The 57,671-nt window shown below is 36.0% G+C and carries 49 protein-coding genes, 1 tRNA gene and 3 rRNA genes (1 of these 53 running past the window's edge); 28 read left to right on the forward strand and 25 right to left on the reverse strand.

Annotation, left to right across the window (positions count from 1 at the left end; translation table 11 throughout):
- Positions 1 to 62: 62 nt before the first annotated feature.
- Both HUE87_RS12260 and purM read left to right on the forward strand, forming a co-directional pair.
- Positions 63 to 1,394, forward strand: a complete 1,332-nt coding sequence (locus HUE87_RS12260; protein WP_194366663.1) for an FCSD flavin-binding domain-containing protein — start codon at positions 63 to 65, stop codon at positions 1,392 to 1,394.
- Between the two features lie 55 nt (positions 1,395 to 1,449).
- Positions 1,450 to 2,448, forward strand: a complete 999-nt coding sequence (gene purM / locus HUE87_RS12265) for a phosphoribosylformylglycinamidine cyclo-ligase (protein WP_194366664.1) — start codon at positions 1,450 to 1,452, stop codon at positions 2,446 to 2,448.
- A gap of 67 nt (positions 2,449 to 2,515) precedes the next feature.
- On the opposite strand, the gene HUE87_RS12270 is transcribed toward purM, so the two are convergent.
- The 7 genes from HUE87_RS12270 to HUE87_RS12300 all read right to left on the reverse strand — a co-directional run bounded on the left by HUE87_RS12270 (position 2,516) and on the right by HUE87_RS12300 (position 11,575).
- Positions 2,516 to 3,364, reverse strand: a complete 849-nt coding sequence (locus tag HUE87_RS12270; protein WP_194366665.1) for a hypothetical protein — start codon at positions 3,362 to 3,364, stop codon at positions 2,516 to 2,518.
- Positions 3,361 to 4,374, reverse strand: a complete 1,014-nt coding sequence (locus tag HUE87_RS12275; RefSeq protein WP_194366666.1) for a DUF302 domain-containing protein — start codon at positions 4,372 to 4,374, stop codon at positions 3,361 to 3,363. The genes HUE87_RS12270 and HUE87_RS12275 overlap by 4 nt, the downstream gene beginning before the upstream one ends.
- Before the next feature lie 246 nt (positions 4,375 to 4,620).
- Positions 4,621 to 5,955 carry an OmpP1/FadL family transporter gene (locus HUE87_RS12280; RefSeq protein WP_194366667.1) on the reverse strand — a complete coding sequence of 445 codons (1,335 nt, stop codon included), beginning with the start codon at positions 5,953 to 5,955 and terminating at the stop codon, positions 4,621 to 4,623.
- A gap of 473 nt (positions 5,956 to 6,428) precedes the next feature.
- Positions 6,429 to 6,544: ribosomal RNA gene (rrf, locus tag HUE87_RS12285) — 5S ribosomal RNA — on the reverse strand.
- Between the two features lie 200 nt (positions 6,545 to 6,744).
- A 23S ribosomal RNA gene (locus HUE87_RS12290) occupies positions 6,745 to 9,638 on the reverse strand.
- A gap of 227 nt (positions 9,639 to 9,865) precedes the next feature.
- Positions 9,866 to 9,941 (reverse strand) — tRNA-Ala (locus tag HUE87_RS12295).
- Positions 9,942 to 10,059: 118 nt separating this feature from the next.
- Positions 10,060 to 11,575: ribosomal RNA gene (locus HUE87_RS12300) — 16S ribosomal RNA — on the reverse strand.
- Together the 16S, 23S and 5S rRNA genes with 1 tRNA gene alongside form the textbook arrangement of a ribosomal RNA operon.
- Before the next feature lie 616 nt (positions 11,576 to 12,191).
- Between HUE87_RS12300 and HUE87_RS12305 the strand changes: the two genes are divergently transcribed.
- Both HUE87_RS12305 and HUE87_RS12310 read left to right on the forward strand, forming a co-directional pair.
- Positions 12,192 to 12,890, forward strand: coding sequence for a Bax inhibitor-1/YccA family protein (locus HUE87_RS12305; protein ID WP_194366668.1), 699 nt, complete (start codon positions 12,192 to 12,194; stop codon positions 12,888 to 12,890).
- Positions 12,883 to 13,293, forward strand: a complete 411-nt coding sequence (locus HUE87_RS12310; RefSeq protein WP_194366669.1) for a thiamine-phosphate pyrophosphorylase — start codon at positions 12,883 to 12,885, stop codon at positions 13,291 to 13,293. Before HUE87_RS12305 ends, HUE87_RS12310 begins: the two co-directional genes overlap by 8 nt.
- Positions 13,294 to 13,557: 264 nt before the next feature.
- On the opposite strand, the gene HUE87_RS12315 is transcribed toward HUE87_RS12310, so the two are convergent.
- The 5 genes from HUE87_RS12315 to soxC all read right to left on the reverse strand — a co-directional run bounded on the left by HUE87_RS12315 (position 13,558) and on the right by soxC (position 17,979).
- On the reverse strand, positions 13,558 to 14,559 hold the full coding sequence (locus HUE87_RS12315) for an MBL fold metallo-hydrolase (protein WP_194366670.1): 1,002 nt from the start codon (positions 14,557 to 14,559) through the stop codon (positions 13,558 to 13,560).
- A gap of 141 nt (positions 14,560 to 14,700) precedes the next feature.
- Complete coding sequence (soxZ, locus tag HUE87_RS12320) at positions 14,701 to 14,994, reverse strand: thiosulfate oxidation carrier complex protein SoxZ (protein ID WP_194366671.1); 294 nt, start codon at positions 14,992 to 14,994, stop codon at positions 14,701 to 14,703.
- A gap of 55 nt (positions 14,995 to 15,049) precedes the next feature.
- Entirely contained in the window at positions 15,050 to 15,502 is a 453-nt protein-coding gene (gene soxY / locus HUE87_RS12325; protein ID WP_194366672.1) for a thiosulfate oxidation carrier protein SoxY, read from the reverse strand.
- A gap of 42 nt (positions 15,503 to 15,544) precedes the next feature.
- Entirely contained in the window at positions 15,545 to 16,639 is a 1,095-nt protein-coding gene (locus HUE87_RS12330) for a c-type cytochrome (protein WP_194366673.1), read from the reverse strand.
- Between the two features lie 17 nt (positions 16,640 to 16,656).
- Positions 16,657 to 17,979, reverse strand: a complete 1,323-nt coding sequence (gene soxC, locus HUE87_RS12335; RefSeq protein WP_194366674.1) for a sulfite dehydrogenase — start codon at positions 17,977 to 17,979, stop codon at positions 16,657 to 16,659.
- 283 nt (positions 17,980 to 18,262) lie between these two features.
- On the opposite strand from soxC, the gene HUE87_RS12340 reads away from it, so the two are divergent.
- Complete coding sequence (locus tag HUE87_RS12340) at positions 18,263 to 18,703, forward strand: MOSC domain-containing protein (protein WP_194366675.1); 441 nt, start codon at positions 18,263 to 18,265, stop codon at positions 18,701 to 18,703.
- Here HUE87_RS12340 and HUE87_RS12345 read toward each other — a convergent pair.
- The 4 genes from HUE87_RS12345 to HUE87_RS12360 are packed head-to-tail and all read right to left on the reverse strand — an operon-like array spanning position 18,691 to position 21,852.
- Complete coding sequence (locus HUE87_RS12345; RefSeq protein WP_194366676.1) at positions 18,691 to 19,377, reverse strand: methyltransferase; 687 nt, start codon at positions 19,375 to 19,377, stop codon at positions 18,691 to 18,693. The two genes, HUE87_RS12340 and HUE87_RS12345, sit on opposite strands and share 13 nt — an antisense overlap.
- On the reverse strand, positions 19,374 to 20,171 hold the full coding sequence (locus HUE87_RS12350; RefSeq protein WP_194366677.1) for a metal ABC transporter permease: 798 nt from the start codon (positions 20,169 to 20,171) through the stop codon (positions 19,374 to 19,376). Before HUE87_RS12350 ends, HUE87_RS12345 begins: the two co-directional genes overlap by 4 nt.
- 2 nt (positions 20,172 to 20,173) lie before the next feature.
- Complete coding sequence (locus HUE87_RS12355) at positions 20,174 to 20,935, reverse strand: metal ABC transporter ATP-binding protein (RefSeq protein ID WP_194366678.1); 762 nt, start codon at positions 20,933 to 20,935, stop codon at positions 20,174 to 20,176.
- Positions 20,932 to 21,852 (reverse strand): metal ABC transporter substrate-binding protein, encoded by a 921-nt coding sequence (locus tag HUE87_RS12360; protein WP_229855165.1) that lies wholly within the window; start codon positions 21,850 to 21,852, stop codon positions 20,932 to 20,934. The genes HUE87_RS12355 and HUE87_RS12360 overlap by 4 nt, the downstream gene beginning before the upstream one ends.
- Positions 21,853 to 21,948: 96 nt before the next feature.
- Here HUE87_RS12360 and secG point away from each other — a divergent pair, with 96 nt between their 5' ends.
- The 10 genes from secG (at position 21,949) to HUE87_RS12410 (ending at position 31,451) form a co-directional block, all read left to right on the forward strand.
- Entirely contained in the window at positions 21,949 to 22,275 is a 327-nt protein-coding gene (gene secG, locus HUE87_RS12365; protein ID WP_194366679.1) for a preprotein translocase subunit SecG, read from the forward strand.
- Positions 22,276 to 22,399: 124 nt separating this feature from the next.
- Positions 22,400 to 22,957 carry a ribosome recycling factor gene (gene frr, locus HUE87_RS12370; RefSeq protein ID WP_194366680.1) on the forward strand — a complete coding sequence of 186 codons (558 nt, stop codon included), beginning with the start codon at positions 22,400 to 22,402 and terminating at the stop codon, positions 22,955 to 22,957.
- A 3-nt stretch (positions 22,958 to 22,960) separates the two neighbouring features.
- Complete coding sequence (pyrE, locus tag HUE87_RS12375; RefSeq protein ID WP_194366681.1) at positions 22,961 to 23,569, forward strand: orotate phosphoribosyltransferase; 609 nt, start codon at positions 22,961 to 22,963, stop codon at positions 23,567 to 23,569.
- A gap of 20 nt (positions 23,570 to 23,589) precedes the next feature.
- The gene (locus HUE87_RS12380; protein ID WP_229855166.1) at positions 23,590 to 24,696 is read left to right on the forward strand and encodes a glycoside hydrolase family 3 N-terminal domain-containing protein; all 1,107 of its coding nucleotides are present in this window, start codon (positions 23,590 to 23,592) and stop codon (positions 24,694 to 24,696) included.
- Positions 24,696 to 26,159, forward strand: coding sequence for a sodium:solute symporter (locus HUE87_RS12385; protein WP_194366682.1), 1,464 nt, complete (start codon positions 24,696 to 24,698; stop codon positions 26,157 to 26,159). The genes HUE87_RS12380 and HUE87_RS12385 overlap by 1 nt, the downstream gene beginning before the upstream one ends.
- A 56-nt stretch (positions 26,160 to 26,215) precedes the next feature.
- A complete protein-coding gene (locus HUE87_RS12390; RefSeq protein ID WP_194366683.1) occupies positions 26,216 to 27,301 on the forward strand; it encodes an anhydro-N-acetylmuramic acid kinase in 1,086 nt (361 codons plus the stop codon).
- Positions 27,294 to 28,232 carry an aminoglycoside phosphotransferase family protein gene (locus HUE87_RS12395; protein ID WP_194366684.1) on the forward strand — a complete coding sequence of 313 codons (939 nt, stop codon included), beginning with the start codon at positions 27,294 to 27,296 and terminating at the stop codon, positions 28,230 to 28,232. The genes HUE87_RS12390 and HUE87_RS12395 overlap by 8 nt, the downstream gene beginning before the upstream one ends.
- A complete protein-coding gene (gene murU, locus HUE87_RS12400; protein ID WP_194366685.1) occupies positions 28,229 to 28,888 on the forward strand; it encodes an N-acetylmuramate alpha-1-phosphate uridylyltransferase MurU in 660 nt (219 codons plus the stop codon). Before HUE87_RS12395 ends, murU begins: the two co-directional genes overlap by 4 nt.
- A gap of 73 nt (positions 28,889 to 28,961) precedes the next feature.
- A complete protein-coding gene (locus HUE87_RS12405; RefSeq protein WP_194366686.1) occupies positions 28,962 to 30,467 on the forward strand; it encodes a putative bifunctional diguanylate cyclase/phosphodiesterase in 1,506 nt (501 codons plus the stop codon).
- Positions 30,468 to 30,476: 9 nt separating this feature from the next.
- Positions 30,477 to 31,451 carry a lytic murein transglycosylase gene (locus HUE87_RS12410; protein WP_194366687.1) on the forward strand — a complete coding sequence of 325 codons (975 nt, stop codon included), beginning with the start codon at positions 30,477 to 30,479 and terminating at the stop codon, positions 31,449 to 31,451.
- Here the strand turns inward: HUE87_RS12410 and HUE87_RS12415 are convergent.
- The 4 genes from HUE87_RS12415 to HUE87_RS12430 are packed head-to-tail and all read right to left on the reverse strand — an operon-like array spanning position 31,441 to position 35,987.
- Positions 31,441 to 32,277 carry a D-hexose-6-phosphate mutarotase gene (locus HUE87_RS12415; RefSeq protein ID WP_194366688.1) on the reverse strand — a complete coding sequence of 279 codons (837 nt, stop codon included), beginning with the start codon at positions 32,275 to 32,277 and terminating at the stop codon, positions 31,441 to 31,443. The genes HUE87_RS12410 and HUE87_RS12415 overlap by 11 nt on opposite strands.
- Positions 32,274 to 33,542, reverse strand: a complete 1,269-nt coding sequence (locus tag HUE87_RS12420; RefSeq protein WP_194366689.1) for a sugar MFS transporter — start codon at positions 33,540 to 33,542, stop codon at positions 32,274 to 32,276. The genes HUE87_RS12415 and HUE87_RS12420 overlap by 4 nt, the downstream gene beginning before the upstream one ends.
- Entirely contained in the window at positions 33,535 to 34,386 is an 852-nt protein-coding gene (locus HUE87_RS12425) for an HAD-IIB family hydrolase (protein ID WP_229855168.1), read from the reverse strand. The genes HUE87_RS12420 and HUE87_RS12425 overlap by 8 nt, the downstream gene beginning before the upstream one ends.
- Entirely contained in the window at positions 34,368 to 35,987 is a 1,620-nt protein-coding gene (locus HUE87_RS12430; protein ID WP_194366690.1) for a cation:proton antiporter domain-containing protein, read from the reverse strand. Before HUE87_RS12430 ends, HUE87_RS12425 begins: the two co-directional genes overlap by 19 nt.
- 385 nt (positions 35,988 to 36,372) lie before the next feature.
- On the opposite strand from HUE87_RS12430, the gene HUE87_RS12435 reads away from it, so the two are divergent.
- The 7 genes from HUE87_RS12435 to HUE87_RS12460 all read left to right on the forward strand — a co-directional run bounded on the left by HUE87_RS12435 (position 36,373) and on the right by HUE87_RS12460 (position 45,404).
- On the forward strand, positions 36,373 to 37,080 hold the full coding sequence (locus HUE87_RS12435) for a cytochrome c3 family protein (RefSeq protein WP_194366691.1): 708 nt from the start codon (positions 36,373 to 36,375) through the stop codon (positions 37,078 to 37,080).
- A gap of 131 nt (positions 37,081 to 37,211) precedes the next feature.
- On the forward strand, positions 37,212 to 38,831 hold the full coding sequence (gene pyrG, locus HUE87_RS12440) for a CTP synthase (RefSeq protein WP_194366692.1): 1,620 nt from the start codon (positions 37,212 to 37,214) through the stop codon (positions 38,829 to 38,831).
- 39 nt (positions 38,832 to 38,870) lie between these two features.
- A complete protein-coding gene (locus HUE87_RS12765) occupies positions 38,871 to 39,017 on the forward strand; it encodes a hypothetical protein (RefSeq protein WP_229855170.1) in 147 nt (48 codons plus the stop codon).
- Positions 39,018 to 39,043: 26 nt separating this feature from the next.
- Positions 39,044 to 40,477: a single-stranded-DNA-specific exonuclease RecJ gene (recJ, locus tag HUE87_RS12445; protein WP_229855289.1), complete on the forward strand. Its 1,434-nt coding sequence runs from the start codon at positions 39,044 to 39,046 to the stop codon at positions 40,475 to 40,477.
- Between the two features lie 127 nt (positions 40,478 to 40,604).
- Complete coding sequence (locus tag HUE87_RS12450; protein ID WP_194366693.1) at positions 40,605 to 42,101, forward strand: NAD(P)/FAD-dependent oxidoreductase; 1,497 nt, start codon at positions 40,605 to 40,607, stop codon at positions 42,099 to 42,101.
- Positions 42,102 to 42,223: 122 nt separating this feature from the next.
- A complete protein-coding gene (locus tag HUE87_RS12455) occupies positions 42,224 to 43,198 on the forward strand; it encodes an MBL fold metallo-hydrolase (protein WP_194366694.1) in 975 nt (324 codons plus the stop codon).
- A gap of 61 nt (positions 43,199 to 43,259) precedes the next feature.
- Positions 43,260 to 45,404, forward strand: coding sequence for a WD40 repeat domain-containing protein (locus HUE87_RS12460; RefSeq protein WP_194366695.1), 2,145 nt, complete (start codon positions 43,260 to 43,262; stop codon positions 45,402 to 45,404).
- Here the strand turns inward: HUE87_RS12460 and fliI are convergent.
- The 4 genes from fliI to rsmA form a co-directional block, all read right to left on the reverse strand.
- Positions 45,382 to 46,698 (reverse strand): flagellar protein export ATPase FliI, encoded by a 1,317-nt coding sequence (gene fliI / locus HUE87_RS12465; protein WP_194366696.1) that lies wholly within the window; start codon positions 46,696 to 46,698, stop codon positions 45,382 to 45,384. The two genes, HUE87_RS12460 and fliI, sit on opposite strands and share 23 nt — an antisense overlap.
- Positions 46,699 to 46,703: 5 nt before the next feature.
- Complete coding sequence (folE, locus tag HUE87_RS12470) at positions 46,704 to 47,288, reverse strand: GTP cyclohydrolase I FolE (protein ID WP_194366697.1); 585 nt, start codon at positions 47,286 to 47,288, stop codon at positions 46,704 to 46,706.
- 127 nt (positions 47,289 to 47,415) lie between these two features.
- A complete protein-coding gene (locus HUE87_RS12475) occupies positions 47,416 to 49,341 on the reverse strand; it encodes a ribonuclease J (RefSeq protein ID WP_194366698.1) in 1,926 nt (641 codons plus the stop codon).
- A 15-nt stretch (positions 49,342 to 49,356) separates the two neighbouring features.
- Positions 49,357 to 50,127 (reverse strand): 16S rRNA (adenine(1518)-N(6)/adenine(1519)-N(6))-dimethyltransferase RsmA, encoded by a 771-nt coding sequence (gene rsmA / locus HUE87_RS12480; RefSeq protein ID WP_194366699.1) that lies wholly within the window; start codon positions 50,125 to 50,127, stop codon positions 49,357 to 49,359.
- 263 nt (positions 50,128 to 50,390) lie between these two features.
- On the opposite strand from rsmA, the gene hisF reads away from it, so the two are divergent.
- The 4 genes from hisF (at position 50,391) to HUE87_RS12500 (ending at position 53,192) form a co-directional block, all read left to right on the forward strand.
- Positions 50,391 to 51,149 carry an imidazole glycerol phosphate synthase subunit HisF gene (gene hisF, locus HUE87_RS12485; protein ID WP_194366700.1) on the forward strand — a complete coding sequence of 253 codons (759 nt, stop codon included), beginning with the start codon at positions 50,391 to 50,393 and terminating at the stop codon, positions 51,147 to 51,149.
- A gap of 10 nt (positions 51,150 to 51,159) precedes the next feature.
- A complete protein-coding gene (locus HUE87_RS12490) occupies positions 51,160 to 51,705 on the forward strand; it encodes a 5'-methylthioadenosine/S-adenosylhomocysteine nucleosidase family protein (RefSeq protein WP_194366701.1) in 546 nt (181 codons plus the stop codon).
- Positions 51,702 to 52,781 (forward strand): dual-specificity RNA methyltransferase RlmN, encoded by a 1,080-nt coding sequence (gene rlmN, locus HUE87_RS12495; protein ID WP_194366702.1) that lies wholly within the window; start codon positions 51,702 to 51,704, stop codon positions 52,779 to 52,781. Before HUE87_RS12490 ends, rlmN begins: the two co-directional genes overlap by 4 nt.
- 171 nt (positions 52,782 to 52,952) lie before the next feature.
- On the forward strand, positions 52,953 to 53,192 hold the full coding sequence (locus HUE87_RS12500) for a hypothetical protein (protein WP_194366703.1): 240 nt from the start codon (positions 52,953 to 52,955) through the stop codon (positions 53,190 to 53,192).
- Positions 53,193 to 53,643: 451 nt separating this feature from the next.
- On the opposite strand, the gene HUE87_RS12505 is transcribed toward HUE87_RS12500, so the two are convergent.
- Positions 53,644 to 54,555, reverse strand: a complete 912-nt coding sequence (locus HUE87_RS12505; protein WP_194366704.1) for an RluA family pseudouridine synthase — start codon at positions 54,553 to 54,555, stop codon at positions 53,644 to 53,646.
- A 113-nt stretch (positions 54,556 to 54,668) separates the two neighbouring features.
- Here HUE87_RS12505 and purB point away from each other — a divergent pair, with 113 nt between their 5' ends.
- Both purB and HUE87_RS12515 read left to right on the forward strand, forming a co-directional pair.
- Positions 54,669 to 55,997: an adenylosuccinate lyase gene (gene purB, locus HUE87_RS12510; protein WP_194366705.1), complete on the forward strand. Its 1,329-nt coding sequence runs from the start codon at positions 54,669 to 54,671 to the stop codon at positions 55,995 to 55,997.
- Between the two features lie 26 nt (positions 55,998 to 56,023).
- Positions 56,024 to 57,671, forward strand: partial view of a ribonucleoside-diphosphate reductase subunit alpha gene (locus HUE87_RS12515; RefSeq protein WP_194366706.1) — the 5' portion only. 719 nt of this gene lie beyond the right edge of the window; 1,648 of the gene's 2,367 nt are visible here — the first part of the coding sequence; its start codon is at positions 56,024 to 56,026; the stop codon falls past the right edge of the window.

A 57,671-nucleotide genomic window follows, 5' to 3' on the forward strand; every position in this document is an offset into this window, starting at 1 on the left:
ATAAGAATCTAACAAGTCAAAATATGATAATATTATCACAAAAAATTTCATAAGGAATTTATATGAGCATCTCAAGAAGAGAGATTTTAACATTATCAGGTTTAGCAGTTGCTTCTACTGCACTTAGTGCTTCCAATAAAACAAAGGCTAAACTAAATACTGAGTATAAAGCACCAATACCTGATACTACTAAACCAAGAGTAGTCGTTGTTGGTGGTGGATGGTCTGGACTCTCAATTGCAAAAAATACAAAAATATTTGCTCCTGATGCAGAGGTAATCCTTGTTGAACAAAGACATGAATTTACATCTTGTCCGCTTAGTAACCTGTGGCTGGTAGATAAAATTGAACTAGAATATTTGACACATGATTATCTGCAAGCCGCTAGAAACTATAACTATACTTATTTCCAATCAACAGCAATTGGTCTAGATAAAGAGAATCAAATCCTTGAAACTAGCGACGGCAGTATCAAATATGACTATTTAGTTATGGCTCCTGGAATTGACTATGATTATTCTCGCTGGACAAAAGATTTAACTTTTGAAAATAGACTAAGACGTGATTATCCTGCAGGATTTATTCCTGGTTCTGAACATATCACATTAAAAAATAAAGTTTTAAACTTCAAAGGCGGCAACTTTTTATTAACAGTGCCAGCTGGTAACTACAGATGTCTTCCTGCTCCCTACGAGAGAGCTTGTATTATAGCTGACCATTTTAAGCAAAACAATATAAAAGGCAAAGTGATTTTACTTGATGAGAACAATACTATCACTATCAAAGAAAAAGGTTTTCAAAGTGCTTTTACTGAGCTATATGCTGACTACATAGAGTATGTACCAAGCTCAGTAATCAATAAAATTGACTTAGATAACAAAATTGTTTACACAGAGTTTGATGAGTTTGAATTTGAAGATGCATCCTTTTATCCTCATGTGAGAGGTGCTAAGATTCTAGAGAGAATGGGGCTAGCAAAAGATGCAAAAAATATGATGGAGGGTCATATTAACCCTCTAACTTATGAAGCTATTGATGCAAAAAATGTATTCATTACTGGTGATGCTCGTCCTATGGGATTCTCAAAGTCAGGTAATACTTCAAACTCTGAAGGGTTCATTGTAGCAGCTAATATCGCACAAAGAATCAATAAAACGCCTGTCCTAGCCTGGGAACCACCAACCACAACTTGCTTCTCTGCTATATCAACAGCACCTGAAAAGGCAATATACATCTATACTCAATACTCTTATGACAAGAAAACTAAAGCTTTTGATTTTGCTGGAACAATAAGTAGTGAAGACTGGAAAAAACACGGTGAAGTTAATGCAAATTCTATTTATGACTGGGCTACTGCTTTGTACCATGATATGTTTGGATCTAAAAACTCCTAAACTTGATTTATGCTCCAATAAGGTATAATCCCACACTTTAAAATTGGAGTTCTAAATGAGCCAAATTAGCTACAAAGATGCCGGTGTTGATATAGATGCTGGTAATAGTTTCGTTGAAAACATCAAACCTCTTGTTAAATCAACAAAAATTCCGGGTGTTATAGGTGGTATAGGCTCTTTCGCCGGTGCATTTGAGTTACCAAAAGGTTTTAAAGAGCCTGTAATGCTCGCGGCAACTGATGGAGTTGGTACAAAGTTAAAACTTGCTATTGACTCAGGGATTCACAATACAGTTGGAATTGATTTAGTTGCGATGTGTGTTAATGACCTTCTTTGTAACTTCGGTACTCCATCTTTTTTCTTAGATTATTATGCAACTGGCAAACTTGATGTAAACGTAGCAACAAATGTAGTTGCTGGAATTGCTGAGGGTTGCATAAGAAGCGAATGTGCTCTTATCGGTGGTGAAACTGCTGAAATGCCTGGAATGTACTCTGAAAATGATTATGACTTAGCTGGCTTTGCTGTAGGTGTTGCTGAAAAATCTGAGATGGATAGAGTCTCACTTGTTCGTGCTGGCCATAAGCTTATAGCACTTCCAAGTTCAGGACTTCACTCAAATGGTTTCTCGCTAGCTAGAAAAGTTCTTTTTGAAAAAATGAATTTAGACTTCAATGAAGACTTCAACGGTAAACCCCTTATTGAGACTCTGCTTGAACCTACCAACATCTATGTAAAAACATTCAAAGCACTAAAAAATGAGATAGTGGCTATGGCTCATATTACTGGTGGTGGAATTGTAGAAAATTTACCTCGTGTTTTACCTGAGAACTTAATGGCTGAAGTAAAAAAAGACTCTATAAAAGTTCTTCCAATATTTGAGTTAATAGGTCAACATGTAGATTTAGATGAAATGTATAGAGCATTCAATATGGGTGTCGGTATGATTTTAGTTGTAGAAGATAAAAACGTAAATGCCGTTTTAGCTAAAGCTGAAGGTTCTTACTTGATAGGTGGAATAAAAGAAGGCTCTCGTGAAGCAGTAATGATATAAGGTTGTAGGGACAAATGTCCCAGCCACCCACCACATAATGGGCATTTTGCTCATTATGGTGTATAGATTACTTAAAAGGCTTCTTTAAGTCTTTAATAACATCACCAGGAACAGACGCAATAGTAGCAAATTGCATCATACCTAGCAATGGATAATTCATAGCTATATAATACTCAGCTTGAAGCATAGTAGCTTTTCCACCACTTACAACAATTGGCCAAGGCAATAAACCAGCATTAGCACGTCCAATTTTCTTTACAAATCTTTGTGTACCACGACCAACACTATAACCAACTAAAGTAGTATCGTCCGAAATTTTAAGCTCATATGCAAGCCCTTTACCTTTTTTGTAATTTTTTAGCTTAGCCAATAACTCTTCATTTGAGCCTTCTCCAAGTACTTTTGTATCTTCGTAGTAAGGCATTCCTAAAGTAAAGTGAAAACCTGCTAAGTCATCAAATTCCATTTTATCTTCAGAATTTTTAAGACCAGGAAATGCACCTTCAAGCTTAGCTTTTACAGCTGAAAATGTTGCATGATTATAATCATCTTGCATGTAAGCTTTGCCAAAATAAACTGGATTACTAAATGAGATTGTTTTTTCTTGATCATCTACAAAAAGTTTCATAACAGCAATATTCGCACGATTTGGCTTTGCAGCCTCTTTTTTAAGTGTAGGACAAGTAAAAACAATAGTCTTACCCTCTTTAACACTTTTAAATTTTGAGAGAACTTCAAATCCAGCAGCAGTTAGTTTAGCTTCAGAATCAGCTACACTAACATAAGCACCTTGAAGATATGCGCTTACATCACCACTTGGCTCAGAGCTAGAAGCTTGAGCTTGAGTACTCTTACCGGCACAACCACAAAAAGTAAGTGCAGTTACACTAAAAATTAATGTTAAAAACTTTTTCATATCTCTTTAGCTCCTAAGCTTGTCATAATTTCTTTAATTTTACTATCCATGTCTTTAATAAACTGAAGTCTTTTAGGGTCAGTAATTTTCCCAAAAACAGCCCAGTTATCAACACTTGGCATACCAACTTTTAAAGTACTTGAATCTTTATCTAAGTACATGTACATTGAACATGGAGCTGAAGCACCTAATTCTGGGTGTTCCCATACATTAAACACTGTATATGAAAAAGTAAAGTGACAAAGTGAGTAAACCCAATAAGCATCATATTTATCATTTTCTAAATCATTATCAACCCAATACTCAGCAAAATCTCTTTTACCGGCAATAATATACTCTTCAGCTTCGAATGCTTTCTCGAACTTTTCCATAAAGTCAAATTTTGCATCTAAAACATCTTCGCCTCTATCAAAAGGGATTTCCCACTCAATTAAAGTTTTAGCAGGAAGTTTGTCTATTTCAACATACTCAACTTCTCCGCCCATGCCTTCGTCGGTAGCATCACTTAAAGCATCAATTTTTTCAGTGAAAGCCGCTCTAACACCAGCATCTTTAATCTCTGCAATATCTAGCATCGCTTGAGGGGTTAAGGTACCAACATAAGTTTTATCTTCACTTTTTTTCTTGTATATAAGGTAGTTAAGTGGAGCAAATGAGCCAAGTTTTGGTTCTTTCATAAGAAGTTCACGCATCCACTCTTCATTAGAAATAGTGATAAAACCAAGGTTATCTAAGTTTCCAACATAGTCTGTTTTAAACTGAGGATTTGGCTTACCGTCTTTTAGTAGTTTAGTACCGTAAAAAAGCTTGTAATAGTACTCAATTTTTGGGTGAATGTCTTTTGGAGTAAATCCAGCATCTTCTAAATCAACTTCCAATATACCATTGAACGCGTCATTTCTCTCTTTATATGTACCTTCTGATACATTCAATCTTATAGCCTGATAACCAAATGCCATACTTGCTGTCAACGATAATAAAACCGCTATTTTTACAAATGCTTTAAACATGTGTTTCCTTTTTATTTAACTTAATTATGTGATAGTTTTATCACAAAAAATCTGAAATAATTATATCATACAAATCTGTAAACTTTCTGAATTTTTGAACTATATTGTATTAAATAAGAAGTATTAACATACTTTGAAACACTTAAATTCATAAAGGTAAGAAAGTTAGTAGTAAATGTAAAAGTTTATGATTGGTTTTAGTTGTATTGCTTACCCCATGCGGAGCATGGGAGTAAAGTTGTATTTCTAGAAAGCGTAGTTAAGTTGGAAACTGTAACTTGTTTCTGAGTGAGCCACTTTAATATCTTGTCCAGCAAAATTCGTAAAAGTTTGCTCATTCTCAGCAGCAAATACAGCAGCTAAATCAACAGAAATCATTTCACTTATCTTATAAGTTCCACCAATTGTAAAGTGTGATTCAACATTCCCTGGGAAACCTAATGCATTAAATGTATTAATTGTTCCTGCTGATAATCCAGCACTGTTGTATGTAGTTTCAAGTGGATCTCCACCTGGTGAAGCACCCCATGTTACAGTTTGCTCTTTTACTGCACTATCAGCAAAAGCGTAACCACAACGAACAGCCCAGCCAGTTGTTGCATATTCATAACCAATAGAAATTACATCCTGGTCTTCCCACTCAAAATCTTCATAACCTGCAGCATCAGACCAGTTAATATTTTTCCAATCAAGTGCAATAGTATGCTCATTCATATTGTAACTAACACCAACACCCATTTCAGCTGGACTAGAAAGCTTATCATTAGTGTATCCGGAAGGATTAAGTTGAGTATTAACAAAAGGGCTAATTGTGCTACTCATAACACCCTTATACTCCATTTCTATCTCTGATTTATATACAGCACCAATTGTAATCCCATTAGTCTCATAAGCAAGACCTATGTTATAACCGAATGCTAAATCATCATTTGCGCCTGAGCCATACTTAGTTCCTGGGTCAACTGCATAGCCACCAATAAGATCTCCTGAAGCATTTCTACTTGGTTGACCTGGATGTTCATAGTCAATATCTAATGAACCATATTGTATGATTGGAGTAATACCAATTGAGTAATTATCTCTTACATAAACCAAAGGAACACCAAATTGCATAAGTTGTAAAGCTGTAACCATTTGCATATTAGAGCCACCAAGTAATACAGAAGGTGTATCACGGTAATCAACACCTAAGCCACCTGTTCCCCACATACCAACACCAGCATAAAAGTTATCATTAATTTTGCTAGCAACTGAAACAGAAGGAATAACGAACATATCAGAATCACTGTCAGCTGAACCACTAGTAAATGCTGAAACACCATCGTGTAGAGTATTAGACACTTCTACATCTGGCATAAATAATGTTCCACCAAAAGAGATTTCATTGTCTTTCTTAATTGTAGTAATTAGAGCAGGATTAGATAGGGCAGACTCTGCGCCATGACCCATACCAATACCGATTCCACCTATACCACGAGTTTTTGCACCCATACCAAGCATAGTTGAACCATTTGTTGCGAATGCCGATGTTGCACCTAAAGCTAACGCAGCTACTACTGCTAATTTAATTGTTCTTTTCATTTTCTCTCCTACGAGTAATTTTGAATACAAGCATTATAGGCAAGTAAAATTTAACTGTATCTTAAACTAGGAATGAATATTTTTAATTAAAGTAAAAACTTATTATTTAAAATTTATTTATATAATAAATATATATAAATAAAATCATATTTATATATAAAATATTAATTTTAACTTATATAAATAAGATATTTATATGTTTGGGATAAGTTTTATGAAATTTAATACATAAACTTATTTGTGATAAAAACATTACATAGTGTAGTTTTGTAACATAATTATTACAAAAAATTTAAATAGAACTCTTAATATATCAAAACATATATCATTATGTAAAACAAAAACCTCTTTATTAGTTTCTTGAAGCGTAAAATCATAGTAAAAAGAGTAAGTATTAAGAAGTAAAAAATAGTTAAAGTATAAAAAGTTTAATATATTGAAGTAAATTTGATTATTGAGAAGTAAATTGATCAACTAGGCAGCGACCTACATTTCCACACCTGAAAGATGCAGTATTATCAGCGATGAGAGGCTTAGCTTCTGGGTTCGGAATGGGACCAGGCGTTTCCCTCTCTCTATAGCCACCTAGACAATCAAGTGTAAAGACATCTAAATGTTCTTACATTTGACTGTTAGAGTCAATTGAGTGAGTGTTTATACTATTTCTAGTATACATTATTGTTTAAGTCAACATAATTTCTAAATAACTGTATCAGTACACGGTTCATTAAATAGTGTGTTTACACTAAGTAAGGTAGTGAACGAAGTTGTGTTCTATTCAAAGAACTGTAAAAAAAGACAAACGTACTATTAGTACTGGTCAGCTAAACATATTACTATGCGTACACACCCAGCCTATCAAGCTTGTAGTCTTCAAGCGTACTTCAGGGAACGTTCATCTTGGAGTTGGCTTCCCGCTTAGATGCTTTCAGCGGTTATCTCATCCATGCGTAGCTACCCAGCGATGCTCTTGGCAGAACAACTGGTGCACCAGTGGCATGTCCAACCCGGTCCTCTCGTACTAGGGTCAGCTCTCCTCAACGTTCCTACGCCCACGGAAGATAGGGACCGAACTGTCTCACGACGTTCTGAACCCAGCTCGCGTACCGCTTTAAATGGCGAACAGCCATACCCTTGGGACCTGCTCCAGCCCCAGGATGCGATGAGCCGACATCGAGGTGCCAAACCTCCCCGTCGATGTGAGCTCTTGGGGGAGATCAGCCTGTTATCCCCGGCGTACCTTTTATCCTTTGAGCGATGGCCCTTCCACACAGAACCACCGGATCACTATGACCGTCTTTCGACTCTGCTCGACTTGTATGTCTCACAGTCAGTCCGGCTTGTGCCATTATACTCTACGGTGGATTTCCAACCCACCTGAGCCGAACTTTGTAAGCCTCCGTTACTTTTTAGGAGGCGACCGCCCCAGTCAAACTACCCACCAGACATTGTCCTCGCACGAGATAATCGTACCGAGTTAGCTATCAGAATATTCAAGGGTGGTATCTCAAGGATGCCTCATCATCAACTGGCGTCGATGAATCGAAGGCTCCCACCTATCCTGCACGTGAATATCCCAATAGCAGTGTCAAGCTATAGTAAAGGTGCACGGGGTCTTTCCGTCTTTCCGCGGGTAGGAGGAATTTTCACCTCCACTACAATTTCACTGGATCCATTGTTGAGACAGCTCCCATCTCGTTACGCCATTCATGCAGGTCGGTATTTAACCGACAAGGAATTTCGCTACCTTAGGACCGTTATAGTTACGGCCGCCGTTTACTTGTGCTTCATTTCAATGCTTCGCAGAGCTAACAAATCCATTTAACATTCAAGCACCGGGCAGGCGTCACACCCTATACATCCTCTTACGAGTTAGCAGAGTGCTGTGTTTTTGGTAAACAGTCGGGAGGGACACTTTGCTGCGACCCGTCAATGCTTTACAGAGTAAATCTGTTAACAAATAGGGCACACCTTATACCGAAGATACGGTGCTAGTTTGCAGAGTTCCTTAACAATGGTTCATCCACGCGCCTTAGAATACTCATCTCACCCACCTGTGTTGGTTTACGGTACGGGCAACGGTTGTTCTCGTTTAGAGGCTTTTCTCGGCACGACAGTATCATCGATTCTCCGCGCTGGCCGAAGCCATTGCAGAGCCTGTAAGATCTCGGTCGAATGACAAACGGATTTTCCTATTTGTCGACCTACGTCCTTCGACCCACTATTCCATCAGTGAGCTCGATTAACTCTATGCGTCCCCCCATCACTCAAACGAACAACCGTCGGTATCGGAATATTAACCGATTTGCCATCGTCTACCCCTTTCGGACTCGACTTAGGTCCCGACTAACCCTACGATGACGAGCATCGCGTAGGAAACCTTGGGTTTACGGCGAAGAAGATTCTCACTTCTTTTCTCGCTACTCATGCCTGCATGCTCACTTCCATCCGCTCCAATATTCCTTACCGGTATACCTTCAACGCTGAATGGAACGCTCTCCTACCACTCATAGTAAACTATGAATCTAGAGCTTCGGTGCTTGTCTTAGCCCCGTTATATTTTCGGCGCAAAATCGCTAGACCAGTGAGCTGTTACGCTTTCTTTAAAGGGTGGCTGCTTCTAAGCCAACCTCCTGGTTGTCACAGCAACTTCACATCCTTTTCCACTTAGACAAGACTTTGGGACCTTAGCTGCTAGTCTGGGTTGTTCCCCTCTCGACATAGGATTTTATCACCCTACGCCTGACTCCCGAGGTTACACATGAAGTATTCGGAGTTTGATAGGGTTTGGTACCGCGGTAAGCAGCCCTAGCCCTGTCAGTGCTCTACCCCTTCATGCTAATGCTCGAGGCTATACCTAAATATATTTCGGAGAGAACCAGCTATCACTGAGTTTGATTGGCCTTTCACCCCTATCCACACGTCATCCCAAGAGTTTTCAACCTCTACGGGTTCGGTCCTCCACTGGCTCTTACACCAGCTTCAACCTGCACATGGATAGATCACTCAGTTTCGGGTCTGCAGCATCTGACTAATTCGCCCTATTAAGACTCGCTTTCGCTACGGCTTCTCGTTAGATTAACCTTGCCAGATACCACAACTCGCAGGCTCATTATGCAAAAGGCAGTCCGTCACACTTGTCTTGCGACAATAGTGCTCCGAATGATTGTAAGCCATAGGTTTCAGGTTCTATTTCACTCCGCTCACCGCGGTCCTTTTCACCTTTCCCTCACGGTACTTGTTCGCTATCGGTCTAGTAGTAGTATTTAGGGTTGGAGGGTGGTCCCCCCATATTCAGTCAAGATAACACGTGTCCCGACCTACTCGTTCCTTAGTCTAGTACCATATAAATGTTTTCGCTTACGGGGATATCACCCTCTATGTCCACTCTTTCCAAAGTGTTCGGCTAACAAATATATTATCACTAAGTGCCCTAATCCCATTTCGCTCGCCGCTACTATGGGAATCTCGTTTGATTTCTTTTCCTTCAGGTACTGAGATGTTTCACTTCCCTGAGTTCGCCCCCCGTAGGGTAACATGATTCGCACCATGCTGGGTCGCCCCATTCAGAAATCCCCGGATCAAAGCTCTTTGGCAGCTCCCCGAGGCTTATCGCAGCCTAATACGTCTTTCATCGCCTCTACTAGCCAAGGCATCCACCTATGGCCCTTAATATCTTTTTTTCTAATTTGCGTTCACTACCTTACTTAATGTATCTCTACTTTAAGTAAGTCAGTGTACTGTTGATTGTAGTTATTTAGTTAATATAATTAATAATTGAATAAATTCTTTTATCTTTTATATATGTTGACTTTGACAATAATAATTTAATGAACGATAGACTTTGAAGTCTAATCTAAACTCTCTGTTGAGAACTTAGATTAAGCTTTTTCTATTGATAAGTGTGAAATGGTGGAGAGTAGCGGGATCGAACCGCTGACCTCCTGCGTGCAAGGCAGGCGCTCTCCCAGCTGAGCTAACCCCCCATTTCAAATGAAAATAGATCACTGAAAACTAAGCAAGCAAATAAACTAATAACTAACAACATCTCTCGTGAGATTTTCTTTGTATGTCAATTCAAATGAATGATTGACTTTACTCTAGAAAGGAGGTGATCCAACCGCAGGTTCTCCTACGGTTACCTTGTTACGACTTCACCCCAGTCGCTAATTCCACCGTAAGTGGTAGCCTCCCGAAGGTTAGCTTCCCAATTTCGGGTGAAATCAACTCCCATGGTGTGACGGGCGGTGAGTACAAGACCCGGGAACGTATTCACCGTAGCATTGCTGATCTACGATTACTAGTGATTCCAGCTTCATGAAGTCGAGTTGCAGACTTCAATCCGAACTGAGAGACGCTTTGTGAGATTGGCTCCACCTCGCGGTATTGCAACTCTCTGTACGCCCCATTGTAGCACGTGTGTAGCCCTAGCCATAAGGGCCATGATGACTTGACGTCGTCCTCACCTTCCTCCTCCTTGCGAAGGCAGTCTCCCTAGAGTGCCCAGCTTAACCTGCTGGCAACTAAGGACGAGGGTTGCGCTCGTTGCGGGACTTAACCCAACATCTCACGACACGAGCTGACGACAGCCGTGCAGCACCTGTTTTCAAGTTCCCCGAAGGGCACCACTCCATCTCTGGTGTGTTCTATCAATGTCAAGGCTAGGTAAGGTTCTTCGCGTATCTTCGAATTAAACCACATGCTCCACCACTTGTGCGGGTCCCCGTCTATTCCTTTGAGTTTTAATCTTGCGACCGTACTCCCCAGGCGGAACACTTAATCTGTTAAGTGCATCACCGAGATGACAAGCATCCCGACGACTAGTGTTCATCGTTTAGGGCGTGGACTACCGGGGTATCTAATCCCGTTTGCTCCCCACGCTTTCACGCCTTAGCGTCAGTAATGTTCCAGGAGATCGCCTTCGCTTTAGGTATTCCTAGTGATATCTACGGATTTTACCCCTACACCACTAATTCCATCTCCCCCTCCCATACTCTAGGTTAGTAGTTTCAAATGCAGTTCTACAGTTGAGCTGTAGGATTTCACATCTGACTTACCAACCCGCCTACGCGTCCTTTACGCCCAGTGATTCCGAGTAACGCTTGCACCCTCCGTATTACCGCGGCTGCTGGCACGGAGTTAGCCGGTGCTTATTCATGAGCTACCGTCATTTTCTTGACTCATAAAAGGAGTTTACACACCGAAATGCGTCATCCTCCACGCGGCGTTGCTGCATCAGGGTTTCCCCCATTGTGCAATATTCCTCACTGCTGCCTCCCGTAGGAGTCTGGTCCGTGTCTCAGTACCAGTGTGGCGGATCATCCTCTCAAACCCGCTACCCGTCATTGCCTTGGTGAGCTCTTACCTCACCAACAAGCTGATGGGATATAGTCTGATCTTCAAGCGAAAAAACGTTTCCCGACTCTACTTAAGTAGAGAAGGTATATCCAGTATTAATCATCGTTTCCAATGGCTATCCCGGTCTTGAAGGTACATTAACTATATATTACTCACCCGTGCGCCACTAATCCAAAGAGCAAGCTCTTCTTCATCGTTCGACTTGCATGTGTTAAGCACGCCGCCAGCGTTCACTCTGAGCCAGGATCAAACTCTCCATAATTAAATTATGTAAAGATCACATTGCTGTGAAATTACTGATCATTGCCCAAGAATTAAAATTCATTGGCTTTGTTGCCACTATCTATAAATAGTTAGTGGACTTTTTTCTAAAGAAACTTTTTATCTTGCGATAAAATCGGTTCCCCTAGTTTTGTATAGTATCTATTTCTATTGGGTATCTATATTGCTATAGACCAAATAGAATAGACGGTTGTTGTTATATTAGTTATTTCTAAGTAAACTTATAGTGACTAATTAACTAATTTGTTATTAGTTATCTCGTCTATTTACTTGCTTAGTTTTCAATGATCTCAAACATATTCAAAAGCTTCTACTCGAAGTCTCTCTAGGCCTTAACTTAAGGTCTCATTGTTTGTGGATGGGAATTATAGGAGATTATGTATTCAATGTCAAGGCTTTTTTGAAAGAATTTAAAAAGTTTTTCTTGGGTGTTTAGTTTCTATGCTTTTTTAATTTTCTTTGTTAATAAAATATAAATTACTCTATACATATTATAGGACTTATCAAGCATGTTGCTATGTATTAACTCTTTATATATAAAATTCTTATATACAATTGTATAGTATATTATTGCTATACACAAATAAAGGATAAAAATGGGACTTTACGATCGTGATTATGCAAGAGGCAATGCTTCTACTTATACTACTAATACTAAGAGTGACACGCAATTAATTTCTTTTGTAAAAGAGACTTATAAATTGTTTGCTGCTTCAATGATGGCTGGTGCCGTTGGCGCTTATGTAGGGGTACCAATGGCTGGAACTATTGCAGCATATTTTTTTCCTCTATTTATTTTAGAGATTGGACTTTTAATTGGACTGCATTTTGTAAAACATAAACCAGGCATTAATCTAATGGTAATGTTTGGCTTTGTATTTATGACAGGTCTAATGTTAGCACCTCTACTTTCTCGTACGCTTGGAATAAGTGGTGGCGGTACTATTGTTGGAAATGCTTTTGCTATGACATCAGTTATATTTGGAGCTATGAGTTTTTATGCAATTAAAACAACAAAAGATTTTTCAGGATATGGAAAACCTCTTATGATTGCTTTAGTTGTGATAATTGTTTTTTCTGTAATAAATATGTTTATGGGCAGTCCATTGATGTCAATACTAATCTCTGGAGTTGTTGTTGTACTGTTTAGTATCTTGGTAACATATGATACTCAAAATATTATCAAAGGTGCTTATGAAACACCTATTGATGGTGCTATTGCACTTTACTTAGATTTCTTAAATATTTTTACAGCTCTTCTTCATTTGCTTGGTATATTTAGAGGCGATGACTAATCAACTTTCGCCCGAACTATTTCGGGTGATTGATGCAAATCTAAACCGCCTCAAAGAGGGGATTAGAGTTGTTGAAGATATAATGAGATACCGCGATAACAATAAAGAGATATCAACAAAACTAAAACTCCTAAGACACAAGTCAAAAATCAAAGAATCTATAGAATTACTTAAATATCGTGACAGCATTAATGATGTTCAACGAGCAACTATAAAGAGTGAATTAAACCGTCCAGACATAGATAGTATTATTATTGCCAATCTAAAAAGAGCCCAAGAGTCATCGAGGGTTCTAGAAGAGTTATATAAACTTCAGAGTATTGAGTATAGTGAAAACTTTAAATATATAAGATATGAATTGTATACTATAGAGAAGGAAATTTTAATTGAGACTTCTGAGTAAATAATAAATTAGATTCAAAATCAAGTTTAAGTTAATAATTTTTCAGATTGTTCTATTCCCATTTACAAAATATCAGCAATAGCTTTTCATTATCTTCATACCAATATATCTTGCTGATATTTACTTTATAAATAAATTCAATATAAGCATTGTCAATTAACAGAAGTACGTATTTAAGAGTTTTATTAAGATTTGTTTTCGTGAGGATTATAGTTGGAAGAGGTGATTTGACTTAATTAAAAGTCAAATCAGAGGTTGAAAAAGTTATTCCATCATCTCAATCTCTTGATATGCAAAATCAAGATTGTTGTTGTGTAAAATATCGTACATTGCTTTTTCTTTAAATTCTGCCATTGGTACTGCCTTTTGAATATCAGCAGCATCTACATCATCTTCGATAGCTTTAGCAACTCTATCTCTCATAAATGTAAAGTAGTCTCTTGCTTCATTAACGGCTGTCTTATCTGTTATAAAACCATGTCCTGGAATTAGTGTTTCCCAACCTTTAGCATCAATCATATCAAGTGCTTTGATTTGACCAAGAACCGCACCATCACGACCTGAAGTAATACGGCCATTCATAACCAAGTCACCAGCAAATAATACTTTTGATTTTGGCATAAAAAGAAAATAATCCTCAGCAGTGTGTGCTTTAACGCCTATTGTTATAACTTCAAAATCAATACCTTTTACATTAAACTTGTAGTTCTCTGTAAGTGTTCTATCAACTTTAATAATATTTGTGCCAGCAATTGCATTTTTTGGTAAAACTCTATACATTCTAGTTTTATCACCAGCTTTATACTTAGTGTTAATTACTGATGGCCCAATCAATTCTGCACCAAACTTTTGTTTATAAAAATCATTACCTAACCAATGGTCGTCATGCTCATGTGAGTTTACAACAACTTTAACTGGCAGAGCACCGGCAACTTTACTCATAGCTTCATAAGCTTGTTTAGCAAATATAAAAGATGGACCTGTATCAAATACTACAAAACTGTCATCTGTTTTAACGTAACAGTTATTTGCCATATTACCAGCATTTTCTTTTGTTGGTGCCTCTATTGCCCCAAAGAAACACCATACATTATCACTGACTTGCTTTGGCTTTAATTTGTAATTAAATTCATCACTTTTTACAGTCTTAGCAGTTGTCGCAGCTGCTGCAGAAGCTTCAGTTTTTGAAGAGTCTGAACAAGCTGTCATCATTGGAAGTAAAGCAATTGCAGATACTACTAATGGATTAATCATTTTTTTTATCATAAGGTTCACCTTTTTTTTAGTTTATTCTAGAAAGAATATATTTAACATGTCATAAACTTATCAACAGGTTGAATATATTCTATCTTTACATATAAAGTTTAGATTCTGAATAAACATCAGAATCTAAACTAAAAGAAAATACTATTTAATTTTCTTACTTGCTTTAGCAGTTTTACCTAAATTATTAACCCAGTCAATATCAATAGTATCACCTTCTTTTGCTCCAGTGAATGAAAATTGAAAATAAGGATCTTTAGATAGGAATGGTCCTGTAGACGCCTCCCATACAACTGTACCGTTTAATTTTGCAGTCATGTGAGTGATAAACTCTACATTGATTTTTTTAAGTTTTGCTTCTTCTTTACCAGCCATTGGGCTTTTAGCTAAAACTTTAACTTCTACTACGCCTTTTTTTAACTTTGCTTTTACTTTCATAATTATTCCTTTTTAATTTCTATTTATTTTATTTCAATGAGCGGCGGGGGTTAAATCAACCTCCACAACCACCAATAGAAACTTCTACTTTTTGTACAGCTGAGTATAATTTACCATCTCTACCTTTTGCAACAACAGTTACATTAGCAGTTTTTCTCATTTTGATTTTAGTTTTAATGTCAAAAACACCATTTTCACCTAATTCAAATACTACAACAGCAGATCTAGGATTAGCATCTTGAAATAAAGCAACAGACTCTACTGCTAATTTAGAACTAATTCCGATTGGCACAGCGCCACCATTTTCAGCTAGTTTAGGAGCTTTAATCTTGATTTTACCGTCAATCATAGGAGCTTTTCCGAATAATGCTTCAATAGCCTCTTTACTTCCGGCAGCTTCCCAAGCTTTTGGAGCAGTCGCTCTGAAATCTGTAGCACTTAAGCTAGCTGGTAATACTGATGCAGCAGCAGCTACTGCACCTAAACTTAAAAATTTTCTTCTTTGCATTTTAATTCCTTTTTATAATGTTGAGCAAACCCTAGTAAGTTTTTACTTACTAGATTCTACCATAAATTTAACAATATCTTTTACTTGCTCATCAGTTAGATCCATAGCACCACCCTTAGGAGGCATCCCATTAAATCCATTGATAGCGTGACTATTGACTTTCTCCATACCTTGAGCTATAACAGCTGCCCATGCATCGTGATCGCCAACAGCTGGAGCACCCATTGCATCAGTTTTATGACAAAGTGAACAAGCAGCATCGTACATTTTTTCAGCAGCTGATTTAGAACCCGTAGAAGTCTCTACCGGTAAATCCCTTACAGTTGAATATCCAGGTACAACAGCTGTTATCTCATTTTTAATTTTCATTACAGACTCTTTGACACAGTTAGTCATACAACGAGTACCAACCGCACCATAGTTTTTACGATCAGCAAAAAAAGCTCTTACATTTTCAATACCTTCTGGACCATTCACATCAGGGAAAAAACCATCACGATTTGGAAGAACAACTTTCAATAGTTTTTCTTTGTCAAGAACATACTCATCATCTAATGTTTCACCATCGATTTTTATCTCATTTGCAGCTAATAAGTAAGCAGTCATTGCATACAGTTCATTGTCTGTAAGGCTTTTTGGGTGAGCATATGGCATTGCATCACGGATGTACCACATAAGTGTAGAAACTTGTGGCCAATATGAACCGATAGTTCTCTTTGGAGCATCTTTACCTGGACATGTTCTTTGGTTTTTCAGTGATGCTACTGTACCACCAGCAAGAGTTGGATAACCCTTACCGCCAGCACCAAACTCACCGTGACAAGAAGCACATTGTGCCTCATATAATTCATCACCCTCTTCAACAGAGCCTTCACCATCCGGGAAACCTGTTCCATCTGGCATCATATCTCTGTCCCAAGCTGCTATCTCATTAGCAGTAGGAACTCTACCGTAGTTAAGTTTTGACATAGCTTGCGTATTGTATCTATATGCAGTTTCAACACCGTTAGCTCTAGGGTAAGTCATACCACCATCTAAAGCATCTTTTTTTCCATTGTAAACACCAGCAGTTGCAAGAGTTGATGTTAGTGCTAAGATAACACTAGTAACAATTAATTTATTATTTAATTTAAACATTTATACATCTCCTCCTATTAACTTGGACAATTATCTGTTCTAACTTGAACATTATGTACTGAATTATCCGCTCTTACTTCCCAAGTAACAATTGAGTTTCTGTGATAAACACCTTCTACACCAATAATACCTTTTTCTTGAGTAACTGTTGGCTGAACATTACCACTATCATCAACTGAACGAGACTGAAGTAATAATGGTTTACCATCATACTTATGCATATATGAGAATCTAGTCCATGATTTAGGTAATACTAAACCTTTTAACTGAGCTTCTTTATAGTTTTGTCCACCATCAATAGAAACATCGACATTTGTGATAGTTCCGTGACCAGACCATGCTAGACCTTCTATCTCAATCATTTGACCAACTTTAAGATTTTTCCATGGTTTTTCAGGACATGGAGAAGTAATAATTGAGTTAGTCTCTAGTGGATAGAAATGTTGGATTGCTTTACCGCTCTTAGTAAGAACTGTATATTTAGAAGTCTCTTCTTTACAGTACCAAGGCTCTGCACCGAATTCTAAACGTTTCAACCATTTAATACATAAGTTTGCTTCCCAACCTGGTAACATTAAACGAACAGGATAACCTTGTTCTGGTCTAAGTGCTTCACCATTTTGAGCCCAAACAATCATTGCATCGTCTAAAACTTTTTCAACTGGAATTGTTCTACTCATTTCTGAACCATCAGAACCTTCAGCTAACATCCATTTTGCAGTTGGTTTGATACCTAAATCATCAAGAATTACTGAAAGACGAACACCTGTCCACTCAGAGTTACTCATCATACCTTTTACGAATTGTAAAGAGTTGAACTGAGGACCTTTCCATTCAGCAGCACCATTCGCAGGACACTCCAAGAAAAGAATTCTGCTTTCAGATGGGTATTGCTTTAATTCATCAAGAGTTAAAACTATTGGCTTATCAACTAAACCGTGAATCATAAGTCTAAATTTATTAGGATCTATATGTGCAACACCGTTGTGAGTTCTAGTAAAGTGCAAACCATTTGGTGTAATGATACCTTCTAACTCGTGTAATGGTGACATAGAAACGGCAGCATGCATATCTCCAGCAGATGACATAAGACTTGAAGTTCTTCTTACAACATTATGCTCATATTTTGACGGAATACCATACGGATACTTGTTAAGTTCATCACCTAAAGTTGTTCCCCATTTAACGTGGTGTATTATATTTTCGTCGTCAGCTAACAACTTAGCAGGCGCTAATACAGCAGCTGCAGTGATAGCACTAACAGAATAAACAGCAGTTTTCTTAAAGAAATCTCTTCTACTATTAGTAGTTTCTAAATTATTTTCAGAAATTTTACTCATTTAATATCTACCTCCTTTATGTAACTTGTAGATTTTATAGTATGCATAGTACAAAACTTAATTATGCATAGTACAAAATGCAAGGTAAAGATTATATAGCAAGTTTTGCCAAATTGTCAAGTATTCTAACAAAAATGTAATAATTTTCTCACATTTTTATAATTACTACACACTTTGTTCATATCCATATTCATTTATATATTGATAATAATAATAAAAGTATATTATTTGCTTAAATGAAAACTATGTTAAAATTACAAATATACTAACACAAGGCGCGTTTATGTCAAAGAGGAAAGTTGGAGGGGTTTTGAAGCTTTTTATATCTAAATCTGGCACTTCACAAAGATTTGAAAAGTCAGAGATTGTTTTGGACGCGTTAGGTGTACTTGAAGATAAGTTTTACAATAAAAATGTCCAGCGCTCCGTTTTGATTGCCTCTATGGATAGTTATGAACTAATTCAAAAGTATGGTATAGAGATGCCGTTTGGCTATTTAGGTGAGAATATTTTACTGGACTACAATCCATACGATTTAGAGATAGGGACACAACTTAAAATAGGTGAAGCAATTTTGGAAATAAGTCAAAACTGCACTATATGTAACCATCTTGCTGTTTTAGATGTAAAGATACCAACACTGCTAAAGGATGACAGGGGTATATTTGCGCAAGTTATTAAAGAGGGTGAGATAAAAGAGGGTGATAGCGTCTATTTAGTATAAATGAAAGCTACTTCAAACTCCAAGTAGTTGAGTGGGTACCCATTAAGAAGCTTTTTGCTTTCTCTATATGAGAGTATTTTTCTAGCTCCGCTCACACCACTTTTTTTTATATATTTAAACATATCCCTTGTAGATTCAAACTCCATCTTATAGCTTACAATTTCAAATTCTACATTGAAGTATTTTTTCTGAAGTTTATTTACCTCATCAGCACTTATTAGTAGTGAGCTTATAGATGCTGTCTCATTTAGGGTTCTAAATGTGTTTGATGTAAAGATAGCCAAGGCAACAGGGGCATTGAGTTGCTTAATACTTGCAAATACACTCTCCAAATTATTAGCCCACTGAAGTGCCGAAGCTGAAAATACATAATCGTATTTATATGTTAGCAGATTATCAAAGAGTGTCTCATCATTAAAGTCACCATAAACAGACTCTATCTTTTTAGACTTAGGGTGAAGTTCTAACATCCCAGGAGCGAAATCAACTCCAGTGAAGTGCTCGTAATCCCAATCTATGGCTTTGCATAAACTCCCGCTTCCACAACCAAGATCTAAAATATTTTTTGGTTTATGCATTACTGTGCTTAGTAATTTTTCTATAACTCTATTTTGTATTACGTTATAAGTATTGTAATCCAAGGCATGTTTTGAAAACTCTGAGCTTATTTTCATCTTCTATTTACTATTAAAGATGTTATAAAAATAGTAATTACACACAGAACTATAGTCGCACCAGATGGAATAGAAAAATAAAAGGAGAGAATCATTCCGACAGTAACGCTAACAATAGCAATAAGAAGAGAAATTATCACTGTTTTTAAGAAGCCAACTTTAAATTGCAGAGCAGACACTGTTGGGATAACCATAAGCGCACCTATGAGTAAACTTCCTACCACTCTGATGGAGAGTGCAATAATGACAGCAACCACGCTTACCAATAAAAAATTTAGCAGTTTCACTTTGATGCCGCTTGTTTTTGCCACCTCTTCATCATAAGCTATAAAATATAACTCTTTTGAAAAAAACAATAAAGTACTCAATGATATAGTTCCAAAGATGGCTATGGTCACAACATCTTCACTGCTTACTGAGAGAATAGAGCCGAAAAGATATGAGAACAGTGAGTTGTTAAAAGCACCTCCGAGTGAAACAATTATGACTGCTACTGCCAATGAACCAGAGAGCAAAATAGCCAATACCGCATCTGAGTAAAGAGCAAAAGAGCTTCTTAAATACTCAATAAGCCAAGCAGACAAAATCGCAAAAACAACAGCCATCCAAAGAGGGTTAAGTCCGGCTACAAGGCCTACTGCAACGCCGACTAAAGCCGAATGTGCAAGTGTTTCACTAATCATAGAATAGCGACGAAGCACAATAAAGGTCCCACTTACAGAAGCAAGTATGGCAATAATAATACCTGCTAAAAAAGCTCTTTGCATAAATTCATATTCAAATATTTCTAACATACTTAATGCTCGTGCTTGTGCATGTGAATTAGGTGAGCATCTATACCGTAAAGCTCACTCATCTCTTGGCAGCTAAGTACCTGCTTTGGATTATTGCAGATTGTAGCTTTTTGATTTATAGTAAACAGCCTTGCTATGTCATCGGCTATCACACCAATGTCATGTGTTATAAAAACGATAGTAATCCCTTCATTGTTTAGTTCTCTTAAAAGGGTATAAAAACGCTTTTGTGAGAGCATATCAACACCTGTATTTGGCTCATCTAGTATCAAAATGTCTGGTTTAGAAGAAAGGGCACGGGCAATCATAACTCTTTGCCTTTGACCTCCTGAGAGAGTTCCTATCATCTTGTCTTTCAAATTGAGAACATCCATTTTAGACATTGCATCATTCACTAGTTGTTTATCCAGCTCACTATATGATGAGAAAAAACCTCTTTGAGAAGTTCTTCCCATCTTTACAATATCTAAAACTGTTGCAGGAAAAGAGGAGTCTACATGTGAAGCGCGCTGAGGAACATAGCCTATTTTATGCCAAGCTTTAAAATCTTTGAGCTTTTTGCCAAATATTTTTATCTCGCCGTCTGTTTGTTTCTCAAGACCTAAAAGCATACGTATTAAAGTGGTTTTACCACCACCGTTTGGTCCGATTATAGCAATATATTCTCCACTGAAAATTTCCAATGATATGTTTGAGAGAATACTCTGACCCTTAACACTGAAGCTTAAATTTTTAATGTCAAAAATAGGAACTTTAAATTTCATTTGCAAACAAGAGCCTTTGAAATTTTTTCTAAATTACTTCTCATAATATCTTCATAACTAAGGTTCTGCTCTGCTTCATTTGCTGTAATATTTCCCAGAGGCTGAAGAGCATCAACACTTACCTTTGCTTCGTTAGCTATGCTTTTAATAGCTTTATCACTTGCAAAACTCTCAAAAAATATAGTTGAAACATTGTGTTCTTTCACATGTTCAATCAAGTTTAGCATACTTTTTGCACTTGGCTGTGCATCTGGGGAAAGACCGCTAATTGCTTTTACGTTAAAGCCGTAACTGCTTGACAGATAAGAAAAAGCGTTATGATTTACTATTATAGTTGAAAGCTTACATGTAGAGAGTTTTTCTTTGTAATCTTTGTGAAGAGTTATTAACATCTCAACATAGTTATCTCTATTTTTATTGTAAAGCTCTTTATTCGCTGGAAACAGTACTGTAAACTCTTTGGTAATCAACTCTGTAGCTTTTATCATATTTTGTATATCCAGCCAATAATGAGGGTCAACTTTAGTATGGTTTTGATTATCTTCATCATACTCATGTGTTAAGTTCTTCAAATTTACATGTAAACTCATATCAATAGCTCTGTTTTTAAAATCAAAACCGTCTATCCAAGGTTCTAAGCCTGCTCCACTATAAACTACCAAGTCACTTTTATAAAGCTTTATGACCTCTTTTGGTGAAGGTTCATAGCTGTGAGCATCAACACCCAAAGGTAAAATCATAAAAGGTTCTGCTGTATCACCTAGAATATTTTTTGCTATATCGTACAGAGAAAATGTGCTAAGTGCAATAGTTGGTCTATCAGCGGCTTCTTTTATTTGTGCGTCTTGCTTCATTACTACTAATTGAAAAAGAAAAAGTATAATAACAGCAATAAAAATAGTGTTTTTAAAATTCATAATATTTCCAACTGATTTTTTGAAATTATAGCTAAAATTGTATTATAAAAAATTTTTGGGTATAATTCGCAACTTTTATAAACTCAGGATATATATATGACAACCAGTTTTCTACTTATTGTTCAAATCATTTTAGTAGTAATACTAGTGATAGCAGTACTATTACAAAAAAGTTCTAGCATAGGTCTTGGTGCCTACAGCGGCTCAAATGAGTCTGTTTTTGGAGCAAAGGGTCCAGCTAGCTTTTTAGCAAAAATGACATTCCTTATAGGCTTTTTATTTGTTGCAAATACAATAACCTTGGGTTACATGTACTCATCAGCTAAAGAAGAGTCTGTTGTAGATAACATGGTTGAGTCTACAAATGTAGTAGCTCCAACTGCAACTACTACCCCTATGGCACCTACACCTGCTGTAAAATAACTTCACAAAGAGTAGTTGCATTTTTTGCAGCTAACCATATCCGCTTTTCTTTGTCCACTTTTCTTTCTTTAAACATTTCTATTGTATAATCCCGAATTATTTTTCATATATTAAGGAAACAAACATGCTAAACGAAATATTTGACAAGTGTGAAGCAAAGATGAAATCAAGCATAGAACATATGCAAAGAGATTTTAAAACGCTTAGAACAGGAAAAGTTACAACATCAGTTTTAGATAATGTAAAGATTGATTATTACGGAACTTTAACTTCATTAGACCAAGTAGGTTCAATCATAGTAGCAGACGCTACGACTGTAGTTGTAAACCCGTGGGAAAAAAATCTTCTGCCTGATATTGAATCAGCAATATCAAAAGCGAATGTTGGAGCAACTCCAAACAATGATGGTGAGCAGATCAAACTGTTTTTTCCAGCTATGACAGTTGATCAGAGAAAAGAGTCTGTAAAACAGATGAAAGTAATGGGTGAAAATGCAAAAGTATCTGTTAGAAATGACAGAAAAAATTCAAATGACCAAATTAAAAAACTTGAAAAAGACAAAGAAGTAACTGCTGATGAGTCTAAATCTGCGCAAGATAATATACAAAAAATAACTGATAAATATTCTGCAATGATTGAAACAATATTAAAAGACAAAGAAGTTGAGATACTAAAGGTTTAAGAAATGAACGTTAAAAAAATATATATGGATGCAGATGCTCTTTTAGAGGGGCATTTTAAACTAAGCAGTGGCAACCACTCACAGTTTTACCTGCAATCTGCAAAAGTTTTAGAAGATCCAAAAACGGCAAAACTTCTTGCTGATGCGTTAGCACTACAAATTAGAGAGAGTGGACTTGAGATAGACACAGTTTGTGCTCCTGCTCTTGGTGGGCTAATTGCAGGTTTTGCTCTTGCTCAAGCTCTTGATGTTCGTTTTATATTTGCTGAGAGAGTTGATGGTGTGATGAATATTCGCCGTGGCTTTGAAGTGAGCAAAGGTGAGAGAATTTTAATGTGTGAAGACATCATTACAACCGGTGGTTCTGCTATGGAAGCTGCCGCTGTTGTCAAAGAACTTGGTGGAGAGATAGTTGGTACTGCCTCATTAGCAAATCGCGGTTTTTGTAAACGTGAGCATAGTGATGTTAAAACTCAGCCAAACTGTAAACTTCCTCAGAATATTCCATTTTTTGCACTTGCTGATTTTACATTTGAGATGTATACACCAGATGATTGTCCACTCTGCAAAGATGGAAGCGAAGCTATAAAACCCGGCTCTAGAGGTAACTAAACTTTTTTAAGGCATCGTTTTTGAAATTAATCAAACTACTTTTAACTCTTGTACTTGCTCTTCAAACTCTAAGTGCAAGCCAGACAACAAATGATGATACAAAACTCAAAAAGATGATAGGAAGAATGCTTCTTATCGGATTCCCAAATGAAGATATAAATGAAAACAGTGAGATAGTAAGACAAATCAAGAGCTATGAACTTGGTGGTGTCATCCTTTTTGACCGTTTTTACAGCGACAGAAGTAAAACAAAAAACATAAGCTCACCTAAACAACTTCAACGCTTAACCTCAAAACTAAAATCTTTTTCAACTAAACCTCTTTTAATCTCTGTAGACCAGGAGGGTGGAAAAGTTGCACGTCTAAAACCAGCTTATGGCTTCAGCCAAACAGCCTCCGCAAAGCAAATTTCTGCTCTACATGTAGAAGAGGCAAAAGCAATATATAAAGCTCAGGCTCAAATGCTTAAAAAGAGTGGAATCAACTGTGATTTTGCACCTGTTGTTGACTTGGCAGTAAATCCTAAGAATATGGTTATTTACGGACTTGAACGCTCTTATGGAAGTGATTCTAAAGAGGTAGTAAAATACGCGAAAATATTTATGGATTCACTTAAAAATGAGAATATTTTCAGTGTTTTAAAACATTTCCCTGGTCATGGTTCATCTCTTGGGGATTCACATAAAGGGTTTGTAAATATATCTAACACATGGAGCGAAATCGAGTTAGAACCTTACAAAGAGCTGATAAAATCAAATGATATTTCTATGATAATGACAGCACATGTCTTTAATTCACAGCTTGACGCTAAATATCCTGCAACACTCTCATACAAGGTAAACACACAGCTTTTAAGAGAGAAGCTTGGCTATAGAGGTGTTTTAATCAGCGATGATTTGCAGATGAAAGCAGTCTCAAAACACTATTCATTAAAAGAGATAGTAGCTTTAGCCATTAACTCAGGAGTTGACATCTTGCTTTTTGGAAACCAGCTTGCTACTCAAGATGTTGATGAACTGATAGAAGTTATTTTATCTCAAGTAAAAAGCGGTGCAATCTCACAAAAAAGAATTTCAGAGTCGAACAAGAGAATTGAAGAGCTTCACAAAAAAAGAAAAAAACTATAATGCAAAGTGCCTTCTCAATCCTTGACTGGCTGGTATTTGGCTCATACTTTTTACTTCTTGCCGTCACTTCCATAATTTTAAGCCGTACAAAAATAACCTCTTCGCGAGAGTACTTTTTAAGTCCCACTGCAATGCCAATGTTTGCTGTTGCCATCTCAGTTCTTGCGACCTCACAATCCGCTGCTACATTTTTAGGCGTTCCTGAATTCGCTTATGCTCATGACTTCACATTTATAGGCTTTTACTTCTCTGCACTGCTCGCTGTTATTTTTGTAGCATTTGTTTTGATTCCCAAATATTATGAGATGAAAGCAGTGACTGTTTATGAACTACTGCAAATACGTTACGGAGAGAGTGCAAAAAAACATGCTGGAGTAATGTTTCTAATTGGTCGAGTATTGGCGAGCGGAGCAAGACTTTACATCGGTGCACTCGCTATCTCCATGATTCTATTTGGTGACATCATTTTCTTACATGTAGCCATTTCTATTTTAGTTTTAATGTTTGGAGCACTCGCATACACCTACTTCGGCGGTGTACGCTCTGTAATACTTAGTGATATTATCCAAGCCGTTACTTACGTCGGTGCCGGTGTGGCGGTTTTAGTGTTTCTTTACTATTCGCTGGAAAACATAGAGATATTCGCAACACTAAAAGAGCACAGTAAACTAAACTTTTTGGATACAAGCATTGATGGAAAGTTTAGTCTTATAGGACTTTTAAGCGGTTGGTTATTACTCAACATTGCGGCATTCGGACTTGACCAGGATATGACCCAAAGAGTTCTTACATGTAAGAATAAAAACGAGGCTGCGAAATCTCTTATTGTCTCTATAGTTTTAACTATACCTATTGTTCTTCTTTTTTTAAGTATCGGCGCACTTCTCTTTCTTTTTTACCTGCAAAGCGATGTTACGCAGAATTTTGAGGGTGAGAAAATCACCATTTTTATGTACTATATTTTAAATGAGATGCCTGAGGGTCTGCGAGGATTGGTTACTGTTGGAGCAATTGCTGCAGCACTCTCAAGCACTAACTCAGTTCTAGGGGCTATGGCTTCAGTTGCAGTTGAGGATCTATATAAGCCGTGGAAGTTAAAGCAGGGCAAAATAGATAAGTACCATTTTGTTAAGGCATCCAGAGTTGCGGTACTCCTCTTCGCTTTGCTACTCTCTATAATGGCAATGGTTAGTTACTTCTGGCAACACTACAGCGACCTATCTCTAATTAGCTTCGCACTCGGTGTTATGGCGTTTGCATACACTGGACTTTTAGGTGTCTACTTCTCGGCAATCTTTACCTCCCGCGGAAATGAGAAAACTGTTCTTTGGGCACTTGTTGGCGGATTTATTACCGTATTGGCACTTCAGCCATACACTTTTGGAGTCAGCATCGGCTTCTCGTGGCAGATAGTTATTGGGACTTTGGTTTCGTTTATCATCATGCAGAGTGCAAAGAGATAAAATTATTGATTTTGGATATAATTTAATCTTTTAGAAAAACTCAAAGGTTGTTGAAAATGGGTGAATTATATATTGGTGTAATGTCAGGAACATCTCTTGACGGTGTTGATGTAGTTTTATGTAAAATAGACTCTCAATCTTGTGAACTTGTATTTTCGTGCGAATACCCCTTTGATGATGATTTAAAAGAGGATATTTTAAGTGCTATTAGCACAACCACCACTTTAAAAGCCATAGGTGAGATTGACACCCGTTTGGGCAAACTTTATGCCAACCACATTTCTGCCTTTATGAATCACTATAAAATCAACCAAAAAGATGTCAGAGCTATTGGTCTTCACGGTCAAACGCTTTGGCATGAGCCAAATAGCGAGTATCCTTTTTCTATGCAGCTTGGAAATGCCAGCGTTATAACAGCACAAACAGGTGTTAGTGTTGTTAGTGATTTTAGACAAAAAGATATAGCACTCGGCGGTCAAGGCGCACCTTTTGCACCTGTCTTTCACCAAGAGATATTTTCCAATCTAAACAGCAAAACTGCCGTTTTAAACATTGGAGGGATGGCAAATATAAGCATCTTAGGTGAGAAGCTTATAGGGTATGACACTGGGTGCGGAAATGTTCTTTTGGACTACTGGATTTTTAAAAACCACAATAAAGTTTATGACAAAGACGGAGAGTGGGCAGAGTCCGGACATGTAAGCGCGGAACTCCTTGACTCAATGCTAAGTGAGCCGTACTTCAAAAAAGAGGCTCCTAAAAGCTGTGGTCGTGAACTATTTAATGCAAAGTGGCTTGAGAAACATTTAGAAAATTTCTCACATGTGATTACCGAAGATGTTCAAGCAACACTTTTGGAGCTAACTGCAGTGACTATAGCAAACGAGGTGAAAAAAACCTCAACAGAGCTACTTATAGTTTGTGGAGGAGGTGCGAGAAACGGTGCACTTATGAAAAAGCTACATGTAGAACTAAAAGAGATTAATGTAACACTAAGTGATAAACATGGTGTTAGTAGTGAGTTTATGGAAGCGATGGCGTTTGCGTGGCTTGCTTACAAACGTATTCACAAAGAAGAAGTTGCACTCTCATCGGTTACCGGTGCTTCAAGAGACTCTATTTTGGGGTGTATATATGAATAACATAAAAAAGTGGCTCTCTACTACAAAATACAAAAATCATAAGCTTGAGATTGCTTCTGCAGATGCAAGTTTTAGAAAATACTACAGACTTAGTAAAGATGGAGAGAGTGTACTTTTAATGGATTCATCACTTGAAAAAGAGTCCTTAAAACCTTTTTTAGATGTAACCCAGAGACTTCTACATGTAGAGGTTAACGCACCAAAGATTTTAGAGAAAAATTTGGAGGATGGTTATTTAATAATTAAAGATTTTTCAAACACACATTATCTCAATGTGCTTAACCAAGAGAACTTCAAAACTCTTTACTCAGATGCCATTGACACCATTATAACAATGCAAAAAGCAGATACTTCCGGGCTGCCGATTTACGACAAAGCTTTTCTACATGCAGAGATGGATTTGATGCAAGATTGGTACTTACAAAAACTTCTACATGTAGAGTTGGACGCACCTCAAAAAGAGCTTATAAAAACCACTCTGGATGCTATTTCAGACGTTGTGCTTGAACAGCCTCAAGAGATGTTTGTACACCGCGATTTTCACTCAAGAAATATAATGATTACAGATGATAAAAAAATCGGAGTGATTGACTATCAGGATGCTATGAGCGGCGCTGTTACCTACGACTTGGTCTCACTTTTAAAAGATTGCTACATAGCCTATGGGAGAGAAGAGATAGAGAGATTAGCACTAAAGTTTCGAGATAAAAAAAATCTGCACATAGATGATGAAACATTTATAAAATGGTTTGATTTTATGGGTCTGCAAAGACATATAAAAGTGTTAGGAATATTTTCGCGCCTATACCTTCGTGATACCAAAGACGGCTACCTAAAAGATATTCCACTTACACTAAAATATGTTATAGAGACGGCAGGCAGATACAGCCAAACCAAAGAGTTGGCAGAGTTTTTAAAAGGTGTTTCATGAAAGCAATGATTTTAGCGGCTGGACGCGGTGAGAGGATGAGACCGCTTACCGACCATATTCCCAAGCCACTGCTTGAGATTCACGGCAAGCCACTTATTATCTGGCATATAGAAAAACTCGCCTCTTTGGAGTTTAACGAAATCATAATAAATATCGCTCACTTAGGTTATAAGATACCGATGGCTCTGGGTGACGGCTCCAAATGGGGTGTTAAACTAATATATTCTAATGAGCAAAAAGAGGGAGCACTAGAGAGTGCAGGCGGTATTATAAAAGCCCTTCCACTACTTGGAGAAGGTACTTTTTTGGTAGTAAATGGAGATATCTGGTGTGATTATGAGTTTGATTCCAGTTTTGATTTGGGAGATGATTTAGCTCATCTGATTTTAGTTCCAAACCCAAAACATAATCAAAATGGTGATTTTACCTTAGACAATAGAAGAGTTTTCAACGATGGTGAAAATAAGCTTACTTTCTCTGGAATTGGCTACTATAGCCCGAAACTTTTTATTGGTTTGACAAGTGAAAAAAAGGCCTTAGCCCCCATACTGCGTATGGCTATTGAAAAAGATAGAGTTAGCGGTTCCCTGCACAAAAGCAGATGGTATGATATTGGAACGCCGCAAAGACTTAATAACATAAACAACGATATTTAATGAACTATACAGACAAGGCGATGTACAATGTCTTCAAAAGCAGACAATCAACTTATTATATAAAGTATAAACAATGACAATTAAACAGATTATTTTTCGTATTGCAGCAATTTTACTTGTTGTAGAAGCCATCATCATGCTAGTCCTTGAATTTATGGAATTAGATTTGGATTGGATATCAGAAGCGTGTGTTGATGCACTCTCTTTAACTATATTTGCAACGCCAATTATATACAAATGGGTTATAAAGCCATTTGTGTTAATGAGAGAAACAGCAGAGAACCGAGTAACTTATTTGGCATATCACGATGAGTTGACATCCCTTGCAAACAGAGCAAAACTTTTGGAGTGGCTTGATCACAGTATTAAAACATCTCATGGGAAAAATAATATTTCTCTAATATTATTGGAATTAGACCGTTTTAAAGATATACAAGATACCTTTGGTCATGCAATTGTGGATGATCTTATTGTAAACATTGCAGAAAAACTAAAGTGCAACATAAGCGGTGTAGACCTATTTGCTAAAATAGATACCTATATGCTTGCCTTTGTTGCAGAAAATACTCTCTCAGATGATGACATATACTTAAAATCAAAACAAATTATCAGCATTATACAAACGCCGATTCTCTGTAGTAATGGTCACACCTTTAACCTAGAGGCAAGTGCAGGGATAAGTAGATTTCCAAAAGATGCTGCAAACAAAACAGACCTGCTGAAATACGCTTACACAGCGATGAGACAAGCTAAAACAATTAGCAAAGATAAAATAAGTTTTTACACACAATCTCTTACTGAGGTGTCGCAAAGACACCTTACTCTTGAAGAAGATCTTAGACATGCCGTTGAAAACAATGAGTTTTATCTGCTTTATCAGCCAAAGATTGATGCACTCACTAGTAAACTCGTTGGCGTGGAAGCTCTTATACGATGGCAACATCCACAAAATGGGCTTATAAACCCTATAGACTTTATTCCTTTGGCTGAAGAGACAGGGCTAATCATACCTATAGGCGAATGGGTTTTACAAGAAGCACTCAAGCAGCAGGAGATATGGCAAAAAGATGGCAAAGAGCCAATTGTTATGTCTATAAACCTATCTGGCAGACAGCTGCAAGTAGAGCACATAGACCAGATAATAAGAGTCTTACACTTGACACCAATACCTAAGAAATACATAGATTTTGAAATAACAGAGACATTTTTGATGGAAGATTCTTTTTTATCGCAAATGCTTCTTGAAAAACTTCACTCCACTGGTGTATCATTATCGATGGATGATTTTGGCACCGGCTACTCTTCATTGGCATATCTAAAACGTTTCAAAGTAAATACGCTTAAGATTGACAGAGCACTTATAAAAGATATAGAAGAGGATAAAAATGATTTTGCTATTGCCAAGGCAATTATCGCTATGGGTCATACTCTGGAGATGAAGGTTGTGGCAGAGGGTGTTGAAACTGAAGAACAAGCAAGAATGCTTAAACAGATAAGCTGTGACTATATTCAAGGATTTTACTATTCAAAACCAGTTTACCCTTATAGTGTATACTCTAACGATAACTACACATGCTAAGGCTACACAATGTTAAAATCCATACTGATACTATCTTTAAGCACTCTGCTTTTTGCTAAATATACAAACTGCGAGTTTCAAAACAAAGACTATATAGATGTCTGTAAAAAAGTTGTAAAAAACGGTGTCTCATATAAGTATGCAAATAAATTTCTGCTCTCATATTTTAAGACAAAAAAGTTTGATGAGATAAGCTATAAGTATCTGCAGCCAAAATATATTAAAACTCATAAAAAAAATGAAAAAAAAGCTAACAATGTTTTAGTAAAATATGTACCTGATATGATTGAGCATCTCAATAAATACTCTGAAGTTTATGACTATTCTGAGAAAAAATATGGTGTAAACCGTGAGGTTATAGCTGCTATTTTAATAAAAGAGACCAGACTGGGTAAGATTAAACCAACACATGATGCATTTATAGTATTTAACACTTTAGTGGTGCGTACAAAGCCAAATACAAAGCGTGAAAAATGGCTCATAAACATGGGCAAGACAAATATGGTATCTATAATCACCCACTGTTATAAAAAAGGTGTGACACCAGAGGGATGCAATCTACCTAGCTCATACGCTGGAGCTGTTGGAATACCGCAGTTTATGCCAAATAGCTTTATATATGCAGATGGCTACAAAAGTAAAGTTCCTGATTTGACAAAAATGGAAGATGCCATAATGTCTGCGAGTAAATTTTTAAATAAAAAAGCCAATTTCTTCAAGCTGATAGATTGGGATATTATGCCTGATATTGAAGATATAGAATCTCAGTGGTATGAGTATGAGTTCAATAATGACAATGCTTCATTTGTTTATGAGAAAAGCACAAAGTCTGGAAAAAAATATGACTGCTTCGCATGTGGAAAAGATGAGCTTGCATACCTTAAAGAGTATACAAAAAAAATTATGCGCTACAACAACTCTTCAAACTATGCCGTTGGGGTAATGCGTTTGGCTTATGATTCGCACAAAGGCCTTAGTAAATAGTAGCCTTAAGGGTGAGTGATTCATTTGATTTTATCACTCTCTCATCTTCAAATGCATTAGCAGACTCTATGCAGAGCATGCTCTTGTAAGCATCATCTCTCATAGCACTCATTCTTTTGCATTTAGCTATCCATGGATTCCAAACTACAACAGAGCAAGAGCCTTCATTCTCTACATGTAGGATTCTATTTTTATCTTTTAACAAAACTTCATCTGAGACTTCTTGATAAACTCTATCTACCTCTTGGTTAAAAGTTATATCTCCGCTTTGAATCTCTTTTTTAAATGTAAGGGCATCCAAATAAGGCTTTTTATCTAAACCGCGAATAGCTACATGTAGAATGTCTGATACACTAAAGTAGGTGTGAAGGGCTTGAGTTATCTCAAAAGATTTTTCATCAATATTTGTGGTTTTTAACTCCATAGTCAGTCTATCTGAAATGCTTACATGTAACTCTAGTTCAAACTTATATGGCCACAATTTTAATGACTCTTTAGAGTATTCAAGTTTTAGAGTTATCAAAGTTATATCAGCACTGCGCTCGTCTGTATTGGCAACTCCCCAAATGGAGGTTCTTGCAAAGCCGTGCTGAGGCAAACTATCATCTTTGTTCAACCCAAACCATGGCCAACAAATTGGAACTCCGCCACGAATTGATTTTCCTATCTCAAAATCGCTCGTCTCACTCAACCAAAGTATAGGCTCTTTTGAGTTTTGTTCGTAATGAAAAATATGTGCGCCCTGAAGTGCTATTTTTGCATAAGCCAAACTATTTTTAATTTCAATATACTCAAAGCCGTTGGAGAGTTTTTTGTACTCAATCAATGCATTTTCCAAGATGTGATTTTATGCCACTTCATTGCGTATGCCAAAATGAAAGAGTAGCAAATTATCCCTATCAGGTATGTTGATTGCATATCTCCGCTCATATATGAAATTTTTCCAAATATAAGAGGCAAAATTGCTCCCCCTGCAATTGCCATAATCAAAAGAGCACTCCCCTGAGCTGTATATTTTCCCAAACCCTCAAGTGCCAGCGGCCAGATTGTAGGCCAAACAAGGGCGTTTGCAAAACCTAAAAGTGCTACAAATGTAACAGTGTCCGGCAGTGTTCTTATACCGCTCCATCCCCACAATATCTCTGAAACCAAACTGCTCTGCGCCGATGAATACACAACGCCAAAGAGAAATAAAATACCAAAGAGTGCAGAACCGATAAGTGCTTTTTCCTGCGAAAGATATTTAGGTATAAAAGCTACCCCTATAAGGTAGCCAAATACCATAAAAGTCATAGTGTATGAAGTTAGGGAGGTGAAGTTTTTCAGACCTAAAAACTGCCCGTAAAGCCCGATGGTATCCCCAGCTATAACCTCAATACCAACATAAAAGAAAAGTGCAGTTGCTCCCAAAACCACACGTGGAAACTGAAATATACTGCTCTTGTCTGAGTGTTCATCTTTTTCAAACTCAATCTCTGGAAGTGATGAGTATTTAACTAAAGCAATAAGCCCTGTCAAAACAGCTGCCATAATAATATATGGAACAATAAGACGTGAAGAGAGAGACTCTTTTGTTTCGTTTGAAAGATTCTCTAACGAGCCTATATCTGAGAGTACAATAGCGGTAAAAAGAAGAGGAACTATAACCCCTGCGCTTTTATTTATAAGTCCCATTATACTTATTCTCATTGCAGCACTCTCTATAGGTCCTACTAAAACTATATATGGATTTGATGCTGTTTGCAGTATTGTAAGTCCGGTTCCCAGTGTAAAAAGAGCAACCAAAAAAAGTGTGAAACTTGCACTCTGCGCTGCAGGTATAAATATAAGAGAGCCGACAACCATAACGCCTAAACCTGTTGCCATTCCATCTTTATAGCCGGTTTTATCAAGCACAAAGGACATCGGAAGAGCCATAACAGTATAAGCGATGTAAAAAGCAAAAGTCACAAAGAGTGCCTGAAACTCATTGAGATCACAAATGACTTTTAAAAACGGGATTAGTGAACCGTTTAGCCAAGTTACAAAACCGAAAATAAAAAATAAAATCCCTATAATCACCATAGGTATAAGAGTTGATTTGTTATCCATTTTTAAGCCCTTTTAAATAGTTTGCAACTGCATCTTCATCATTTGTATGCTGTAGTACAATATCTGCCAATTTTTTAACACCCTCTTGTGCATTTGCAACTGCTACAGAGACTCCAGCTAATTCAAACATTCCTACATCATTGAAGTTATCCCCAAAAACGGTTAATTTTTTTAAGTCAAAACCGCTGTATTGGCTAACAGTTCGAATACCGTGAGACTTATCTGCGTCTTTATGCAATATAGTTAAAAAATAGCAACCCACATAAGCTTCTGGTGCGAGGATATATTTTAAATTATTGCCAAAAATAGCTTCTACATGTAGAGCCAATTTTCGCAACAGTTTTTCCTCACCCATATAAACAATCTTAAAGTTATCATCCATTGCACGTATATCTTTGTGCTCAACTAAATTGTCATCTTCTGAGTAGCGGGTGAGAACTTTTTTTTGGTGTTCGTTTAAAATAGCAGAGTATAAAAAAGCTTCGTTTAATTTCTTGTCTGCAAGAGCTAAGACAAAAGGGTAGATACCAAACTTAGCACCTTCGTCTATAATGGCATCTCCTACCTCTTTGTTTATAAACTTTGTATCTATTATCTTCTTATCCATTGTTGCAATAAGAGCACCATCAAGGAGAATCATCGGGGAATTAACTTGTACATTCTTTAAAAATTGTGCTGTTTTTTTATATGTTCTTGCTGTTGCTACGCTAACAATTGAGTGTGCAGAGAAGCCATTCCAAATCTCTTTTGTAAAAGTACTTACAGAGAGGTCATTTCTTAAAAATGTGTGATCGAGATCTGTTATATATATTTTTTTCATATTCTCTAGTACTTCAATTTGCATTCGGCCATTCTCTCAACCAGTATTCGACCTATCTCTTCTTTACTGTCAATAACAGATGTAATATCCAAATCTTTTAGATTGTTTTTATCTCTTAGAGTTGATACCTTTACTATTAAATTAATATTTTTTGTATGAGCAAGAATTGTCTCGCAGATTGCTCTTTTTTTATCCATATTATCTAGGGTTACTATCACTCCGGCCGAACTCTCGGCATGGATAGCTTCCAAAAGAGACAACTTGGACATATCACCCAAATATGCTTCTTTTCCTTCTGCTAAAGCCTCTTGAACATGTTTTGGGTTATTGTCTATAATTACATAAGGCGCATCTATATTATCTAAAGATTTTGCTGCGAACTTACCTACAATACTGTATCCACACAAAATCACATGGTTTTTCCTTGAAAGAAAGTCGGAAGTATCTAATCCCAGATATTCAAAGTGTGTAAAGTGTCTTACTAGCATGTTGATTTTAGAGATAAAAAATGGAGTGACAATCATAGAGAAAATAACCACTAGAATAAAGAGTGACTCCAACTCTTTGTCTAAAAGGCCACCCATGCTCGCAACTGCAAATATTACAAAAGAGAACTCTCCAACTTGAGATAGTGCTAAAGCAGTTTTAAGTGATAATACATGCGAAGATGTTATACGAAGTAAAAGATATATAATAATGGCTTTTAAAACTAACACCAGCAGAAAAATACCTATAATTATTCCAATGTTGTCTATAAAGTATAGTACATCTATCTTCATACCAACAATGATAAAAAATGTACCTAAAAGGATATCTTTGAACGGAGCAATATCTGATTCAACCTTATGATGATACTTAGTTTCTGCAATTACCATACCGGCAACAAAAGCACCAAGAGAGTATGTGAAGCCCATATATGATGCAAAAAGAGAAGCGGCAACTACAATAAATAAAACTGAACCCATAAAAAGTTCATCAACTTCACTTGAAGCAGAGAAGTGCAGCAACCATGCAATAACCCTTTTACCTACAACAAACAAAAGCACCATAACGATAACAGCACTTATAAAAGTGTCTCTTAAAATCACTCCAACCGATTGGTCACCCTCGCTTGTTAGAAAACTCAGAAAAATCAAAATAGGAATAACTGCAATATCTTGAAAAATAAGTATCCCTGCTGCGCGCTGGCCATAAGGATTATGTATCTCTTTTGAACTTTTAAGGTAGCTCAAAACAACCGCAGTAGAGGAGAGTGCGAAAGCTAGGGAGAGTATAATGGCTGACATTGAGTCAAGTGAAAAAATATAGTGGCTGACAGCATAAACAACTAAAGCAGTGAAACTCACTTGTAAGAAGCCGTTAAAGAATATCTCTGTTTTCATACTGTTCATTTTACGCAGAGATATCTCAAGACCGATAGTAAACATCAGAAACACTATACCAAACTCACCAATATACTCTAAAGTGTGCGAACCATTAATGTCTCTTAAGTCAAAAGCATAGACCAGAATTGTACCGGTTATGATATAACCTATAATCTGTGAAACACCCATGTGTTTTAAAAAGAGGTTTAAAACCGTTGAGACACCCAGAGCCATAACAATATAAAGAAGTGCAGAATCCATTAAAATCTTTCTAATAATAATTTTAGAAGCATTATATAGTATTTAATTGATTTGTTACATATGTAATCTTAACAGATACGATTCAGATGAAATGAATATAACCGTAATAGATATAAATTCTCACTACTTCATTTATTTATCTAAATGCTTAAAAGTACATTTTTTGAACTATTTAACTCTCTTGAAAACATCTTTTAATTAAAAAAAATATTTTACAGCCATTTTCTAAAAAATATAGTAATTTTTTTTAAGCTTTAGAATCCCTTATTCTTGGTCTTATCTAAGGTAATATTAATAGTTTAAAATCACATGAAAGAAAATTACTGTACAATACTGACAGTAATTTTTAAGTTATAGTAAAAATGTTTAGAGGGGAGACTAACATATGAAAAAATCTATTAATAAATATTTATATACTTTAATTCTATTATCAACAAATCTTTTAGCAATGGGTGGACCGCATATAGGTTTAACTGCCGGCGCTGGCAGTAGTGATAATGGCCAAATTTGTGTTTATTGCCATACGCCTCACGCCGCAAATGACTTTGCAAGCCAAGTTACAGTTCCGCTTTGGAATAAGCCAGTTACAAATGTTTCTTTTAAAATGTATGGTGCTAGTGTTAGGGGTGTTCCAGGTGTTACAATGGCAGGAACTCCTACAGATGCGACACCAACTGACACCTCTTTAGCTTGTCTTAGTTGTCACGATGGGGTCACTGCTATGAACAGTGCTGTAAATGCTCCCGGCTCTGGAGGTATCAATCCAATTGGTTCTCTTATTGGCTCTCCAACACCTGTATGGATGGGTGTTAATGATGTTAAAGCGGTTGGTGCCAATTATACAACTAAAGAATCTGGTGATTTAACTGATGACCACCCAATATCAGTAGTTTATACACCAGGCAGGGCAGGTTTAAGACCTACAGAGACGGCTCTTGATAATTTTGTAGGTGCTGAAACCGTTTCTGATTTGCTAAGGGATGGAAAAGTTCAATGTTCTAGTTGCCATGATCCTCATGAATATAGTAATGGGATATATCTAAGAAAATTTAATGGAGGCAGTAGCCTTTGTCTTGGTTGCCATAACAAGTAACACCAAAAAATATAACCACACTATTCACGAAGTTTTCTTTAAAACTTTGTGAATCTCCTTCATAAACTACATAGATTTTAAGAGATTTTATAATATAATTCGCGATTATTAAAATATTTTTGGAGTTTTGCATGACTAAATACATTTTTGTTACCGGTGGGGTTTTAAGCTCTCTTGGAAAAGGGATTACAGCTGCTAGTGTTGGTACTTTACTTAAACACTCTGGTAAAAAAGTGGGCATGCTAAAAATAGATCCATATATCAATGTTGACCCTGGAACAATGTCTCCGTTGGAACACGGTGAAGTTTTTGTTACAAAAGATGGAGCGGAAACTGATCTTGATATAGGAAACTATGAGAGATTTTTGGACTCTTCTTACCTCAAATCAAGCAATTTTACTACTGGACAAGTTTACTCAAGCGTTATCGAGCGCGAACGTGCTGGTGGATATCTGGGTCAAACTATTCAGGTTATACCACACATTGTTGGCGAGATTGTCAAGCGGATTAAACTAGCAGGAGAAGGTCACGATATTCTTGTGGTTGAACTCGGCGGAACCGTTGGTGACATTGAGGGACTTCCTTTTATGGAAGCTATTCGTCAGATGAAACATGATGATGAGGTTGAGGGAACTTACTTTATACATGTAACACTTATACCTTACATAAAAGCTGCCGGTGAGCTGAAATCTAAGCCGACTCAACACTCGGTACAAGAACTTCGCCGTATCGGTATCACTCCACAAATGATTATTGCCAGAAGTGAGAATGCTCTTCCTAAAACTTTCAAGAAAAAACTCGCAATGAGCTGTGATGTACATCCTGACTGTGTTATTGAAGCATTAGACGCTGCAACTATTTACGATATACCTGTTACATTTTTAAGACAACATATCTTAAAACCTATTTCAAAAGAGCTCGACCTTGGTGAACTAGACCCTGACATGGAAGAGTGGGACTCTTTAGTTAAGAAAATTGTTCAACCTAAGAACAAAGTTGTTGTCGGTTTTGTCGGAAAATATCTTGAACTTAAAGAGGCTTACAAATCTTTAACAGAATCACTTATTCACTCTGGAGCCCATTTAGATACTCGTGTCGAAATATGCTGGGTTGACAGTGAAGAGATTGAAGAGAGAGGGGCCGAAGCTCTTCTTGGAGACTGTGATTCAGTTTTAGTTGCTGGTGGTTTTGGAAATCGTGGAGTTGAGGGTAAGATTTTAGCAATCGAGTATGCACGTGTTAACAAAGTTCCATACCTTGGTATTTGTCTTGGTATGCAGCTTACACTTGTTGAGTACGCTAGAAATGTTCTCGGACTAGAGGGTGCAAACTCTATAGAATTTGATGAAAATACACCACACCCGATGATTTATCTAATTGACAACTTTTTAGACCAAAGCGGTGGTATGCAACTAAGAACTCACACATCACCAATGGGTGGCACTCTAAGACTTGGAGAATATCCATGTGATACAAAAGAGGGTTCAATCATCAGAGAAGCGTATAGTGGCCAAAAGACAATTTTTGAAAGACATCGTCACCGCTATGAAGCAAATCCTGCATACCGTGAGCAGTTAGAAAAAGCTGGTATGATTGTAACTGGTGAATCCAATGGTCTAATAGAGAGTGTTGAGATAGAGGGTCACCCTTGGTTCTTAGGTGTTCAGTTTCACCCAGAGTTTACATCAAGACTTCAAACTCCAAACCCATCTATCTTAGCATTTGTTCAAGCTACTTTGAATGTAGAGTAGAAGGAATTAGTTTCCTTTTACACAGAAAAGATTTTTTATATGCCAAACTATGACAATACTCCTCTTTTAGACAAATCTTCTCTTTTTGAAATACTTACGCAAAGATTTGACAAAGAAGAAAAAAAACTCTCACAAATACCTAGCCCTACTCTACTTCAAAATGCTCCAAAAGCTGCTAAAAAATAGCCGATGCTATAAGAGAGAACAAAAAAATAACTCTTGTTGGTGATTACGATGTTGACGGAGTAAGCTCTACTGCAATAATGGTAGATTTTTTCAGACAAATTCCTTATCCGCTTGAAGCTATCATACCTAACCGCTTCAACGATGGCTACGGAGTGAGTCCAACTGTATTAGAGAGAATAGAGGCTGATTTAATTATTACGGTAGACAATGGCATAAGCGCTATTGAAGCCGCAACTGTTTGTGCAAAAAGAGGGATAGAGCTTATAATAACCGACCATCACACACCCTCTGAGGTTCTACCTGAGGCTTATGCAATAGTTAATCCAAAACTCCTTACATGTAAATACCCTTTTAAAGAAATTTGCGGAGCACAGGTAGCATGGTTACTGCTGGGGCTTGTAAAAAAAGAATTAGATCTAAAAATTGATATGAAACAGTTTTTAGATATCTTATCTATAGCTATCATCGCTGATGTTATGCCTCTAATAGATATAAACCGTATACTAGTAAAAGAGGGTTTAAAGGTTTTAATGAGCTCAAGCAGACCGGCATCTATAATTATAAGGGATTTTTTAAACAAATCAATTATCACCTCAGAGGATATCGGATTTCAAGTAGCTCCACGCATAAATGCGGCAGGAAGACTGGAAGATGCAAGTATTGCTCTTGAGTTCTTCACGGCAACCAATAATAACATAGCATATATGCAATTTGAAAAACTAAATGCACTTAATGAACTTAGACGTGAGACTGAAGCTCAAACAACCAAAGAAGCATTATCTCAAGGAAACAGTTCGGATAATGTAATAGTTGTCTCTGGAGAGCATTGGCACGAAGGTGTAGTTGGGATTGTTGCATCACGATTGGTAGACTACTTTCTTAAACCTGCGATTGTACTAAGTTGTGAAAATGGAGTTGCCAAAGGGAGTGCAAGAAGTATAGGCAACGTAAGTATATATGAGCTTATAAAAGATAATCAAACTTATCTTAGTAAATTTGGTGGTCATAAGATGGCAGCTGGCCTTGGCCTTGAAGCTAGCAATATAGATAGTTTTAGAAGTGCAATAAATAAAAGTGCTTCTAAGCTTGACCCTAATGATTTTATTCCATTAGATGATTTAGTTGGAGTAATGCCAAGTAGTGAGATTGATTTAGAACTCTTGGGTCTGTTGGATAATTTCGAACCTTATGGTGAGGCAAACTCTCGTCCTACTTTTTTAATAAAAGATGGTGAGATAGTAGAAATAAAACTTTTTGGAAAAGATAAGTCTCACTCTAAAATAAGTGTTAGACAATTTTCACATGAAAGAAAAATAATCGAGTTAATTCTATTCAAAAAAATATTCAATATGCCTGATAACAAAAAGCTTACATGTAGCTACAGAGTGGCTAAAAATGAGTTTAACAATAGAGTATCAGCTCAACTTATTATAAATAAAATCTATGATTATCCATTATAAAATAATGGTAAAAATTGCTACAAAACACCTAATATAGAGTAAATCATAAAAAAAACCTTAAAATTTAAAACTATCTTAAGGCTCAAGAATGTAGAATTGGTGACTTTATCAAAAAAAAGGGAAAAACATGAACAAAAACCAGATTTTAGAAGAAATTTTAAACGAAGTAGACAAACACCCAGAGATTATGTCTCGTCGTGATGCTCTAAAGTATTTAACAATATCTCCATTAGCTGCGTCAGTTTTAGCTAGTGCAACAGTAGGTACTACAGCAGCAGTTGCATCAGCAGATGTAAGTGGAAAAATAGTTATCGTTGGTGGTGGTCTAGCTGGTATGAGTACAGCAGCACGTCTTAACAATTCAATTAGCAATGCTGATATTACTGTTATTGAGCCAGATCCGTTATCTGTATCTTACCAGCCTGGTCAAACTCTAGTTGGTGGTGGTATTTGGGATCTTTCTGATATTCAATACAAAACAGATGATTATGTACCAAGCGGCGTTAAGCTAATAAAAGGTAGTGTTACTGCTTTTGACCCTGATAACAATAAAGTTACTGTTGATGGCAGCAAAGAGATTTCTTACGATCAATTAGTTGTAGCAACTGGTGTAGTACTTAACTATGCTGCAATTAAAGGTCTTGACGGTGTAATCACTTCATCTGGTAAAGACAATGCAGCTACAAAACAAACAATCACTAGAGATGGTCTTCACTCAATCTATTTCCAAGATGGTGCAGAAGCTACTTGGAAAGGTATTCAAGAGTTAATTGCAAAAGCTAAAGCTCATACTGGCAGCGAAAAATTACAGGCTGTATTTACTCACCCTAACACACCTCTTAAATGTGGTGGAGCTCCTAAAAAAATCATGTATCTAACACACTCTCGCTTAGTAGAAGCTGGTGTACGTGACAAAGTTGAACTTACTTTTTATCCAAATGGTGGTGGTATGTTTGGTATCAAAGATTACCATAATGCAATCGTTAAGCAATTTGAAGAAAGAGGTTTCAAATGGAACTACAAGCATAACTTAATTGCAGTAGACACAGCAACTAAAACAGCAACTTTTGACAAATGGTCAATGGTAGAAAAAGATGTTGAAGACGATATGGGTGATATGGTTAAGAAGAAGGTAAGAGTAAGCGAGCCGGTTGAAGTTAAATATGACTTTATGCATGTATCTCCTCCTCAAAAAGCTCCAGATGTTGTTGGTAAGTCTAAACTAGGCTCTGCTAAAAGCTGGGTAACAGTTGACAAAGAGACTTTACAAAGTTCTTTCTACCCTAATGTTTGGTCTTTAGGAGATTGTGCTGGTGTTCCAATGGGTAAAACTGGTGGATCTGCTCGTAAACAATACAAAGTAGTAGTTGATAATGTTATATCTGTTATGGGCGGTAAAACACCTACTGCTAAATATGACGGTTATACTGTTTGTCCACTTATTACAGGTATTGGTACTGTTATGCTAGCTGAGTTTAACTGGGCTTCTAAAAAGACAGGTAGTGGTGTAAATGCTGCATCATTCCCATTAGATCCAACTAAAGAGAGATGGTTAATGTGGTTATTAAAAGTTTATCTTCTTAAGCCAATGACTATCCATGGTATGCTTTCAGGTAGAGCGTAACTATTTTCCCCCTTTTTCCCTCTTTTTGAGGGAAACACTATCCCATGTTTTATAATCTTAAGTTTAAAAAAGTATAATATTTTTGTGATAATTTTATCAAAAAAAATATATTAGGAGAAATAATGAAAAAAATAAGTTTAATAATTGCAATGATTGTTACATTTTCTTTATCATTAAATGCGTTTTCTTTAGGAAAACTAGGTGAATTTAAATTTGAAAAAGTAAATGGTAACGTTTGGATTATGCACGGTCCACCGGAGAATCCAAGCGTGGAAAACGAAGGTTTTATGAATAACCCATCATTTGTAGAGGGTGAGAATGGTACTATTGTAATTGACCCAGGTGGAAACTACAATGTTGGTAAAAAAATTGTTGCTGAATACAAAAAAGCTACAGACAAGCCTGTTCTAGCTATTCTAAATACTCACAAACATGGAGATCACTGGTTTGCTGGTAAAGCATTTGCTGAAGCGTTTCCAAATGCTCAAAGCTATGCTCATCCAAATATGATTAAGGCATCAAAAGATGGTGAAGCTAGGTTATGGTACAACATCTTAGAGGGTCTTTCTAAAAACCTAAAAGGTACTGATGGTCCATTCCCTTTCCCAACTAAAGTTTTACATGATGGAGATGTTCTTAAAGTTGATGGACATACTTTTAAAGTTTTTCATCCAGAACGTGCACATACAGATACAGATATCTTAATAGAGCATGTAGAGTCTAAAACACTTTGGTTAGGTGATAATCTTATGGATTGTCGTCTTGGTGGTATGGATGAAAGTTCTAGTGTTCATGGGAATATAGCACTTCTTGAAGATATCATTGCTCAAAGAAATGGTTATAAACAATATGATTTATATGTTCCAGGACACGGTCCATCAGATAAAATGCATAAAGTTATTGATCCTTTCCTAAACTACTTTAAAACAGTTCTAAAATGGGCTAAAACAGCTTATGAGGATGGAAAAGAGAGTTATGAAGTTAAAAAAGATGTTGCAGCTGATTTAAAAGATATCCAACATTGGGATGAGTTTGACCGTCAAATGGGCAAACACCTAATGAAAGCAATGTCAGAAGTTGAACAAAAAGATATGTAATACACCCTTGCTTGAGTCACAAATAGTGACTCAGCAACCTATTTTTAAGATATAATATTTCATGTCAAGAATCTATGAATGCCAAATATCTAAATCAAATATTACCAGTTTAAAAGTTTTAGATAACAACAATTTTGCTTACAGCACTAAACTTCATGGTATCATACTCATAGACTTAAATAAATGTGAAACCAAGAAAAATATTACAAATAAATATTTAAATCCAAGCGCAACTGCCCACTCCTTTAGTCCAAACTCCAAAATATTTGCTTTTACAAATAACCACATGATATATGTAATAGATATAGAAACAAATGAGACTCTACAAACCATACAAACACCAGATGAAGATATTACAATGTTGAGTTTTGATTCATCATCTACATATATTATTGCAGGAACTGCAAATGGAAGAGTGCTTCAATATAGACATAATAAAACATCTCTTCTTGCAAGACTATGTTCATTTCCTCATAATCGCTCTAGTATATATTTAAATATTAAAGATAATGAAATCTTTGTGAGTGCCTTTGCATTTCATAAAAAAATGTTTGCAAGTGCCGGTTATGACGGTGCAATTTTTATAATAGATTTATTCTCTCATAGTGATAGAAAGATAATCACTCACAATAGAACACGAGTTGAGACCTTATGTTTTGCAGATGAAAACACTTTAATAAGCGGCAATAGTGATGGAACCATTGATATTACATCACTTGGCAATACAAAAGTTCATAAAACTATAAACACTCCTTTATCAACTGTAAAACATATTATTTTAATGCCAAACCCTGACTACATAATGGTGGCAGGAAGAACAAATATTGTTACAATAATTGATATTAAAAAATTAAAAATTACACATAATAAGTATCTTGAATTAAGCTCAAATATTGTTAAAATAGACATTGCTAATGGTGAATATTTAGTAGTTGCTCAGGAGAATAATAAAATAGTAATTATAGAGCTTCCTAGTATAGCAAAATTAAAATCACTAATTACCCACAACTCTCTTGAGGATGCCTACAAACTTATACTTAAAGAGCCAATGCTTCAAGGTTCATATGAGCATAAAGCACTTGAAGATAAATTTAGAGATGATTATTTGTATGCTACAAAAGCATTAATAAATCAAAATAAAATCCTAGCAGTTAATAAACTAGAAATATATAAAAATATACACTCAAAGCAGAATGAAATTAAAAATCTTTTTGAAGCATTTGCAAATTTTGAAAGATTTAATAGTCTCTTTTTAGAAAATAAGTATGCCTTAGCTTATTCTATGTCTTCCAGGTTCCCTCCTCTTAAACTTACCCCCCAATATATAAAAATGGAACAGATATTTAAAGTAGCCTTTTCAAATGCTCAAAGACATATAGCGAGAGGAGATATAGATGGTGCTAAAGCTCTTTTGTATGGATACAATACAGTAATATCCAAAAAACAAATAATAAGGCTTATATTGACTCAAAATAAAGAGTTTATTGAGTTTTTAGAAGCCGTTAAAAATAAAGACTTTATTAATATAAACAGATTAATAAACATAAATGCTCTATTTACGCAAATCCCTAATTATCTTCTACTCAATGATGAGATAGAAGATAAATTGGAAAATATAAAATATAATATCAATATTGGTGAGATTGATACTGCAAAAAAGTTTATTTGCGCACTTGAAAATATCCCATCAGTTAGTAAAAAAGTTCAAATGCTTGATATTGAATGCAAAAACTTACTTCTACTTCAAGCAGCATATGAAATAAATAATTTTAAATCATGTTATGAAATTTTAGATTCACATAAATCTCTTGCTCAAACAGAGTTAGCAATACTTCTTGAGAAACATTGGTCAAAACTAATGCATCAGTGTGAAGAGTATGCACTGAACGGGAATATAAAAGATATCAAAAAAACACTTGGTAATCTTATTGGCTTATCAACTAGGAACAATAAAATTGGTGACCTCATAAGAGTAAGTTTTCATGTTAGAATAAAAATGTTAATACAAACAAAAAACTTTGGAGGTGCGGAAACTATTATTTACACATATATAGATATATTTGGTATTGACAGCGAAATAAGCCAGATAATGAAAAAATTTGAAAAAATATCATCTATTAAGTTAGCTATTAGTCAAAACCAATCAGATAGACGCTCAAGAAACAGCTGGACACATTCTGATATTATAATGAAGCAGGAGCCATAAGTTTTAAAAGAATTTCCAAACCCTCGTCAAATGGACTTTGAAATGTTGAGCCTTGGCTCATAAATCTCTCCATCTCCTCTTTTTTATTTATTGCTTCATCCAACTCATAATCACTCCCTTTTGCGTATGCACCTATGCGGATAAGAACTTCATTCTCTTTTAAAAGTGTGTATAGTCTTCTGAATTTTATTACAGCTCTAAAATGTTCAGGGGAGATTATATCATTCATCACTCTAGACGCTGAATTTAAAATATGAATAGGGGGATAAATTCCGAAATCTGTAAGCTCACGAGACAAAACTATATGCCCGTCTAAAATAGAACGAGACTGATCAGCGATTGGGTCGCTCATATCGTCACCTTCTATTAAAACTGTAAAAAATGCAGTTATAGAACCTTTTCCTTCCTCTTTTCCGGCACGCTCCATTAGTTGGGGAAGTAACGTCAAAGATGAAGGGGGATAGCCTTTTGAGGTTGGCGGTTCACCGAGTGCTAGACCAATCTCTCTTTGAGCCATTGCAAATCTAGTAACAGAGTCCATAATAAAAAGAACATCCAATCCCTGATCTTTGAAAAATTCGGCAACACTCATAGCTGCAAAGGCACCATATTTTCTCATAAGCGGAGAGTCATCGCTTGTCGCAACTACAATGACGGTATTCTCTAAATTTCCACCTAAATTTTTCTCTATAAATTCAGGTACTTCTCTGCCCCTCTCACCAATAAGAGCAACTACTTTTATGGGTGCATCTGATCCCCGAACAATCATCCCCATAAGAGTTGATTTTCCGACTCCACTTCCTGCAAATATTCCTAGTTTCTGACCTTTTCCACATGTTAAAAGTCCATCTATACTTTTCACTCCCACACTAAACACTTCGTCTATCATTCCACGCTTCATGGCTGCAATTGGGGATTTTATAATTGGTGCTAGTTTAGAGGTGTTGATAACTCCCTTGCCATCAATTGGCCTCATAAACGGATCTACCACTCGCCCAAGTAAAGAATCGCCAACAGGGATGTTAAGACCTGTCTGATCTAGAAACACTTTGTCACCTGAGCAGAACCCCTCAACGAAACTAAACGGAGTTATGAAAAAAGTTTCCCCATCAATCTCAGTAACCATTCCCATAGTTTCCTGATTTTTGTCATTAGAAACAATCTTAACCATATCACTAATGCTAACTTTAAGGCCTGTAGCAGTTACTACAGTAGCATTTATTTTAACAACCTGACCAAATGATGTAGAGTAGTTTCTGTCAGAGATTCTTTTCTTTAGTGAGCTAAATGGCATATATATTAGTATCTAGTTCCGGTCGGAGAATTGATTAAAGAGAAGAATTCACTTCTGGTCTTTTCATCTTTTTTAAATAAACCGCGAAGAGCCGATGAAGTTGTAGTTGAGTTAATCTTTTCAACTCCTCTCATCTCCATGCACATGTGACGTGCTTGAATTACAACAGCAACACCTTTTGGTTGAATTGACTCCATTATTGAATCTGCTATCTGCTCAGTCAGTTGTTCTTGAATCTGCATGCGGCGTGCAAACACATTTACAACACGTGGAATCTTAGATAAACCTACAACTTTTCCATCAGGAATGTAAGCTACATGCACTCTACCTATAATAGGCAGAAGGTGATGCTCACATGTAGAGTAAAACTCTATATCTTTTAGTAAAACCATCTCATCGTTAGAGCTTGTAAACATAGCAGATTCAAGTATCTCTTTTGGATCTTCTTTGTAGCCGCCAAAAATAAACTCATGAGCTTTTCTAACCCTCTGAGGTGTTTTTAAAAGCCCTTCCCTGCTTGGATTCTCTCCAACGTGGAACATCATCGTTTTGACAGCATTTTCAAATTCTAAATCTTGTTTGTTTGACAACTTTATACCTTTAAAGTTTTTATTATGATAGGGTATCAATAAATAGCTGAAAGTTTATATATGGAAGATATTAATAGCGATTAACATGTAGAAATTTCTACATGTTAATAAATTAAATATTTATGGCTTATTGTACGAATACATGTGGAACAATAAGTGGATACTTTTTCATTTTTCTATAGATGTGTTTTCTAATAACTTGACGAAGATCATTCTCCATCGCTCTAGGGTTTTCAATTAATCCATCTTTTATATTTAATAAAAACTGCTCCAAGGTATCTTCAATCTCTTTAGCAAAATACTTATCTTGTTTATCAGCAACTAAACCAAATGTAGTAACCAGTGGTTTAGATAGAAGTTTAGAGTGCTGTCCATCAACCTGAGCAACAATCATAACAATACCATCGGAAGCTAGTTTTTGTCTGTCTATTACTATATCATCTTCAATCTTATGATTATTTTGATTATCAATATATGTTTTTCCTGTTCTAACAGACTTCACTTTTCTCATATATTTTGGTGCAATCTCTACCGTATCACCATCATTCATAATATAAATATTACGTTCAGGAACACCACACATCATACCTGTCTCTTTATGTCTCATAACATGGTTATACTCACCATGTATTGGTAAAAAGAACTTAGGATTTACAAGACGAAGCATTAGCTTTTGCTCTTCTATAGAAGCGTGACCTGATACATGAATGTCTTTTTCAGATGCCACTTTAGCCCCAGCGCGTTGTAGATGATTCAACATTCCAGATATTGAACCCTCATTACCAGGTATAGCACGAGATGACAGAACTATTAAATCCGTTGGCTTAATCTTTACATGTCTATGTTCACCGATTGACATTCTAAATAGAGCTGAACTTGGCTCACCTTGTGAGCCTGTTGTTACAATAAGAATATCTTTATCGCTCATTGAAGCAATCTGATCTGGTTCTACAAAGATACTTTTTGGTAACTTAATATAATCATACTGCATAGCAATTTCTATATTTCTCTCCATTGAACGACCAATTACACAAACTTTACGGCCATATTTTACACCATACTGAATAGCTTGATAAACACGGTGAATATTTGAACTGAATGTAGATAAAATTACTCTACCTTCAGCCTTTGAAAATACTCTGTCCAGTGCAGGAGCAACACTAAGTTCTGATGGAGTAGGGTTCGTGTTGTATGAGTTTGTAGAGTCACTTAACAGAGCTAAAACACCTTTATCTCCATAATAAGCAAGTCTATGTAAATCTGCTGTATAACCATCTACTGGAGTATGATCAATTTTAAAGTCACCAGTGTGGATAACTGTTCCAGCAGGTGTAGTGATTGCTAATGAAGATGAATCTAAAATAGAGTGAGTCATATGCATCCACTCAATTTTAAAATCTTCACCTATCTCATAAATTTTTCTTTTCTCAATAGGATTAAAATATTTTCTAAACTCTTTAATATGGTGCTCATCAAATTTATTGCCTATCATTGCCAATGGAAGCGGTGAACCATATATAGGAAATTGCATCTCTTTATAAAGATATGGCATAGCGCCAATATGATCTTCATGGGCATGAGTTATAATTACGGCTTTAATCTTATCTTTTATCTCTCTAATGTAAGTGAAATCTGGAACTAAAATATCAACACCATGCATATCTGGATCAGGAAAACTCATACCAACATCAACTAAAATTGCTTCAGTTTCAGTTTCAAAAACTGTAATATTTCCACCAATTTCACCTAGTCCACCAAGTGGAGTAATGCGAACCTTACTTCTAGAATTTAAATCTAATTTATAGTGAGGGTTAAGTCTCTGCTTATGAGCTTCTTGATTAATAACAACGAAAGACTTTAGATTTTCATCTACTGGTGTGCTTTGACGACGACGTCCTCTTGCAGCACCTTTATTTTTGTTGTTATTGTTTGGCTTACCGCCGCTATTGTTATTTGGTCTTCTATTGTTATTTGTATCTGGTTTGCTCTTTTCTTGAGGGCTCTCTACGCTAACTGTATTGCTTACGTTATTTCCCTGATTCTCTTCTGCCATCCAAACTCCTTTTAATTATATTATTTTATTATAGAGTTGGTGATAGTCAACGGTAGAAACCTGATGAGGACGAATCGATGGTGTAAGTTTTAGCTCTGAAAAAGCTTCCTGAAGTATAGTTTTTTCGTAAATAACCGATAAATTCTTCATAAGAGTTTTTCTAGGCTGCTTAAATGCAACTCTAAGCATGCCCTCAAAATTCTCATCACATCTATCGGTTTTTTTTTCAATCAAAAAAACTGCAGAATCTATTTTTGGCGGAGGTTCAAAAGCAGTTGGCGGAACTTTCACAACTATATGTGCATTCCCTACACTTTGAGTTATTATACTCAAAGAACCAAATACCTTTTCACCCTCCTTTGCACAAAATTTTTCTGCAACTTCAAGTTGTACCATTACAAGTATATTTTTACATTTTGGATCTGCGAGCGCTTTAAGAATTATATTTGTCGCTATGTAATATGGCAAATTTGCCACCAAATCATACGACTCTTCTATTAAACTACCCTGCCAAGCATCAAGTACATCCCCACAATTTATATGGAGCTGCTTGGTAGCGATCTCTTTATCAAATTTACTTTGTAACAGTTTACACAAATCGGTATCGACCTCAAAAGCTTCTACACTTTTGACATCTACTAAATATTTAGTTAAATCACCTAAGCCAGGTCCAATTTCAATGATTTTATTATCATTATTGGGCATCGCTTCGACGATTTTTTGTAAAACAGTTTCATCTTTTAAGAAATTTTGTCCAAACTTCTTTTTTGCTACAATTTTTTCCATTAACCAGCAGTGTATAGTAATTTTGCTTATAGTTAGTTAATATCAACTATTTAAAATTACTTTTTATAATATGTATCCATTTTATTCACATCTATTTCATATATGTTGTTTTAAGCGTATAGATTTAAATGTTTCATGTGAAACATTTAAATCTAAATAATTGCTAAAAACTAATATACTATTTACACACTAAGCAACATAGTATATCTGTTTATAAGTCGTAAATAGTATAATTTCAAATATATAAATTGGATTATTAAACTATGAACTATTTTGCTAAAAGAATTATCCCTTGTCTTGATGTTAAAGATGGGCGTGTCGTTAAGGGTGTTAACTTTGTTGGACTGAAGGATGCAGGTGATCCTGTTGAAGTTGCAAAAAGATACAACGAAGAGGGTGCTGACGAAATTACCTTTTTAGATATAACAGCATCAAGTGATAATCGCGATACTATAGTAGATATAGTTGCCCAAGTAGCACGCGAGATTTTCATACCGCTAACTGTTGGTGGCGGAATAAGAAAACTAGATGATATTTACAAACTTTTAAACGTTGGCTGTGACAAAGTTAGTGTTAACTCTGCAGCTATTAAAAGACCTGAGCTTATAGACGAAGGTGCTAAAAGATTTGGTTCTCAATGTATAGTAACAGCAATTGATGTTAAAAAGTGTGGAGACAGATATCATGTGTTTTTAAATGGTGGTCGTGTTGATACAGGTATTGATGCTGTAGAATGGGCTAAAGAAGTAGTTAATCGTGGTAGTGGGGAGATACTCCTAACTTCCATGGACGCGGATGGGACCAAGGCAGGATTTGAGCTAAACATTACAGAGCAAATATCTAAGGCTGTCAATGTCCCTGTTATTGCAAGTGGTGGAGCTGGAACTATGAAACATATAAAAGAAGCATTTGAAGCAGGTGCTGATGCTGCACTTGCTGCTAGTATTTTTCACTATAAAGAAATAGATATTATGGATTTAAAACATTATCTACATGACAACAATATACCAGTAAGGCTATAGGGAGCTACATATGATAATCTGCGCAGGAAACAATGAAACTTTTGATTTTGCACAACCAACGGGAGTAGGGCTAATAGAAACAGCAATGAACCTGACAAGACTTTGTCTATTTGATAAACCTGAGTTTTTGCTTTTTGTAGGAAGTGCAGGTAGTTATGGAGAACATAAAATATTTGACATAATCGAATCAAAAACAGCTTCAAACATTGAACTTGGCTTTTTAAATAATGATGCTTACTCTCCTTTAGATAATGTTGTTTCTACTAACATAGATAAAACAAAAAAAGATGTTATAGTCAACTCATCAAACTATATATCAACAAACGAAGAACTAACAAAAAAATTTCAAAACTTTGGTATAGGGTGTGAAAACATGGAATTTTTCGCTGTTTTAAGAGTAGCACAAGAGTTTGATATTCCTGCTGGCGGTGTTTTTTGTATAACAAACTATACTAACAAAAATGCTCATGAAGATTTTATAAAAAATCACGAAGAGGCAAAAGAGTTACTAACTTTACATGTAAGAAAGAGAATTAAGGAACTAACAGCTAAATGAGCGAAATAAAACCTTCACTGCTAGACTTCACACAAAAAGAGTTAATGCTCCTAATAAAACCACCATTTCGTGTAAAACAGATTTTTGGTTGGCTTTATCACCAATACGCAGAAGATTTTGATGATATGAAAAATATTCCAAAAGCTCTTAAAGATGAACTATCAGATAAGTTTGTCGTTAATCCTCTAACTATCATTAATAAAGAGGAATCAATTGATGGGACTATTAAGTATCTTCTACAGATGCAAGATGGCAAAACAATGGAGGCTGTTTGGCTAAAGATGAAAGATACTCAATTTGATGAGAGTGGTGAAGTTATACAAGAAGCAAAGTACACAATCTGCGTTTCTACACAAGTAGGATGCAAAGTAGGATGCACATTTTGTCTTACAGCCAAAGGTGGATTTACAAGAGATTTAACTGCCGGCGAAATAGTTGCTCAGGTAGTAACCCTTAAACGAGATAACGACCATAAACATAATCGAAAAATAAATATAGTCTACATGGGAATGGGTGAGCCACTTGATAACCTAAGTAACTTAGCTAAAGCGATAGAAATATTCAAAGAGGATAATGGGCTTTGTATCTCAGCAAAACGTCAAACAGTATCTACAAGTGGCTTAAGCAACAAGATAGACCAACTAGGGGCAATGGACCTTGGAGTTCACATTGCTATATCTCTTCATGCTGTAGATGATAAGCTTAGAACTGAGCTAATACCTATGAATAAAGCTCACAATATCAACTCTATTATAGAAGCAGTTAAGCGCTTTCCAATAGACACCAGAAAAAGAGTTATGTTTGAATATTTGGTAATTAAAAATAAAAATGACGATATTGCTTCCGCAAAGAAACTCGTTAAACTTTTAACTGGAATCAAAGCTAAAGTCAATCTTATATTTTTCAACCCTTATCCAGGAACTGACTATCAAAGACCTACAAGAGCCAATATGGTAGCTTTTCAAGAGTATTTAGTTAACCATGGCTTACTATGTACTATTCGTGACTCGAAAGGGATAGATATTAGTGCTGCATGTGGGCAACTAAAAGAAAAAGAGTTAGGTAAAGAAAAATGAGTTATGTAGATATATTTCAGATAGTTTTTTTAGTCGTAGTCTTCATTGTCGGTGTGATTGCTTTTCTTAAAGCTGCTACGAGTGATAAAAAAGAAAATTAGTAAACTAATTATAATCTTCTTATGATAAAATTACAAAAGTAAATAAATCTGTCTTAAAAGGAATATAATAATGGCTGAGAATAAAACAAATACAGATCGCATTAAAAGAATTTATGACCTTTGTGAAGATCACTTTGGAGATGTTCGTTTCGTTGGAGTAAAATTACAAAATAAAATTGGCTGGGTAGCAAAAGTACAATTTGATGGTGATTTTGAAAATTTGACTGCAGATGGTGAAACAAGTATTGATGCTCTACGTAAACTTAAAAATCGTGTTAAGAAAATCATAAAAAGATATAACGGTGTTTAGTAAATAGTTCTACAAGTAAAACGACCAACACACCAGGGAGGTCGTTTATAAATGTAATAATACCTTACTATTCTTATAAATAAATAATCTTTCCCTATTTCTATTTCTCTCTTAAAAATATTTTATTATTTGAAAATATTACTAAATTCTTTTAATATGTGTACTATTCACACAGTGCTCTAATGTGTGAATAGTTTAAACCTTTACTCTATCTAAATTTGATAATTCTTTATTTTTTTAAGAACTAATTTATATAAATGTTTTCTTAAAAAAGTATATTTTCCAATTGCCTTTGTTCCTATAATAGGGCTTGTTGAGCTTTTATTACTTACACTTATTTTTATAATTATTTTTTACTAATACCTATCTTTAGTTATTCACATTGGAGCTTCCAAAATATAATAATTTATCTTTAACATATAAATAATCAATTGTGAATAAACTGTCTTTATTAAATACTCATACTGTCAAAACAAATTTTAAAAAAGTCAACTTCGCTATTAATATGAAATTTTTTATTGTAAAGGTCAAACTCCAACTCATTAGCATGGAGAAGTAGTCTTGATGCGCCACTGTTGCTTATTCTCTGTAATGGAGTTAATTCCTTATCTAAAAACTTTACTATATTCTCTTCGCTCTGTCCATAAATTGGATCACCCACAATAGAATGTTTCACATGAAACAAATGAACTCTAATTTGGTGCTGTCTTCCAGTAAAGGGTGAACACTCAACTAGAGTCATATCTTTGTCTGGAAAGTATTTTAAAGGCTTTACATCTGTTTTTGACTTCTTTCCATCTTCATGCACTTTAACTACCATTCTTACTATTGCACTCTCATCCTGCTTTCTTAAAAGTGGGGCTTCTATACAGATATCATTTTTTACTTCTCCATGAACCATAGCTAAGTACTTTTTTTTCATATCTCGTTCTTGAAACATCATCTTTATATCTCGTTCACTATTTTTATTTTTAGAGCATAATACTAATCCGCTTGTCTCTTGATCTATTCTATGAGCAATATTAGCATCTCTTCCAAATTGGTATTTAAGTTCATCAATAAGTGAGTATGGTGTATTTCTATTTTGAGGATGAATAAGAAGCCCACTAGGTTTGTCAAAAACAACAAACTCATCATATTCTACATGTACTTGCAACCCTTTACTGATTGGCTCAAAACATATAAACTCAATTTCACCCTCTATCTCTGTAGATGATTTATCCATTATTTCACCATTAACAAGCACTCTTCCTTTTGATATAAAACGCTGTGCTTCTTTTTGCGTGTAACCTAACTCTTTAACAATAAATAAGAAAGCTCTCTGCTTTTCTTTAATAAACATTTTTTTTAAAATAAATGGCAAACTTTAATTCCTATTTAATGAATCTTTAATCAGTATTTTACATAGATTTATGTAGAATAAATCACTGAATTTTAACATAAAAACATAAGATAATTATCATAAGGGTTTAATATATGATCGAAAGATATTCTAGAGAAGAGATGAGTTCAAAATGGACTATGCAGGCAAAATATCAAGCTTGGTTAGACGTAGAAAAAGCGGTTGTAAAAGCTTGGGCAAAACTAGGAAAGATACCACAAGACGATGCAGATAAGATTGTAGCAAATGCTGGTTTTAATATAGAGCGAATTGATGAGATAGAAGCAGTTACTCGTCACGACCTTATAGCATTTACTACAAGTGTGTCTGAAACACTTGGTGACGAGAGCAGATGGTTTCACTATGGTATGACAAGCTCAGACACAGTTGACACTGCTGTTGCTCTCCAAATGAAATCTTCTTTGGAGTTAGTTATTGAAGATGTTAAGATGATTATGGAGTCAATCAAAAAAAGAGCTATGGAACATAAAATGACTCTTATGGTTGGTCGAAGTCATGGTATACACGGCGAGCCAATAACATTCGGTCTTGTGTTAGCTGTATGGTACGATGAGATGGCAAGACACTTGGAAAATTTGGAACAAACTCTTGTTGTCATAGGTGTTGGTCAAGTTAGTGGAGCAATGGGTAATTTTGCTCACGCACCATTAGAGCTCGAAGAGTACGCATGTGAAGAGTTGGGTCTCAAACCTGCACCGGCATCTAACCAAGTTATACAACGTGATAGATATGCTAGACTTGCTACTGCTTTGGCATTAATGGCAAGCTCTATTGAAAAATTTGCGGTACAAGTTCGTCACTGGCAAAGAACTGAGGTTTATGAGTGTGAAGAGTATTTTGCAAAAGGTCAGAAAGGCTCATCTGCTATGCCTCATAAAAGAAACCCTATATTAACAGAGAATATAACGGGATTAGCTAGAATGATTAGAGCTTATGCAATGCCCGCTATGGAAAATGTTGCTCTTTGGCATGAAAGAGACATCAGCCATTCTTCAACAGAAAGGTTTTGGTTACCAGATAGTTTTATAACAACTGACTTTATGCTTCATCGCATGAATAACGTTATTGCCAACCTAACTGTATACCCTGAGAACATGATCAAAAACCTAAACCTTACTGGTGGATTGGTTTTTTCTCAACGCGTTTTACTGGAACTTCCTATTAAAGGTGTTAGCCGTGAAGATGCATATAGAATAGTTCAGAGAAACGCTATGAAAGTTTGGGAAGAGATTCAACAAGGCAAACCTACTACAAATGAAGCTGGAGAGTCTTTGTATCTAAACCATTTATTGGCAGATGAAGAGCTAAGAAACTCTCTTTCAAAAGAACAGATAAGAGAGTGTTTTAACTATGACTATTACACTAAAAATGTAGATAATATTTTTGCAAGAGTTTTTAAATAAAAAGTTTAAAATATATAGGATAACCCATGATAACAATTATAAAGAGAAACGGCAGAACAGAAGCACTTGATATTACTAAAATACAAAAGTATACATCAGCTGCAGTTTCTGGATTAAGTAATGTGTCACAAAGTGAATTGGAAGTTGATGCACAGATTCATTTTCGTGATGGCATAACATCTAAAGAGATACAGCAAACATTAATCAAAACGGCTGTTGATAAAATTGACATTGACGCTCCTAACTGGACATTTGTTGCTTCGCGCCTTTTTCTATTTAACCTATATCATCAAGTAAATGGTTTTACCGGTTACTGCTCACTGGAAAAATATTTTAAAAGAGGCGAGAAAGAAGGAAGACTTCTTTTAGGCATTAGTGATATGTACGACCTTGATAGATTAGAAAAACATATAAAGCCTGAACGTGATATGCTATTTAACTATCTAGGCGTTAAAACACTCTATGACAGATATCTAATCAAAGATAGAAACTCTGACCCTATAGAGCTTCCTCAGCATATGTTTATGGCTATTGCCATGTTCTTAGCTCAAAGAGAAGAAAATAAGCATGAATGGGCTATTAAATTCTATGATATGGTAAGTCAGTTTCAAGTAATGCTTGCAACCCCTACTCTCTCAAATGCAAGAACAACTAGACACCAGCTTAGTTCTTGTTATATTGGCTCTACTCCTGACAATATAGAGGGTATCTTTGACTCCTACCAAGAGATGGCAATGCTATCTAAATTTGGCGGAGGGATTGGCTGGGATTGGACTGGAGTTCGCTCTATGGGTTCATATATAGATGGGCATAAAAATGCGGCAGGCGGAACAGTACCATTTTTGAAAATCACAAATGATATTGCTATAGCAGTTGATCAACTAGGGACCAGAAAAGGTGCCATCGCTGTTTACTTAGAACCTTGGCATATAGATGTCAATGACTTTTTAGATTTAAAGAAAAACTCTGGTGAAGAGCGTCGTCGTGCTCATGATCTTTTTCCTGCTATGTGGTTAAATGATCTATTTATGCAGAGGGTTCAAGAAGATGCAATATGGACACTTTTTGATCCTTATGACGCAGGAGAGTTAGCTACACTTTTTGGTGATGATTTTAACAAAAGATACAAAGAACTTGAAGAAGACGAGAGCATCATAAAAGAGAAAGTTAAAGCTAAAGCTCTCTGGAAAAAGATTCTAACATCTTACTTTGAATCTGGTTCCCCTTTTCTATGCTTTAAAGATAATGCTAACAGAGCTAACCCAAATAATCACACTGGTGTTATTAGAAGCTCGAACCTATGTACAGAGATATTTCAAAACACTAACCCAAACACTTATAAAATAAAATTCATCTTTGAAAATGGTGATAGCATCTCTTATGAAGAAGATGAAATAGTAAAAGTTGACAGTGGACTAGAAAAACCTGCGAAGAAAGTTACTGCACTTGACTCTCTTGGTGGTCAACCAATCTATGTAGTTGAAAAAGAGAAAATAAATGGAGATACAGCAGTTTGTAACCTAGCTTCTGTAAATCTCTCCCGTATAAATACAAAAGAAGAGATAGATAAAGTTGTTCCAATAGCTGTCCGTGCTTTAGACAATGTAATTGACCTTAACTTCTATCCAATTGAAAAAGTAAAACGCACAAATATGAAGAGTCGCTCCATTGGTC

It is taken from the genome of Candidatus Sulfurimonas marisnigri, from assembly GCF_015265475.1.
In the GTDB taxonomy this organism is placed as follows: Bacteria; Campylobacterota; Campylobacteria; order Campylobacterales; family Sulfurimonadaceae; genus Sulfurimonas; species Sulfurimonas marisnigri.

Coding starts and splice junctions, on each gene's coding strand:
- pyrE (WP_194366681.1), top strand. CDS start 22,961: ATGAACGTTAAAAAAATATATATGGATGCAGATGCTCTTTTAGAGGGG.
- HUE87_RS12390 (WP_194366683.1), top strand. CDS start 26,216: ATGGGTGAATTATATATTGGTGTAATGTCAGGAACATCTCTTGACGGT.
- HUE87_RS12765 (WP_229855170.1), top strand. CDS start 38,871: ATGCCAAACTATGACAATACTCCTCTTTTAGACAAATCTTCTCTTTTT.
- HUE87_RS12360 (WP_229855165.1), bottom strand. CDS start 21,852: ATGAATTTTAAAAACACTATTTTTATTGCTGTTATTATACTTTTTCTT.
- secG (WP_194366679.1), top strand. CDS start 21,949: ATGACAACCAGTTTTCTACTTATTGTTCAAATCATTTTAGTAGTAATA.
- HUE87_RS12410 (WP_194366687.1), top strand. CDS start 30,477: ATGTTAAAATCCATACTGATACTATCTTTAAGCACTCTGCTTTTTGCT.
- purB (WP_194366705.1), top strand. CDS start 54,669: ATGATCGAAAGATATTCTAGAGAAGAGATGAGTTCAAAATGGACTATG.
- HUE87_RS12385 (WP_194366682.1), top strand. CDS start 24,696: ATGCAAAGTGCCTTCTCAATCCTTGACTGGCTGGTATTTGGCTCATAC.
- purM (WP_194366664.1), top strand. CDS start 1,450: ATGAGCCAAATTAGCTACAAAGATGCCGGTGTTGATATAGATGCTGGT.
- HUE87_RS12340 (WP_194366675.1), top strand. CDS start 18,263: ATGTCAAAGAGGAAAGTTGGAGGGGTTTTGAAGCTTTTTATATCTAAA.
- HUE87_RS12270 (WP_194366665.1), bottom strand. CDS start 3,364: ATGAAAAAGTTTTTAACATTAATTTTTAGTGTAACTGCACTTACTTTT.
- HUE87_RS12330 (WP_194366673.1), bottom strand. CDS start 16,639: ATGTTTAAATTAAATAATAAATTAATTGTTACTAGTGTTATCTTAGCA.
- HUE87_RS12310 (WP_194366669.1), top strand. CDS start 12,883: ATGACTAATCAACTTTCGCCCGAACTATTTCGGGTGATTGATGCAAAT.
- soxZ (WP_194366671.1), bottom strand. CDS start 14,994: ATGAAAGTAAAAGCAAAGTTAAAAAAAGGCGTAGTAGAAGTTAAAGTT.
- HUE87_RS12435 (WP_194366691.1), top strand. CDS start 36,373: ATGAAAAAATCTATTAATAAATATTTATATACTTTAATTCTATTATCA.
- rlmN (WP_194366702.1), top strand. CDS start 51,702: ATGAGCGAAATAAAACCTTCACTGCTAGACTTCACACAAAAAGAGTTA.
- HUE87_RS12275 (WP_194366666.1), bottom strand. CDS start 4,374: ATGTTTAAAGCATTTGTAAAAATAGCGGTTTTATTATCGTTGACAGCA.
- HUE87_RS12280 (WP_194366667.1), bottom strand. CDS start 5,955: ATGAAAAGAACAATTAAATTAGCAGTAGTAGCTGCGTTAGCTTTAGGT.
- HUE87_RS12475 (WP_194366698.1), bottom strand. CDS start 49,341: ATGGCAGAAGAGAATCAGGGAAATAACGTAAGCAATACAGTTAGCGTA.
- HUE87_RS12345 (WP_194366676.1), bottom strand. CDS start 19,377: ATGAAAATAAGCTCAGAGTTTTCAAAACATGCCTTGGATTACAATACT.
- HUE87_RS12405 (WP_194366686.1), top strand. CDS start 28,962: ATGACAATTAAACAGATTATTTTTCGTATTGCAGCAATTTTACTTGTT.
- HUE87_RS12430 (WP_194366690.1), bottom strand. CDS start 35,987: ATGGATTCTGCACTTCTTTATATTGTTATGGCTCTGGGTGTCTCAACG.
- HUE87_RS12425 (WP_229855168.1), bottom strand. CDS start 34,386: ATGCAAATTGAAGTACTAGAGAATATGAAAAAAATATATATAACAGAT.
- HUE87_RS12350 (WP_194366677.1), bottom strand. CDS start 20,171: ATGTTAGAAATATTTGAATATGAATTTATGCAAAGAGCTTTTTTAGCA.
- HUE87_RS12305 (WP_194366668.1), top strand. CDS start 12,192: ATGGGACTTTACGATCGTGATTATGCAAGAGGCAATGCTTCTACTTAT.
- rsmA (WP_194366699.1), bottom strand. CDS start 50,127: ATGGAAAAAATTGTAGCAAAAAAGAAGTTTGGACAAAATTTCTTAAAA.
- frr (WP_194366680.1), top strand. CDS start 22,400: ATGCTAAACGAAATATTTGACAAGTGTGAAGCAAAGATGAAATCAAGC.
- HUE87_RS12260 (WP_194366663.1), top strand. CDS start 63: ATGAGCATCTCAAGAAGAGAGATTTTAACATTATCAGGTTTAGCAGTT.
- HUE87_RS12490 (WP_194366701.1), top strand. CDS start 51,160: ATGATAATCTGCGCAGGAAACAATGAAACTTTTGATTTTGCACAACCA.
- soxC (WP_194366674.1), bottom strand. CDS start 17,979: ATGAGTAAAATTTCTGAAAATAATTTAGAAACTACTAATAGTAGAAGA.
- fliI (WP_194366696.1), bottom strand. CDS start 46,698: ATGCCATTTAGCTCACTAAAGAAAAGAATCTCTGACAGAAACTACTCT.
- HUE87_RS12455 (WP_194366694.1), top strand. CDS start 42,224: ATGAAAAAAATAAGTTTAATAATTGCAATGATTGTTACATTTTCTTTA.
- HUE87_RS12355 (WP_194366678.1), bottom strand. CDS start 20,935: ATGAAATTTAAAGTTCCTATTTTTGACATTAAAAATTTAAGCTTCAGT.
- murU (WP_194366685.1), top strand. CDS start 28,229: ATGAAAGCAATGATTTTAGCGGCTGGACGCGGTGAGAGGATGAGACCG.
- HUE87_RS12460 (WP_194366695.1), top strand. CDS start 43,260: ATGTCAAGAATCTATGAATGCCAAATATCTAAATCAAATATTACCAGT.
- HUE87_RS12450 (WP_194366693.1), top strand. CDS start 40,605: ATGAACAAAAACCAGATTTTAGAAGAAATTTTAAACGAAGTAGACAAA.
- pyrG (WP_194366692.1), top strand. CDS start 37,212: ATGACTAAATACATTTTTGTTACCGGTGGGGTTTTAAGCTCTCTTGGA.
- hisF (WP_194366700.1), top strand. CDS start 50,391: ATGAACTATTTTGCTAAAAGAATTATCCCTTGTCTTGATGTTAAAGAT.
- HUE87_RS12395 (WP_194366684.1), top strand. CDS start 27,294: ATGAATAACATAAAAAAGTGGCTCTCTACTACAAAATACAAAAATCAT.
- soxY (WP_194366672.1), bottom strand. CDS start 15,502: ATGCAAAGAAGAAAATTTTTAAGTTTAGGTGCAGTAGCTGCTGCTGCA.
- HUE87_RS12420 (WP_194366689.1), bottom strand. CDS start 33,542: ATGGATAACAAATCAACTCTTATACCTATGGTGATTATAGGGATTTTA.
- HUE87_RS12315 (WP_194366670.1), bottom strand. CDS start 14,559: ATGATAAAAAAAATGATTAATCCATTAGTAGTATCTGCAATTGCTTTA.
- HUE87_RS12500 (WP_194366703.1), top strand. CDS start 52,953: ATGGCTGAGAATAAAACAAATACAGATCGCATTAAAAGAATTTATGAC.